Source organism: Rhodanobacter sp. BL-MT-08 (genome assembly GCF_054161255.1).
The window spans coordinates 1-57,671 of sequence record NZ_CP167872.1; the positions used below are offsets into that span (position 1 = coordinate 1).

Annotated in this window: 38 protein-coding genes, 2 tRNA genes and 3 rRNA genes (1 of these 43 running past the window's edge); 24 read left to right on the forward strand and 19 right to left on the reverse strand. The window is 64.1% G+C overall.

Translation table 11 applies throughout. From position 1 onward, the window contains the following. Positions 1 to 234: 234 nt before the first annotated feature. The 6 genes from rrf to tyrS form a co-directional block, all read right to left on the reverse strand. A 5S ribosomal RNA gene (rrf, locus tag ACDK93_RS00005) occupies positions 235 to 348 on the reverse strand. 195 nt (positions 349 to 543) lie between these two features. Beyond that, positions 544 to 3,425: ribosomal RNA gene (locus ACDK93_RS00010) — 23S ribosomal RNA — on the reverse strand. Positions 3,426 to 3,634: 209 nt separating this feature from the next. Then, positions 3,635 to 3,710, reverse strand: a tRNA-Ala gene (locus ACDK93_RS00015). A 17-nt stretch (positions 3,711 to 3,727) separates the two neighbouring features. Further along, positions 3,728 to 3,804 (reverse strand) — tRNA-Ile (locus ACDK93_RS00020). 211 nt (positions 3,805 to 4,015) lie between these two features. After that, a 16S ribosomal RNA gene (locus tag ACDK93_RS00025) occupies positions 4,016 to 5,560 on the reverse strand. Together the 16S, 23S and 5S rRNA genes with 2 tRNA genes alongside form the textbook arrangement of a ribosomal RNA operon. 401 nt (positions 5,561 to 5,961) lie before the next feature. Beyond that, the gene (gene tyrS / locus ACDK93_RS00030; RefSeq protein ID WP_458070552.1) at positions 5,962 to 7,173 is read right to left on the reverse strand and encodes a tyrosine--tRNA ligase; all 1,212 of its coding nucleotides are present in this window, start codon (positions 7,171 to 7,173) and stop codon (positions 5,962 to 5,964) included. 185 nt (positions 7,174 to 7,358) lie between these two features. Between tyrS and ACDK93_RS00035 the strand changes: the two genes are divergently transcribed. Both ACDK93_RS00035 and ACDK93_RS00040 read left to right on the forward strand, forming a co-directional pair. Continuing rightward, positions 7,359 to 8,801 (forward strand): OapA family protein, encoded by a 1,443-nt coding sequence (locus ACDK93_RS00035; protein WP_458070553.1) that lies wholly within the window; start codon positions 7,359 to 7,361, stop codon positions 8,799 to 8,801. 13 nt (positions 8,802 to 8,814) lie between these two features. After that, complete coding sequence (locus ACDK93_RS00040) at positions 8,815 to 9,948, forward strand: anhydro-N-acetylmuramic acid kinase (RefSeq protein ID WP_458070554.1); 1,134 nt, start codon at positions 8,815 to 8,817, stop codon at positions 9,946 to 9,948. On the opposite strand, the gene ACDK93_RS00045 is transcribed toward ACDK93_RS00040, so the two are convergent. Both ACDK93_RS00045 and ACDK93_RS00050 read right to left on the reverse strand, forming a co-directional pair. Beyond that, positions 9,915 to 11,243 (reverse strand): AmpG family muropeptide MFS transporter, encoded by a 1,329-nt coding sequence (locus ACDK93_RS00045; RefSeq protein ID WP_458070555.1) that lies wholly within the window; start codon positions 11,241 to 11,243, stop codon positions 9,915 to 9,917. The genes ACDK93_RS00040 and ACDK93_RS00045 overlap by 34 nt on opposite strands. Then, the gene (locus ACDK93_RS00050) at positions 11,233 to 12,003 is read right to left on the reverse strand and encodes an exodeoxyribonuclease III (protein WP_458072302.1); all 771 of its coding nucleotides are present in this window, start codon (positions 12,001 to 12,003) and stop codon (positions 11,233 to 11,235) included. The genes ACDK93_RS00045 and ACDK93_RS00050 overlap by 11 nt, the downstream gene beginning before the upstream one ends. A 160-nt stretch (positions 12,004 to 12,163) precedes the next feature. Between ACDK93_RS00050 and pyrE the strand changes: the two genes are divergently transcribed. Together pyrE and ACDK93_RS00060 are read left to right on the forward strand one after the other, a co-directional pair. Further along, positions 12,164 to 12,811: an orotate phosphoribosyltransferase gene (gene pyrE / locus ACDK93_RS00055; RefSeq protein ID WP_458070556.1), complete on the forward strand. Its 648-nt coding sequence runs from the start codon at positions 12,164 to 12,166 to the stop codon at positions 12,809 to 12,811. 87 nt (positions 12,812 to 12,898) lie between these two features. Continuing rightward, positions 12,899 to 13,549, forward strand: coding sequence for a DUF4124 domain-containing protein (locus tag ACDK93_RS00060; RefSeq protein WP_458070557.1), 651 nt, complete (start codon positions 12,899 to 12,901; stop codon positions 13,547 to 13,549). 75 nt (positions 13,550 to 13,624) lie between these two features. Here the strand turns inward: ACDK93_RS00060 and ACDK93_RS00065 are convergent, their stop codons facing one another. Genes ACDK93_RS00065 through coaBC form a run of 3 tightly spaced genes read right to left on the reverse strand, consistent with a single transcriptional unit; the run spans position 13,625 to position 17,679 of the window. Further along, on the reverse strand, positions 13,625 to 15,946 hold the full coding sequence (locus ACDK93_RS00065; protein ID WP_458070558.1) for a phosphomannomutase/phosphoglucomutase: 2,322 nt from the start codon (positions 15,944 to 15,946) through the stop codon (positions 13,625 to 13,627). Positions 15,947 to 16,003: 57 nt separating this feature from the next. Then, a complete protein-coding gene (gene dut / locus ACDK93_RS00070; RefSeq protein ID WP_458070559.1) occupies positions 16,004 to 16,471 on the reverse strand; it encodes a dUTP diphosphatase in 468 nt (155 codons plus the stop codon). Continuing rightward, positions 16,468 to 17,679: a bifunctional phosphopantothenoylcysteine decarboxylase/phosphopantothenate--cysteine ligase CoaBC gene (coaBC, locus tag ACDK93_RS00075; RefSeq protein WP_458070560.1), complete on the reverse strand. Its 1,212-nt coding sequence runs from the start codon at positions 17,677 to 17,679 to the stop codon at positions 16,468 to 16,470. Before coaBC ends, dut begins: the two co-directional genes overlap by 4 nt. A gap of 96 nt (positions 17,680 to 17,775) precedes the next feature. Between coaBC and radC the strand changes: the two genes are divergently transcribed. The 4 genes from radC (at position 17,776) to ACDK93_RS00095 (ending at position 21,973) form a co-directional block, all read left to right on the forward strand. Next, on the forward strand, positions 17,776 to 18,447 hold the full coding sequence (gene radC / locus ACDK93_RS00080; RefSeq protein ID WP_458070561.1) for a RadC family protein: 672 nt from the start codon (positions 17,776 to 17,778) through the stop codon (positions 18,445 to 18,447). Between the two features lie 531 nt (positions 18,448 to 18,978). Then, on the forward strand, positions 18,979 to 20,667 hold the full coding sequence (gene argS / locus ACDK93_RS00085; RefSeq protein ID WP_458070562.1) for an arginine--tRNA ligase: 1,689 nt from the start codon (positions 18,979 to 18,981) through the stop codon (positions 20,665 to 20,667). Beyond that, positions 20,667 to 21,377, forward strand: coding sequence for an SPOR domain-containing protein (locus ACDK93_RS00090; RefSeq protein WP_458070563.1), 711 nt, complete (start codon positions 20,667 to 20,669; stop codon positions 21,375 to 21,377). The genes argS and ACDK93_RS00090 overlap by 1 nt, the downstream gene beginning before the upstream one ends. A gap of 128 nt (positions 21,378 to 21,505) precedes the next feature. Further along, positions 21,506 to 21,973, forward strand: a complete 468-nt coding sequence (locus ACDK93_RS00095) for a thioredoxin family protein (RefSeq protein ID WP_458070564.1) — start codon at positions 21,506 to 21,508, stop codon at positions 21,971 to 21,973. A gap of 47 nt (positions 21,974 to 22,020) precedes the next feature. Here ACDK93_RS00095 and ACDK93_RS00100 read toward each other — a convergent pair whose 3' ends face one another. From ACDK93_RS00100 to speA, 3 genes are all read right to left on the reverse strand, one after another. Continuing rightward, a complete protein-coding gene (locus ACDK93_RS00100; RefSeq protein WP_458070565.1) occupies positions 22,021 to 22,884 on the reverse strand; it encodes an NAD(P)-dependent oxidoreductase in 864 nt (287 codons plus the stop codon). A 98-nt stretch (positions 22,885 to 22,982) separates the two neighbouring features. Further along, on the reverse strand, positions 22,983 to 23,783 hold the full coding sequence (locus tag ACDK93_RS00105) for a 3-hydroxybutyrate dehydrogenase (RefSeq protein WP_458070566.1): 801 nt from the start codon (positions 23,781 to 23,783) through the stop codon (positions 22,983 to 22,985). A 50-nt stretch (positions 23,784 to 23,833) separates the two neighbouring features. Further along, the gene (speA, locus tag ACDK93_RS00110) at positions 23,834 to 25,738 is read right to left on the reverse strand and encodes an arginine decarboxylase (protein ID WP_458070567.1); all 1,905 of its coding nucleotides are present in this window, start codon (positions 25,736 to 25,738) and stop codon (positions 23,834 to 23,836) included. Positions 25,739 to 26,101: 363 nt separating this feature from the next. On the opposite strand from speA, the gene speE reads away from it, so the two are divergent. After that, a complete protein-coding gene (gene speE, locus ACDK93_RS00115; RefSeq protein WP_458070568.1) occupies positions 26,102 to 26,956 on the forward strand; it encodes a polyamine aminopropyltransferase in 855 nt (284 codons plus the stop codon). Between the two features lie 65 nt (positions 26,957 to 27,021). Here speE and ACDK93_RS00120 read toward each other — a convergent pair whose 3' ends face one another. Further along, positions 27,022 to 27,216: an antitermination protein NusB gene (locus ACDK93_RS00120; RefSeq protein WP_458070569.1), complete on the reverse strand. Its 195-nt coding sequence runs from the start codon at positions 27,214 to 27,216 to the stop codon at positions 27,022 to 27,024. A 203-nt stretch (positions 27,217 to 27,419) separates the two neighbouring features. On the opposite strand from ACDK93_RS00120, the gene ACDK93_RS00125 reads away from it, so the two are divergent. The 5 genes from ACDK93_RS00125 to ACDK93_RS00145 all read left to right on the forward strand — a co-directional run bounded on the left by ACDK93_RS00125 (position 27,420) and on the right by ACDK93_RS00145 (position 32,318). Then, the gene (locus tag ACDK93_RS00125; RefSeq protein WP_458070570.1) at positions 27,420 to 28,457 is read left to right on the forward strand and encodes a hypothetical protein; all 1,038 of its coding nucleotides are present in this window, start codon (positions 27,420 to 27,422) and stop codon (positions 28,455 to 28,457) included. 76 nt (positions 28,458 to 28,533) lie between these two features. Next, a complete protein-coding gene (locus tag ACDK93_RS00130) occupies positions 28,534 to 29,166 on the forward strand; it encodes a nucleotide-binding protein (protein ID WP_458070571.1) in 633 nt (210 codons plus the stop codon). A gap of 90 nt (positions 29,167 to 29,256) precedes the next feature. Then, positions 29,257 to 29,730: a SixA phosphatase family protein gene (locus tag ACDK93_RS00135; protein WP_458070572.1), complete on the forward strand. Its 474-nt coding sequence runs from the start codon at positions 29,257 to 29,259 to the stop codon at positions 29,728 to 29,730. Continuing rightward, complete coding sequence (locus ACDK93_RS00140) at positions 29,727 to 30,311, forward strand: YceI family protein (protein WP_458070573.1); 585 nt, start codon at positions 29,727 to 29,729, stop codon at positions 30,309 to 30,311. The genes ACDK93_RS00135 and ACDK93_RS00140 overlap by 4 nt, the downstream gene beginning before the upstream one ends. A 27-nt stretch (positions 30,312 to 30,338) precedes the next feature. Further along, positions 30,339 to 32,318, forward strand: coding sequence for a phospholipase D-like domain-containing protein (locus ACDK93_RS00145; RefSeq protein ID WP_458070574.1), 1,980 nt, complete (start codon positions 30,339 to 30,341; stop codon positions 32,316 to 32,318). 15 nt (positions 32,319 to 32,333) lie between these two features. On the opposite strand, the gene ACDK93_RS00150 is transcribed toward ACDK93_RS00145, so the two are convergent. Both ACDK93_RS00150 and ACDK93_RS00155 read right to left on the reverse strand, forming a co-directional pair. Next, entirely contained in the window at positions 32,334 to 32,891 is a 558-nt protein-coding gene (locus ACDK93_RS00150) for an energy transducer TonB family protein (RefSeq protein ID WP_458070575.1), read from the reverse strand. 16 nt (positions 32,892 to 32,907) lie between these two features. Next, a complete protein-coding gene (locus ACDK93_RS00155; protein WP_458070576.1) occupies positions 32,908 to 34,194 on the reverse strand; it encodes an acetyl-CoA C-acetyltransferase in 1,287 nt (428 codons plus the stop codon). 118 nt (positions 34,195 to 34,312) lie between these two features. On the opposite strand from ACDK93_RS00155, the gene ACDK93_RS00160 reads away from it, so the two are divergent. Together ACDK93_RS00160 and ACDK93_RS00165 are read left to right on the forward strand one after the other, a co-directional pair. Beyond that, positions 34,313 to 35,464 carry a hypothetical protein gene (locus ACDK93_RS00160; RefSeq protein ID WP_458070577.1) on the forward strand — a complete coding sequence of 384 codons (1,152 nt, stop codon included), beginning with the start codon at positions 34,313 to 34,315 and terminating at the stop codon, positions 35,462 to 35,464. An 80-nt stretch (positions 35,465 to 35,544) separates the two neighbouring features. After that, entirely contained in the window at positions 35,545 to 38,013 is a 2,469-nt protein-coding gene (locus ACDK93_RS00165) for a sensor domain-containing protein (RefSeq protein ID WP_458070578.1), read from the forward strand. On the opposite strand, the gene ACDK93_RS00170 is transcribed toward ACDK93_RS00165, so the two are convergent. Further along, a complete protein-coding gene (locus ACDK93_RS00170; RefSeq protein WP_458072303.1) occupies positions 38,010 to 38,411 on the reverse strand; it encodes a GNAT family N-acetyltransferase in 402 nt (133 codons plus the stop codon). The genes ACDK93_RS00165 and ACDK93_RS00170 overlap by 4 nt on opposite strands. A 255-nt stretch (positions 38,412 to 38,666) precedes the next feature. On the opposite strand from ACDK93_RS00170, the gene ACDK93_RS00175 reads away from it, so the two are divergent. From ACDK93_RS00175 to tkt, 8 genes are all read left to right on the forward strand, one after another. Beyond that, positions 38,667 to 47,324 (forward strand): GH36-type glycosyl hydrolase domain-containing protein, encoded by an 8,658-nt coding sequence (locus ACDK93_RS00175; RefSeq protein WP_458070579.1) that lies wholly within the window; start codon positions 38,667 to 38,669, stop codon positions 47,322 to 47,324. Between the two features lie 255 nt (positions 47,325 to 47,579). Further along, positions 47,580 to 48,986 (forward strand): glucose-6-phosphate dehydrogenase, encoded by a 1,407-nt coding sequence (gene zwf / locus ACDK93_RS00180; protein WP_458070580.1) that lies wholly within the window; start codon positions 47,580 to 47,582, stop codon positions 48,984 to 48,986. Then, positions 48,980 to 49,696, forward strand: a complete 717-nt coding sequence (locus ACDK93_RS00185) for an HAD family hydrolase (protein ID WP_458070581.1) — start codon at positions 48,980 to 48,982, stop codon at positions 49,694 to 49,696. The genes zwf and ACDK93_RS00185 overlap by 7 nt, the downstream gene beginning before the upstream one ends. An 88-nt stretch (positions 49,697 to 49,784) precedes the next feature. Next, positions 49,785 to 50,888 carry a transaldolase gene (gene tal / locus ACDK93_RS00190; RefSeq protein ID WP_458070582.1) on the forward strand — a complete coding sequence of 368 codons (1,104 nt, stop codon included), beginning with the start codon at positions 49,785 to 49,787 and terminating at the stop codon, positions 50,886 to 50,888. Next, complete coding sequence (gene pgi / locus ACDK93_RS00195; RefSeq protein ID WP_458070583.1) at positions 50,885 to 52,597, forward strand: glucose-6-phosphate isomerase; 1,713 nt, start codon at positions 50,885 to 50,887, stop codon at positions 52,595 to 52,597. Before tal ends, pgi begins: the two co-directional genes overlap by 4 nt. After that, positions 52,594 to 54,246, forward strand: a complete 1,653-nt coding sequence (gene pgm / locus ACDK93_RS00200; protein WP_458070584.1) for a phosphoglucomutase (alpha-D-glucose-1,6-bisphosphate-dependent) — start codon at positions 52,594 to 52,596, stop codon at positions 54,244 to 54,246. The genes pgi and pgm overlap by 4 nt, the downstream gene beginning before the upstream one ends. A 106-nt stretch (positions 54,247 to 54,352) precedes the next feature. Next, entirely contained in the window at positions 54,353 to 55,054 is a 702-nt protein-coding gene (locus ACDK93_RS00205) for a VIT1/CCC1 transporter family protein (RefSeq protein ID WP_458070585.1), read from the forward strand. A 149-nt stretch (positions 55,055 to 55,203) separates the two neighbouring features. After that, positions 55,204 to 57,258, forward strand: a complete 2,055-nt coding sequence (gene tkt, locus ACDK93_RS00210; RefSeq protein WP_458070586.1) for a transketolase — start codon at positions 55,204 to 55,206, stop codon at positions 57,256 to 57,258. 64 nt (positions 57,259 to 57,322) lie between these two features. Here the strand turns inward: tkt and ACDK93_RS00215 are convergent, their stop codons facing one another. Then, a protein-coding gene (locus ACDK93_RS00215; protein WP_458070587.1) for a Bax inhibitor-1/YccA family protein crosses the window boundary here: on the reverse strand, positions 57,323 to 57,671 show its final stretch. The gene runs 407 nt beyond the window's last position; the window shows 349 of its 756 coding nt (coding positions 408–756); the start codon falls outside the window, past its right edge; its stop codon occupies positions 57,323 to 57,325.

Genomic DNA, 57,671 nt, shown 5'->3' on the forward strand with positions numbered 1-57,671 from the left:
GCAGTCTTTCAGCATAAAGCCAGTGCCTGTTCCGCTCGGCCGTTCGGTTGCGGCGCGCATGCGCCGGGCCAGCGCCATAAAACAAAACCCCCACCGATTCCGGTGAGGGTTCTGAGGTATAAGGCCCCTGGCGGTGACCTGTTGCAGCCCGCGCGCTGCGCGCGCAGCCGCACGTCCACACCGCCATAAAACAAAACCCCCACCGATTCCGGTGAGGGTTCTGAGGTATAAGGCCCCTGGCGGTGACCTACTCTTGCATGGCAAAGCCACACTACCATCGGCGCATGCGCGTTTCACTTCTGAGTTCGGGATGGGATCAGGTGGTACCACGCCGCTATGGCCGCCAGGGAAGGGGTTGAAGCAGCGCATGACGCGCCGGCTTCAATCTGGTTCGAGCCCTTTTGAAGAGTCCGCCAAGGATGGCGGGCTTTGCTCTTCGCGAAAAGGACTCGCGTCAAATAGAGGTGTAAACGAGTGACAAGCGTCGAGGTGAAATCGGACGAGACAAGCTTCAAGGAACAAACTGAAGCGTCTTGGGGTTATATGGCCAAGCCTCACGGCTCATTAGTATCAGTTAGCTCCATGCATTGCTGCACTTCCACACCTGACCTATCAACCACCTAGTCTTGATGGTGCCTTAAGGAGAGTCAAGCTCTCGGGAGATCTCATCTTGGGGCGTGCTTCCCGCTTAGATGCTTTCAGCGGTTATCACTTCCGTTCATAGCTACCGGGCAATGCCATTGGCATGACAACCCGAACACCAGCGGAACGTCCACTCCGGTCCTCTCGTACTAGGAGCAGCCCCCCTCAAATCTCCAACGCCCACGACAGATAGGGACCGAACTGTCTCACGACGTTCTGAACCCAGCTCGCGTACCACTTTAAATGGCGAACAGCCATACCCTTGGGACCGGCTACAGCCCCAGGATGTGATGAGCCGACATCGAGGTGCCAAACACCGCCGTCGATATGAACTCTTGGGCGGTATCAGCCTGTTATCCCCGGAGTACCTTTTATCCGTTGAGCGATGGCCCTTCCATACAGAACCACCGGATCACTATGACCTACTTTCGTACCTGCTTGATCCGTCGATCTCGCAGTCAAGCACGCTTATGCCATTGCACACAGTGCGCGATGTCCGACCGCGCTGAGCGTACCTTCGTGCTCCTCCGTTACTCTTTGGGAGGAGACCGCCCCAGTCAAACTACCCACCATACACGGTCCCTGACCCGGATTACGGGCCTAGGTTAGAACGTCAAGCACTTCAGGGTGGTATTTCAAGGTTGGCTCCACGCAAACTGGCGTCTGCGCTTCAAAGCCTCCCACCTATCCTACACAGAAGAACTCAACGTTCAGTGTAAAGCTATAGTAAAGGTTCACGGGGTCTTTCCGTCTTGCCGCGGGAACGCTGCATCTTCACAGCGAATTCAATTTCACTGAGTCTCGGGTGGAGACAGCGCCGCTGTCGTTACGCCATTCGTGCAGGTCGGAACTTACCCGACAAGGAATTTCGCTACCTTAGGACCGTTATAGTTACGGCCGCCGTTTACTGGGGCTTCGATCAAGAGCTTCGCCTTGCGGCTGACCCCATCAATTAACCTTCCAGCACCGGGCAGGCGTCACACCCTATACGTCCACTTTCGTGTTTGCAGAGTGCTGTGTTTTTGATAAACAGTCGCAGCGGCCAGGTTACTGCGACCCTTCAACGCTCAGTCACGCATGTGACCACGCTAAAGGGCGCACCTTCTCCCGAAGTTACGGTGCCATTTTGCCTAGTTCCTTCACCCGAGTTCTCTCAAGCGCCTTGGGATTCTCACCCTGCCTACCAGTGTCGGTTTGCGGTACGGTTCTTCTCTAGCTGAAGCTTAGTGGCTTTTCCTGGAAGCGTGGTGTCAGTCACTTCGCCCAATAGGGCTCGTCTCGGTGCTCGGCATAAAGGGTCCCGGATTTGCCTAAGACCCATGCCTACCGCCTTTCCCCGGGACAACCAACGCCCGGTAGACCTAACCTTCTCCGTCCCCACATCGCACTAGAGAAAAGTGCAGGAATATTAACCTGCTTCCCATCGACTACGCATTTCTGCCTCGCCTTAGGGGCCGACTCACCCTGCGCCGATGAACGTTGCGCGAGGAAACCTTGGGCTTTCGGCGTGGGGGCTTTTCACCCCCATTATCGTTACTCATGTCAGCATTCGCACTTCTGATACCTCCAGCAGACTTTACAATCCACCTTCACAGGCTTACAGAACGCTCCTCTACCGCGTACACATAAATGTGCACACCCCGAGCTTCGGTGCATGGCTTAGCCCCGTTAAATCTTCCGCGCAGACCGACTCGACCAGTGAGCTATTACGCTTTCTTTAAAGGATGGCTGCTTCTAAGCCAACCTCCTGGCTGTCTATGCCTTTCCACATCGTTTTCCACTTAGCCATGACTTTGGGACCTTAGCTGCGGGTCTGGGTTGTTTCCCTTTTCACGACGGACGTTAGCACCCGCCGTGTGTCTCCCGTGTAGTACGTGTTGGTATTCGGAGTTTGCCATGGTTTGGTAAGTCGCGATGACCCCCTAGCCATAACAGTGCTCTACCCCCAACAGTATTCGCACGAGGCGCTACCTAAATAGCTTTCGAGGAGAACCAGCTATCTCCGAGTTTGTTTAGCCTTTCACTCCTATCCTCAGCTCATCCCCATCTATTGCAACAGATGTGGGTTCGGTCCTCCAGTGCGTGTTACCGCACCTTCAACCTGGCCAAGGATAGATCACTCGGTTTCGGGTCTACTGCCTGAGACTATGCGCCCTATTCAGACTCGATTTCTCTTCGCCTCCCCTATACGGTTAAGCTTGCCACAGACAGTAAGTCGCTGACCCATTATACAAAAGGTACGCAGTCACCCTTGCGGGCTTCCACTGCTTGTACGTATACGGTTTCAGGGTCTATTTCACTCCCCTCTCCGGGGTTCTTTTCGCCTTTCCCTCACGGTACTAGTTCGCTATCGGTCAGTCAGTAGTATTTAGCCTTGGAGGATGGTCCCCCCATGTTCAGACAAGGTTTCACGTGCCCCGCCTTACTCAATTTCACACAAAATGTCTTTTCGTCGACTGGGCTATCACCATCTATGGCCGGCTTTTCCAAACCGTTTGACTAAAACATAATGTGCTTTTGGGCTAGTCCCCGTTCGCTCGTCGCTACTCAGGGAATCTCGGTTGATTTCTTTTCCTCCGGGTACTTAGATATTTCAGTTCCCCGGGTTCGCCCTGCATGGCTATGTATTCACCATGCAGTACTGCTTGCGCAGTGGGTTTCCCCATTCGGACATTGCCGGATCAAAGCTTGTTGCCAGCTCCCCGACACTTTTCGCAGGCTGCCACGTCCTTCATCGCCTCTGACTGCCAAGGCATCCACCGTATACGCTTAGTCGCTTGACCATATAACCCCAAGTCGCCTCGGGGCATGCACCCTCATCAGGTGCAGCCAAGTTACTTCGTTTCGTTGCCTTAACACTTATCTCGGTTCGGTTTCGAACCAAGACGCTTGTCACTCGTTTACAGTTTTTCAAAGAACGTCACACCGGCCTCAACGCCGGATGACTTCAAAATCTTGAGGTGTGCTTATATTTTACGAACTGGTCATTCCATGGTGGAGCCTATCGGGATCGAACCGATGACCCCCTGCTTGCAAAGCAGGTGCTCTCCCAGCTGAGCTAAGGCCCCAAGGAATCCTTGGAATATGGTGGGTCTGGGTGGACTCGAACCACCGGCCTCACCCTTATCAGGGGTGCGCTCTAACCACCTGAGCTACAGACCCGGTGAGACTGAACCCAGAACCCAGACCAAGTAACCTGCATCAGGTTACCCAAGACCACGTTCGAAGCGGCTGTTGATGAAGAGTCCGGCCATGGATGGACGGTCTTGATCTTCGCTCTTCGCGAAACGGATTTCGCGTGAAACGACTACGTAAAATACAGGTGCCTTGTGTGGACGTCTTGCGCGAGAGAGCTCGCGACCGTCATTTCTTGAAAGGAGGTGATCCAGCCGCACCTTCCGATACGGCTACCTTGTTACGACTTCACCCCAGTCATGAACCACTCCGTGGTCGTCGTCCCCCTTGCGGTTAGACTAACGGCTTCTGGAGCAACTCACTCCCATGGTGTGACGGGCGGTGTGTACAAGGCCCGGGAACGTATTCACCGCGGCATAGCTGATCCGCGATTACTAGCGATTCCGACTTCACGAAGTCGAGTTGCAGACTTCGATCCGGACTGGGATCGGCTTTCTGGGATTGGCTCCACCTCGCGGTATCGCAACCCTCTGTACCGACCATTGTAGTACGTGTGTAGCCCTGGCCGTAAGGGCCATGATGACTTGACGTCATCCCCACCTTCCTCCGGTTTGTCACCGGCAGTCTCCTTAGAGTTCCCACCATTACGTGCTGGCAACTAAGGACAAGGGTTGCGCTCGTTGCGGGACTTAACCCAACATCTCACGACACGAGCTGACGACAGCCATGCAGCACCTGTGTTCTGATTCCCGAAGGCACTCCCGCATCTCTGCAGGATTCCAGACATGTCAAGGCCAGGTAAGGTTCTTCGCGTTGCATCGAATTAAACCACATACTCCACCGCTTGTGCGGGCCCCCGTCAATTCCTTTGAGTTTCAGTCTTGCGACCGTACTCCCCAGGCGGCGAACTTAACGCGTTAGCTTCGACACTGATCTCCGAGTTGAGACCAACATCCAGTTCGCATCGTTTAGGGCGTGGACTACCAGGGTATCTAATCCTGTTTGCTCCCCACGCTTTCGTGCTTCAGCGTCAGTGTTGTCCCAGATGGCCGCCTTCGCCACTGATGTTCCTTCCGATCTCTACGCATTTCACCGCTACACCGGAAATTCCACCATCCTCTGACACACTCTAGCCAGCCAGTATCCATCGCCATTCCCAGGTTGAGCCCGGGGATTTCACGACAGACTTAACTAACCGCCTACGCACCCTTTACGCCCAGTAATTCCGATTAACGCTTGCACCCTTCGTATTACCGCGGCTGCTGGCACGAAGTTAGCCGGTGCTTATTCCTCAGGTACCGTCAGCCCCATAGGGTATTAACCCGTGGTATTTCGTTCCTGATAAAAGTGCTTTACAACCCGAAGGCCTTCTTCACACACGCGGCATTGCTGGATCAGGCTTGCGCCCATTGTCCAATATTCCCCACTGCTGCCTCCCGTAGGAGTCTGGACCGTGTCTCAGTTCCAGTGTGGCTGATCATCCTCTCAGACCAGCTATCGATCGTCGCCTTGGTGAGCCATTACCTCACCAACTAGCTAATCGAACATCGGTTCGTCTCACCGCGCAAGGCCCGAAGGTCCCCTGCTTTCTCCCGTAGGACGTATGCGGTATTAGCGTAAGTTTCCCTACGTTATCCCCCACGTTGAGGTAGATCCCGATGCATTACTCACCCGTCCGCCACTCGCCACCCACAGAGCAAGCTCTGCTGTGCTGCCGTTCGACTTGCATGTGTTAGGCATGCCGCCAGCGTTCAATCTGAGCCAGGATCAAACTCTTCACTTAAGTTTTCGACTGTCCGAAGACAATCTATCTTTCTGAAGCGTTAGTCCCAACAAAATCAAAACTCATTACTGACTTTTTCTTTCATTGGACGCTTGCATTTGTTGGACAGGTCGTAACCCTCCATCGCAAGACGTCCACACAATTCACCTGCGCACACTGTCAAAGATCAACCACTTGCAACCGATTCCTCGTGTTGCGTCTAAGACGTTTCGTCCTAGGTGAGCCGCCCATTCTATATCGTTTTTTGTGGCCGTCAACACCTTCATTTCACTTTTCGAAGATGCCGTGACTCGTCAAGAACTGCGTGGACGACTCTGGGCCGCGCATCATACGAGCTACAGAAAAAAGCACAAGCACTAATTTGAAAATCGGCGCCCCGCCGTCGTTCGCCGACCGATTTTTCAGGCGGCGACGAGCCTCACACGGGCGAAGTTGCGTTTGCCGACCTGAAGCACGCCTTCGAATCCCACGCTGAAGACGCGCTGCGCGTCCTCGACGACCTCCGTATCGATGCGCACAGCCCGCTCCTTCAACTTGCGGCTTGCCTCTGAATTGCTGGCGGTGATGCCCGCCGCGGTAAGCAAGGCGGCGAGCCGGATGCCTTCGGCGGGAACGGCGATGTCGTTCGACGGCAGCAACGACGTATCCCCTTCGCCGCGCACCACGGCATGCCAGCCGGCAATAGCCTGTTCGGCAACGGCCGCATCGTGGAAGCGCGTGACCAGTTCCCGCGCCAGGCGCAGCTTGGCATCGCGCGGATTAAGGGAACCGTCCGCTATCTCGCGCTTCATCTGCGCAAGCTGCTCCAGTGATACCTCAAAGCTCAATAGCTCGAACCAGCGCCACATCAGTTCGTCGCCAATCTTCATGGTCTTGGTAACCATATCGATGGCCGGCTCGTTGATGCCGATGTAATTGCCTAGCGACTTGGACATCTTGTTGACGCCGTCCAGCCCTTCCAGCAGCGGCATGGTCAGCACGATTTGCGGCGGCTGGCCGTGATGCTCCTGCAATGCACGCCCCATCAGTAGATTGAATTTCTGATCCGTGCCACCGAGCTCGACGTCGCACTTCAACGCGACCGAGTCATAGCCCTGCACCAGCGGGTAGAGGAATTCGTGGATGGCGATGGGCTGCTGCGCCGCATAGCGCTTGGCGAAGTCGTCGCGCTCGAGCATGCGCGCCACCGTGTGCTGCGCCGCCAGCTTGATCAGATCGGCCGCCGACATCTGGCCGAACCACTCGGAATTGAAACGCAGCTCGGTGCGCTCTTTGTCCAATACCTTGTAGACCTGGCTGGCATACGTCTCCGCATTGGCCAGCACGTCCTCACGGGTGAGCGGCTTGCGAGTAACGTTTTTTCCGGTGGGGTCACCGATCATGCCGGTGAAGTCGCCAATCAGGAAAATGACCTGATGACCCAGATCCTGAAACTGACGCATCTTGTTCAGCAATACGGTGTGGCCCAAGTGCAGGTCGGGCGCGGTCGGGTCGAAGCCCGCCTTGATGCGCAGTGGTCGACCGCTTTTCAGACGTTCGATGAGCTCCTCACGCTTGATGATTTCGTCGGCGCCCCGGGTAATCGTTGCCAACGCCTGCTCAAGCTCGTTCATTAGTGTGTCTCTCAGATTGCAATGTGGAGGAATAACAGACGATGGAAACTGACTTCGTTAAAACGTTAATTGTGCGTTAATCGAAAATATCGCGCAAACCCTTGATGCAAAAGGACGTTGACGCTGTTTAGACGCGGCCGCTATGGTACGACCTGTTTGTGAACGTATCTGCGGGGCGTGTAGAAATGGCGGAACAGAAGCAGGGGGCGCGCAAGGCGCGCAAACAGGCCATTTGCCGCAAAGCGCAGCAGCAGCACTCGCATTTTTACGAGCGTTTCGCCCACTGGTCCTTTCACCAGTCGGATGTCGTTGAACCGATCCACTGGCATCGCGAGCGCTGGGTGCTCGGCGGTATGGCGCTGCTGATCACGCTGCTGTCCGGCTTCATCATGCCGGCATGGGCGAGCGCGATGCGACCTGCAGTGGTGCCCGAAGCGCACACGGTTCTGAAGCTGGCTCTGCCCAAAGTTGCTGAGGTCAGCGTACCGGCACCAGCGGTGGAAGACTGGCAAGTAGTGCGTGTGCAGCCGGGGCAGACGCTTTCGGACATCTTTACTGGCCGCGGGCTGAGCATGACCGATCTGCAGAAGGTCGTGGACGCGTCCGGCGCCGCCAAAACGGCGCTGCACCATATACACCCGGGCGAGGAATTCGATTTCCTGCTGGGCAGCAACCACGTTCTCAAAGGCCTGCGCTTCGATCAGGACGACGCCAATCGCGCAACGGTCCGACTCGACGGCGACCAGCCGACCGTGAGCATCCAGCCTCGCGACATGGACATGCGCGAACAGGTAGCGCACGGCGTCATTCACAGCAGCCTGTACGCCGCGGGTGATCAGGCCGGCCTCGATGCCGCCATGGTCGGCAAGCTGGCCGACTTGTTCAAGTACGACGTCGATTTCGTGCAGGATCTGCGCGAAGGCGACAGCTTCACGGTGATTTACGATGACGTGTATCGCGATGGCGTGCGCTACGGCGAAGGCAACATCGTTGCGGCGGAATTCATCAACCAGGGCCAGCGCTATACCGCCTATCGATTCAAGAAGGCCGGCGGCGACTACGGCTGGTTCAGCGAAGACGGCCGTCCGATCCAGAAATCGTTCCTGCGCATCCCGGTGGACTTCACCCGCATCTCGTCCACGTTCAGCGCCGCGCGACTGCATCCCGTGCTTGGCCTGATGCGCGCACACAAAGGCGTGGATTACGCGGCGCCGACCGGTACGCCGATCCACGCTGCCGGCGATGGCGTGATCAAGTTCAAGGGGTGGATGAACGGCTACGGCAACTTCGTCATCATCCAGCACAGCGGCGCCATCAGCACTGCCTATGGCCACATGTCGCGCTTCGGCAGCGAACGCATCGGTCAGCACGTCACCCAGGGACAGGTCATCGGCTTTGTCGGCATGACCGGCCTGGCCACCGGCCCGCACCTGCATTACGAGTTCCGCGTCAATGGCACGCAGCGCAATCCGCAGACGGTGACCCTGCCGAAGCCGGAACCGTTGCCCGCCGCGCAATTGGCCAAATTCAAATCGCAAGTGGTGAAGCCGCAGCTGGCACGACTGACCGAGCTTGACGCGCGCATCAAGCTTGCCAAGGTCGATGCCCCTGCCAACAACGACAACTGATTGCGGCGGCGGCGTGACTGACGACGCAGCGCTTTATATCGGGCTGATTTCCGGCACCAGTGCGGACAGCATCGATGCCGCGCTGGTCAACTTTGCCGGCGGCATACCTCAGGTCAAGGCCACCTACGCGCACCCCTGGCCTGCGTCACTGAGGGAGCAAATGCTCGCCTTGATGCAGGACGAGGCCGCGCTTGACCTCGATACGTTTGGACGTCTGGACGTCGAAATCGCACGCTGCTTCGCCGTCGCCGCGCTGCAGCTCCTTGAACAAAGCGGCACGGCGGCGACATCGGTGTGCGCGATCGGCTCGCACGGCCAGACCGTGCGCCATAGGCCGACCGGCGACTATCCGTTCACCCTGCAGCTGGGCGACGCCAGCGTCATCGCCGAACGCTGCGGCATCGATGTGGTTGCCGACTTTCGCCGCGCGGACGTCGCGGCCGGCGGGCAGGGTGCGCCCCTGTTGCCCGCACTGCACGCCATGCTGCTGGCACGCGAGGGTCACAGCCGCGTGGTGCTGAATCTTGGCGGGATTGCGAACATCACCGTGTTGGGCGCGGATGGCAACGTCCTCGGTTTCGATACCGGGCCGGCGAACGGGCTGCTCGACGCGTGGTGCCTTCGTCACCGCGGCGAACCTTTTGACCGCGACGGTGCCTTTGCGGCCAGCGGCACCGTCGATACATCGCTGCTGGATGCGCTGCTGGCCGAGCCTTATTTTTCTCTACCACCCCCAAAGAGCACGGGGCGAGAGCACTTCCACCTGGGTTGGTTGGCGGCGCATCCACATCTCGCCAACCTCAGCCCTGCCGATGTGCAGGCCACTCTGCTGGAGTTGACCGCACGCAGCGTCTCCGAAGCCATCGTGGAGCAAACACCGCCCTCGGCAGACGTCCTCGTGTGCGGTGGCGGCACGCACAACCACCGGCTGATACAGCGTTTGACCGACTTGTTGGCGCCACGTGTCGTTAGCAGCACGGCAACGCACGGCATCGACCCCGATTTTCTCGAGGCCACCGCCTTTGCGTGGCTCGCGCGTCAGCGGTTGCTGGGCCTGCCAGGCAATCTACCGGCCGTTACCGGTGCGCGTGGTCCGCGCGTGCTCGGTGCGATCTATTCGGCGCCGGCCAGTGGGACGTCAGCGTGACGAAACCTCGGCCATAGATAGAAGAACAAGAGCGTGGCTGGAATGATCGACAGCACGGTGATCACGAAGTACTCGCCATAGCCTGTCGCCGTCGCAATGCCCCCGGCAAAGAAGCCCAGCACCTTACCCGGCAAATTGACCATCGAACTCAGCAACGCATACTGAGTGGCCGTATGCTCGCGATTGACCAACGACGAAAGAAACGCCACCGTCGGCGGCCCCAGCATGCCCAGCGTAAGGTTCTCGCCGGAAATCACCATGGTCAGCACAAGCAGGTTCCCCGGGTGAGCGATCAGGGCCAGGTAAAGCAGATTGCTGCAGCCACACAACACCACAGTCACTCCTAGCGAACGCCATGCGCCCCAGCGCGCTACCGCGGCGCCACCAAGAAAGACGCCAACGATGCCAATCCAGATGCCGTAGATTTTCGTGATGCTGCCGATCTCGGTTTTGGAAAATCCCATGTCGCGATAGAAAGGACTCATTACGCCGCCTATCGTGGCCTGCTCGGGAATCTTGAACAGCAGGATAAACAGCAGCGTCACGCCGGCGATGTGCCAGCCGTAGCGACGAAAAAAATCCGCAAAGGGATCGACGACGCTCTCGTGCATCGCCGCGCGCCATCCGCGCGGAGCTACCAGATGCACCGCAGGTTCGCGCGCCATGAGCGTTGCAGCGATCGGCACCGCCATGGCGATGGCCATGACTAAATACACCCAACTCCATGCGATGTGATCAGCGAGAATCAGCGCCAGCGCGCCGGCCAGGATCAACGCAATGCGATAGCCCAGCGAATACGTCGCGACCAGCGCCCCCTGGGCATCGATCGGCGCGATCTCGATGCGGTAGGCATCCACGGCGATGTCCTGCGTGGCACCAAAGAAAGCCACGGTGAAGGTTGCGGCAATGAAGGGCATTAACTGCGCAGGGGTGAGAACGGCCATTGCCAGCAGGCCGACCACCACGCCGAGCTGGGCAAACAGCAGCCAGCCGCGTCGACGGCCAAGGCGTGAAAAGCCCGGGATGCGCCAGTGGTCTAGCAGCGGAGCCCATAGAAATTTGAGCGCGTAAGTCATACCTGCGCTGGCGATCATCGTGATGTCTTTCAGCACGATGCCTTTTTCTTTCAGCCAGTAAGCCAGCGTGCCGGCGACCAACAGAAATGGCAGACCCGAGGAAAACCCGAACAGCAGCATGGTCCATGCCGCGGGCTGGGCAAAGGAATGCCAGACCGATGGTCTCGACCGCGCTGCGTCTGCAGCCGACCGGTTCTCGCCTGCCGGCTCAGTCGGCATAGTCGACGATATACGGCGCGTGATCGGAGAACCGTTGATCGCGGTAGATCGAGCAGTCCTTCAGCCGATTGCGCAGCGAAGGCGTGATCACCTGATAGTCGATGCGCCATCCCACGTTGTTGGCGCGCGCCTGACCGCGATTGGACCACCAGGTGTACTCGACCGCATCGGGCTTGATCGCACGGAAGCTGTCGACCCAGCCGCGCTGCTGGAAGAGCAGATCCAGCCAGGCGCGCTCCTGCGGCAGGCAGCCGGAGTTCTTCTGGTTCGAGCTCCAGTTCTTGATGTCGTTTTTCGTGTGGACAATGTTCCAGTCGCCGCAGATCACATAGTCGCGGCCGCTTTTCAGCCAGCCATCGAGAATCGGCGTAAACCATTCCATCGCCTTGAACTTGAACTGCTGGCGCTCATCGCCGGACGAGCCCGACGGAAAATACAGCGACACCACCGAGAGGTTGCCGAAGCGCGCCTCGATGTAGCGGCCTTCGTTGTCGAACTCGTCCCAGCCGAGCTCGGTGAGCACCTGATCGGGCTCGCGCCTGGCATAGATGGCCACCCCGCTATAGCCCTTTTTGCTGGTCGCATCGCGGTAAAAGCAGTGGTGACCATCGGGACGGAACATCGGGTCGCCGAGCTGATCCTCCTGCGCCTTGGTCTCCTGCAGGCAGACCACGTCGGCGTCCTGGGTGCGCAGCCAGTCGAATACGCCCTTGGTCGCGGCCGAACGGATGCCATTGGCATTGAGGCTGATGATGCGCATGAAATCTTCCAACAGGTGATGCGCGATCATAACAACCTCCGGCGGGCGTAACGGACGGCGCGCGGCGCTACCATCACTGTGCAGCGTTTTTAAACCATCAAACGCCGAGCGATGTGGCACGATCGGAACCATCCCAACATTTTTGCAAACGAGGCGACTTGTGCACGATTACCAGCGCGACTTTATTGAACTCACCCTCAGCCGCGACGTGCTGCGCTTCGGCGAGTTCACCCTGAAATCGGGTCGTCTGAGTCCGTACTTTTTCAATATGGGCCGGATCGACTCCGGCGCGGCGCTGGCGCAGCTCGGTCGCGCGTACGCCGCCGCCGTGGTGGAGTCCGGCATCGAGGTCGATATGCTGTTCGGCCCTGCCTACAAGGGCATCGCGCTGGCGGCGGCCACGGCCATCGCGCTGGCCGACCAGCATCAGCGCGACCTGCCCTGGGCCTACAACCGCAAAGAGGCGAAGGATCACGGCGAGGGCGGCACGCTGGTCGGTGCGCCGCTGAGAGGTCGGGTACTGATCGTGGACGATGTGATGACCGCAGGTACGGCCGTGCGCGAATCGCTGGCCTTGATCGAAGCGCAGGGCGCCACCGCCGCGGGCGTGCTGATCGCGCTGGATCGGCAGGAGCGCGGGCAGGGCGAACGCTCGGCCGCGCAGGAAGTGGCGGCGGATCACGGCGTGCCCGTCATCGCCATCACCAGCCTCGACGACGTGCTGGCCTACGCCGGCGAGCGACCGCAGCTGGCCGGCGAACACCAGCGCCTGCTGGCCTACCGCGAGCGTTACGGCGTTCAGCGCTGAACGTCATCCGGCTGCTGACGATTTGCGGGTGTCGAGAACTCAGAGGCACGGTGTCGACCGCTATAATTCGCGCAACAGGGGGATTCCATGCGCAAACACTTAATGATTTTCACCGCCGTCACGCTGTTAACCAGCGTGGCGGCCACGGCTCAGACGTCATCCACCGGCAGCGGCATCCGCTACAAATGGCACGACGCCCAGGGCAAGGTCCACTTCAGCGATAGCCTCAATGCCGAAGCAATGAAATACGGCTTCGACGCGGTGAACGATCAGGGTCTGGTCGTTCAGCACGTCGCTCGCCAGCTCACGCCCGAAGAGCGTGCTGCCGCCAACCAGCTTGCCGCCGACCAGGCGAAAAAGCAGCGTATCGAGCAGGATCGCATCAACGCCGACGCGCAGATGCTGGAGGCGTATCCTGACGAAAACACGTTCAGGATTTCACAGCAGCAGGCGCTCGACACGCTGGACCAGCAGATCCACACCACCCAGCTCAACCTGAAGACACAGGAAAAAGCGCTGACCGATCTGCTCGGCCGCGCCGCGGAGATCGAACGCACCCAGAAGACCGTGCCGAAGTTCATCAATGACAGCATCGCCAGCCAGCGCGCGGTGGTGACGGGCCAGCAGAATACCCTTCAGCGCCAGCAGGCGACGCGTGCGCAGATGCTGCAGGACCAGTCGGCGCAGCTCGCGCACTATCGCGAGATCAAGGCCGCGCAGGCAAAGCCAACGCAGTAGGGGGCCGAACGGCTCGGCCCATGGAACAAAAAAGCCGGCAATGCCGGCTTTTTTGTTTGGCCCAAAATGCCGGGCCTAGAACGGCATCTTCAGGGTGAAGTCGACCGCCAGCAGCTGCTTGCGGAAAACCTGCTGGATGCGCTTTAGCGCGGTCGCGTCATCGGCCTCGAAGCGCAGCACCAGTACCGGCGTGGTGTTGGAAGCGCGCACCAGGCCCCAGCCGTCCGGCCAGTCCGCGCGCAGGCCGTCGATGGTAATCAGCGTGGCGTCGCCAAAGTTTGCCTGCTGGCGAAACTTCTCCATGAAGGTGTAGTGCTCACCCTCGGCCAGCTCGATCTTCAATTCGGGCGTGGAGACGCTCTTGGGCAGCGTGGCAAAGATTTCTTCCGGCGTGCGCCCCTGCATGTCGCCGCCAAGAATCTCCATCAGCCGCGCAGCGGCGTAGATGCCGTCGTCGAAACCGTACCAGCGCTCTTTGAAAAAGAAGTGGCCGCTCATCTCACCGGCCAACTCCGCACCGGTTTGGCGCATCTTCGACTTGATCAGCGAGTGGCCCGTGCGCCACATCAGCGGGCTGCCGCCGGCGTCGAGAATCTGACCCTTGAGATGGCCGGTGCATTTGACGTCGTAGATGACGGTGGCGCCGGGCTGACGCGACAGCACGTCGCGCGCGAACAGCATCAGCAGGCGATCGGGAAAGATGATTTCGCCCGAACGCGTGACCACGCCCAGACGATCGCCGTCGCCGTCGAAGGCAATACCCAAATCCGCACCGGTGCTTTTGACCGAGACGATAAGATCTTCCAGATTGTGCGGATCGGACGGGTCGGGATGATGATTCGGGAACGTGCCATCGACCTCGCAATACAGCGGAATCACCTCGCAGCCGACGCCTTCGAGCACCTGCGGCGCCAGCGCTCCGGGAATGCCGTTGCCGCAGTCGACCACGATCTTGAGCGGACGTTCGGCCTGCACGTCGCCGACGATTTTCTCGATGTAATCCGACGTCACATCAACCTGGCGCAGCGCGCCCTGGCCGTCGCTTTTCAGTGCGCCGGTGGCGATGCGCTGGTACAGATCCTGGATTGCCGCCTCCGCGAGGGTCTCACCACCGACCACGATCTTGAAACCGTTGTAGTCCGGTGGATTGTGGCTGCCGGTGACGGCGACACCGCAACCGGTGTTGTAGCGGAAGGCCGCAAAATAGACCACCGGCGTCGGCACCGCGCCGAGGTCGATCACATCGATACCGGCCGCACGCAGGCCGTCGGACAGCGCACCGGCCAGCTCGGGGCCCGACAAACGACCGTCGCGCCCGACCACAATTTCGCGCAGGCCCTGCTCGCTCATCAGCGTGCCGATCGACTGACCGAGCGCGTGGGCGACTTCTGCGTTCAAGGTGTTCCCCACCACGCCTCGCACGTCGTAGGCGCGGAAAATGCTGGGGTCGAGCTTGATCGCCGCAGCGCTGGGCAGCGCGGGCGAAGCAGCGGCCACGCCGGCGTCGACGGGCGAACTGATCCGCTGGATTCTCTCGGGCACAGCGACATCCTCAGGTTCAGAGGCCAATGGCGCCGCTGGCCGCAGACGCATGCGGAACAGAAAAAACGCACCGCCGATGCCAAGCAAAGCGAACAACGCGGCCAGTGGCCAGACATGCGGCAGCACGATGAAAGCATCGGGTAACGCCGCATTGACGCTGAACGCGCTGCCGGGTACCGGCTTGGCGGCCACTTCCGCCACCGCCGACGCCGCGCCATGCGAGGACAGGCTCATCGCGCCGTGCTCGTCATCCTGACGCAGCTCCAGACGACCGCCGGCCGGCGACACCGAGTCGAACAGCTGGAGCAGGGGCGCAAACGGCAGTTCGACCCACACCCATGCCGTCGGGTCCTGCGGCGACCCCAGAGACTCGATCACCGTGAGATGCCGATCGCCTTTGCCGACCGACACGCTTTGCACCGGCGCGGCACCGTCGGCACCTTTTGCGGCCATCAGCTGCGCCGCCTTGGCATAACCGAAGTCGTGATAATTGGCGTGCAGCACTTCGCTGAGATCGCCGCTGTAGAGCTCAAGCGTGTTCGACTGCGGCAGCTGCAGCTTCAGCGCCTCCACCGTTTTTACCGGATCAGCCATGGCGGTGGCCGGATCGACGGAATGGACGGCTTTTTGCACCTTGGCGCGCTGCGCGGCTATGTCGACCGCCAGCAAGCGCAGTGCCTTCTCCTGCGCCACATGGACCTGATCGATCGAGCTTGCCTCATCGGCGATCAGGTACGTTTGCCAGCCGCAAAACAGGCCCAGCAGCAGCAAAAGCGTCCCGCCGGCCAGGGGCAGCTGTCGGCGCCAGTCTACCTGCGACCGCCGCGCGCGGACTTTCGCGATGCTCAACGCCATAATCCATCCCCGGAAATTTTCGATGCGGGGCCCACCCGCGCCGCGTCCGATCCCATCCTAACGGATACCGGTCGAACCGAAACCACCCGCACCGCGTTCGCTGGCGACAAATTCCGTGACGACATTCAAGCGCGCCTGCGCGACCGGCACCAGCAGCAGCTGCGCGATGCGGTCGCCCACCTCGATGGTGTAAGACTGCGTGCCGCGATTCCAGCAGGAAATCATCAGCGGGCCCTGATAATCCGCATCGATCACGCCGACCAGATTGCCCATCACCAGACCGTGCTTGTGACCCAGACCCGAGCGCGGCACGATCAGCGCGCACCAGCCCGGGTCGCCGATATGAATGGCGATGCCGCTTGGCACCAGCACGCTGTCACCAGGCTGCAGGGTCAGCGGCTGCTCCAGCGCCGCCCGCAGATCCATGCCGGCACTGCCGATGGTGGCGGTCTCCGGCAACGGAATGCTTTTGCCGAGACGCGCGTCCAGAATCTTCAGCGCAACGTCGATTACCGCGCGGCTCATCCGGCGCGGCTCGCGCGAAAGCGCTGTGCCACCTGGGCGATCAGCTGGCGGGCCAGCTCCGGCTTGGCGACCCTGGGCAGATCGATCGAGCCATCGGCCCAGTACACGCTCAGCGCGTTGTCGGGCGCCTCGAAGCCGAGGCCTTCGCCGACCTGGTTGGCGGCAATCATGTCGAGCCCCTTGCGGCTGAGCTTCTGTTGCGCGTAGCTGGCCACATCGTGGGTTTCGGCGGCAAAGCCAACCAGAAACGGGTGCGTTGGTTGCGCCGACAGGCTGGCAAGAATGTCGGGATTTTCGCTGAGCTGCAGCGCCAGGCCGGCGCCGTCACACGTCTTCTTCAGCTTGTGCGCCGAAACCGCGTTGGGACGAAAGTCGCCAACGGCGGCCGCGGCGATATAGATATCCGCCTGCGCCGCTGACGAGAGCACTTCGGCATGCATCTGCGCCGCGCTGCGTACATCGATGCGGCGCGCGACACCGGCCGGCGTCGCAAGACTCACGGGACCGGCGACCAGAGTCACCTGCGCACCGGCCAGTGCGGCGGCCTGCGCCACCGCAAAGCCCATGCGGCCGGAACTGCGGTTGCCGATGAAGCGCACCGGATCGATGTCTTCATACGTCGGGCCGGCGCTGACGACGACCTTCAAGCCGGCCAGGGAACCGTCGCCAAACGACGCGACGAGGGCGTCGCGAAGCTCGTGCGCTTCCAGCATCCGCCCGTTGCCGACATCACCGCAGGCCTGATCGCCGGCGGCGGGCCCCAGCAGATGCACGCCGCGCTGGCGCAGCGTGTCGACGTTCGCCTGCACCGAAGGGTGTGCCCACATCTGCTGGTTCATTGCTGGCGCCACGTACAGCGGCGCTGCGCTGGCCAGGCACAGCGTGGTCAGCAGATCGTCGGCCAGACCGTGCGCCAGCCGCGCGAGGATGTCGGCGCTGGCCGGTGCAACGAGAATGCGTTCGGCCCAGCGCGCCAGTTCAATGTGACCCATCGCCGCCTCGCCCTGCGCATCCCACAGGCTGACGCGCACGCTCTGGCCGGACAGGGCCTGGAAGGTGGTCGCGCTGACGAAGTGCGTGGCGCCTTCGGTCATCACCACGCGCACGTCCGCGTCCAGGTCGCGCAGGCGGCGGACCAGTTCGCAGGACTTGTAAGCGGCAATGCCGCCTGACACTCCCAGCAAGATGCGGCGTTGGGCAAGACTCATGTAAGACGGGCCTGACAATCGGGCAGACTGGTAGCTTACCGGATTCATTTGCTTCCACTGCTGTCCCGGGCGGTGATCGGCCGGCAGTCTGCTCGCATGAGCATCCGCGATTGGCCCGAAGGCGAACGTCCCCGCGAAAAACTGCTGGCCCGCGGCAGCGCCGCGCTGTCCGATGCGGAACTCTTGGCGGTATTACTGGGTAGCGGCAGCCGGGGCAAAGACGCCATCGCGCTGGGCCGCGAAGTGCTTGGCAATGCCGGCAGTCTCGGCGCGCTGCTGGGCAGCCCGGAGAAACAGATCCGCGCCGGTGGACTGGGGCCGGCGAAGCGCGCGCGAATCGCGGCGGCTCTCGAACTGGCCCGACGCAGTCTCGCCGAGGAATTGCAGCAGCGGCAGAGCCTGGGCAACCCGCGCGACAGCGGCGATTACCTGCGGGCCAAGTTGCGCCATCTGCCCTACGAGGTATTCGGCTGCCTGTATCTGGACAACCGCCATCGCGTGCTGGCGTTCGAGGAGCTGTTTCGCGGCACGGTCGACGGCGCCAGCGTGCATCCGCGCGAAGTGGTGCGCGCCTGCCTGCAGCACAACGCCTGCGCGGTGATCTTTGCGCACAACCATCCTTCGGGCGTGGCCGAGCCCAGCGCGGCTGACCGTGCGATCACGCACGAGCTGCGGGATGCCCTGCGGCTGGTCGGGGTGCGCGTGCTCGATCATCTGGTCATCGGCAGCGGCGAACCGGTCTCGATGGCGGCGCGCGGCCTGCTCTGATTCGCCTGCCCGAACGAGAGCGGCGATGGTCGCGGGTTCAGCCCACAAAAAAGCGGCGTGGATCAACCACGCCGCGGCGCCGATTTGACTGTGGGAGAGAGCGGCGTCTCCGATGCCATGTCACGGAGGGGAGTCATGCCAGGCACGGCTACATGGTGGCGATGCTGCATGACAACCGAATGACTTATGCGTTTCGAAGGGGGTGACGCATGTCGCCGAAACTTATACACAAAACGGTGATATCGGCGCTTGCGGGGCGGATCATACCCAATCATCGAGATAGTCAACTTAAGTTACTGAAAATATTTATTTTTTAAGCAATAATAGGCACTCCGGGCCGCGGAGCTTCCGCAATACACCGCAAACCCGATGTTTTCCCCACAGACTTATCCACAGGCCGCGTCGCCGCGCTGCATCAAACGCATTGGGCCCGCTATGGCGCCAATGCCGCGCCGGCGGCACGGTTTTTACCGCCTGCCGCCCGAACCGGTCTGTTAAGATCGCCGGTTCCATCCGCATTCGATCTCACCCGTGAAAGCACAGCTGCGCGAACTGGTTCTGCAGGCGATCAAGTCTTTGCAAAACGACACCATCCTGCCTGCGGACCTGGCGTTGCCCGGTTTTGTCATCGAACGTGCGCGCAGCCGCGAACACGGCGATTTTGCCTGCAATATCGCCATGCTGCTGGCCAGGCCCGCGCGCGCCAAACCGCGCGAACTGGCCGAAAAGCTCGTCGCGGCGCTGCCGGCCAATGCGCTGGTGGAGAAAGTCGAGATCGCCGGCCCCGGCTTCATCAATTTTTATCTGTCTCCCGGCGCGTATCACGCCGAAGTGCGGCAGATCTTCGACCGCGGCGATGCCTACGGCCGCAGCGACAGCGGCGCTGGCAAGACGCTCGGCGTGGAATTCGTGTCGGCCAACCCGACCGGCCCGCTGCACGTGGGGCATGGCCGCAATGCCGTCATCGGTGACTGCCTGAGCCGCCTGTTCGATGCCACCGGCTGGAACGTGAAGCGCGAGTTTTACTATAACGACGCCGGCGTGCAGATCGCCAATCTCGCCATTTCGGTCCAGGCGCGCGCGCGCGGCATCCTGCCGGACGACAGCGGCTGGCCGGAGAACGGCTACCGCGGCGACTACATCGCCGATGTTGCGCGCGCTTATCTCGACCGCGAGTCGGTCGTTGCCGATGGCGAAACCGTGGTGGGCGAAGGCGATGTCGACAATCTCGATGCGATCCGCCGCTTTGCCGTGGCCAGCCTGCGCCGCGAGCAGGATCTCGACCTGAAGGCGTTCGGCGTCGGCTTCGACGTGTATTTCCTGGAGTCGTCGCTCTATAGCGACGGCAAGGTCGAGGAAACCGTGAAGGGGCTGGTCGACCACGGCCACACATACGAGAGCGAAGGCGCGCTGTGGCTGCGCACAACCGACTACGGTGACGACAAAGACCGCGTGATGCGCAAGTCCGACGGCACCTACACGTATTTCGTGCCGGACGTGGCTTACCACCTGAGCAAATGGCAGCGCGGCTATGAGAACGCCGTCACGGTGCTCGGCTCGGATCATCACGGCACGCTGGCGCGCGTGAAAGCCGGCCTGCAGGCGCTGGATGTCGGTATTCCCAAGGGCTGGCCGCATTACGTGTTGTACCAGATGATTACCGTGATGCGCGGCGGCGAAGAGGTGAAAATCTCCAAACGTGCCGGCAGCTATCTCACCCTGCGCGATCTGATCGATGAAGCCGGCCGCGACGCCACACGCTATTTTCTGATTGCCCGCAAGACCGACTCGCAGCTGATCTTCGACATCGATCTGGCGCGCTCGCAGAGCAACGACAATCCGGTCTATTACATCCAGTACGCGCACGCTCGGGTATGCAGCGTGCTGCGTCAGGCGCCTGAAAAGGGCTTCACTGTCGATCTGCAGGAAGGCCTCGCGCATCTGGATCGGCTGGACACCGAGCATGAGCAGATCCTGCTGACCGAGCTGTCGAAATATCCCGAGCTGGTCGAAGCCGCAGCGGCGAATCTGGAGCCGCATATTCTCGCCGCGTGGCTGCGCGAGCTGGCCAACGCGTTTCATACTTACTACAACTCGCACCAGTTTCTGGTGGACGACGCCGCGCTGCGCCATGCGCGACTTGCGCTGGTAGTCGCCACCCGGCAAGTACTGAAGAACGGTCTGGGTTTGTTGGGCCTGAGCGCCCCGGAGAGCATGTAATGGCACCACGCAAGGGCAAAGGCCGACAGGCCGTGCGCAACAACAGCGGCGGTTTCCCCGGCTGGGGCTATGCCGTCATCGGCATTCTGGTCGGCGCGATCATGATGGCGGTGGTCATGCGCGGCTCGCTGTTCGACAGCCTGCACCAACCCGAAGTGCCACAGGCCAACCCGCAAGCTACCGCTGAAAACGGCAGCGATCCCGGCGTGGCGCAGCCGCCAGCGGCTGAATCGGCGCCGAAGAAGCCGCAGTTCGATTTCTACTCCGTGCTGTCGGAAAAAGAAGTGCGCATTCCCGATGCGGTGATCAGCGCACAGGCGCGCGCCGAACAGCAAAAGCAGGCGACCGCACAGCAGCAGGCTGTGGCTCAACCGACTTCCCCCACGCCGTCGGCACCCGCCGACACCCATGCGCCGGCGGCAGTCAGCGAAACCATTACCGCAGCGCCCGCGGCGCCTGCCAGCCCATCCGCCGGCAGCGGTTACCTGCTGCAGGTCGGCGCGTTTCCCAATCCGTCGGATGCCGAAACGCTGAAGGCGAAACTGGCCATGCAGGGTTTCGTCGCATCGGTGCAGTCCGTCAGTGTCGGCGGGCAGGCCTACCATCGCGTTCGTCTGGGGCCATTCCGCTCGGCGACCGATCTGGAGTCGACCAAGCAGCGGCTGGCCAGCGCCGGCATCAACGCGATTGCCTTGAAAGAAGGCAAGTAAGCCGCCTTGAATCAGGCGTGGCTTATGCCTGTACGGCATAAGCCGCGCTTTTTTATTTGGACGGCCAAAAGCCCACAAGGCACGCAAACCGTTATGCTCGGCGTTCGTCCCTGTCACGGATCGCGCCCATGAAACGCCTGCTTTTGCTGCTTACCCTGTTGATCGCCGCCAATGTCGCAGCGGCCGAACTACCCTACAACACCACGGCCGATGCCAATGCGGACATTGCCCACGCGCTGGCACAGGCGAAGGCCAGGCACACGCCGGTGCTGCTGATCTTCGGCGCCAACTGGTGCGAGGACTGCCGCTCGCTGAATCGGGCGCTGAATACCGAAAAAAATGCGGCGCTGATCCATCAGCAGTTTCAGGTGGTGAAGATCGACGTGGGCAACTTCGATCACAACCTCGATATCACCAAGCGCTACGGCGACCCGACCAAGAACGGCATCCCTGCCGCCGTGATCGTGTCGCCGGACGACAAGATTCTCTACTCGACCAAGGCCGGCGAACTGTCCAACGCCCGCCGCATGAATGACGACGGCGTCTACGGCTTCTTCAAGCAGGCGATCGCCACGTCGCAATCCGCGGCGAAATAATGCCGCGGAGGATCTGGGCCAACGAAAAGCTGGGCGGCGCGAACCGATCAGCTTTTTCGCTTCAGCCGTATCAAGGCTGAGATATCGTCATCGCCATAACCCTGGCTCATCAGCTCCGCGTAATCGGCCAGCGACTGCTTGATGACCCGCGTATCGGTACCAACCTGCTCGGCAATCCCGCGCACGATACCCAGGTCCTTGTGCAGCAGCGCCAGCTTGAAACCCACGCTGAACTCGTCGCTCAGCATGGTCGCGCCGCGCTTTTCCAGAAACCAGTTGCCGGCTGCGCCCGCGCCGAGGGTGGGAATCAGGCGCTCCGGATCGAGGCCCAGCGCCTCGCCCAGGGCAAGTCCGGAACATACCGCCTGCGCGATGCCGGCCACCAGTACCTGATTGACCGCCTTGGTCGCCTGGCCCGCGCCAACCGCGCCGAGATGAGTCACCTTTAACGCATAGGCCTCCAGCACCGGGCGGGCGCGTTCGAGCACCTCGGCATCACCACCGACCATCACCGACAGCTTGCCGTTTTTTGCACCTTCCACGCCGCCAGATACTGGTGCATCGAGGAAAAAGGCGCCCACCTCGCCAAGCCGCAGCGCAGCGCGGCGCGCCGTATCCGGCGCCACCGTCGAATGGTCGATGACAATGGCACCGGGCTTGAGGTGCGGCGCCAGTGCCTCGACCGTGGAAAGCACGTCGGCGTCGGCGGTGACGCACAGGGCGATGACATCGCACTGCGCCGCCAGCTCGCCCAGCGTATCGGGCGCGCTCACGCCCAGCTTTTCCGCCAGCGCAGCCGCTGTGGCGCGCGTGCGATTGGCCACGGCCACGAGCAAGCCGCGCTCGTGCAGATGGGTCGCCATCGGTGCGCCCATCGCGCCCAGACCAATAAAACCTGTCTTGATGCTCATATGTATCCCATGCGGAAAGGAGGTGCTCGCCGCATCGGTATCGCCGATACGGCCACGAAAAACTCAGTGAACGTGCTGTACGCGAACCTGGGGACCCATTACTGCATATGCCAGCCATGGGTCACCACGATAGACTGCCCACTCAGCGCAGCCGAAGGAAAGGTCGCCAGAAAAAGGGCGGTCTGCGCGATGTCATCGATCGTGGTGAATTCGCCGTCCACGGTGTCTTTCAGCATCACGTCCTTGATCACGGCTTCTTCGCTGATGCCCAGCGCCCTAGACTGCTCGGGAATCTGCCGCTCGACCAGCGGCGTGCGCACAAAGCCCGGGCAGATCACGTGCGAGCGCACCCCGTGCGCCGCGCCCTCCTTGGCCAGCGTGCGCGCCAGCCCAAGCAACCCGTGCTTGGCGGTGACATAGGCCGACTTCAGTTTCGACGCCTCGTGCGAGTGCGCCGAGCCCATGTAGATCACGATGCCGCCGCGGCTGCGCCCTTGCGCATCTTTCTGATACATGAACTGCAACGCCGCCCTGGTGGTGAGAAAGGCGCCGTCGAGATGAATCGCCAGCATCTTCTTCCAGTCGGAAAATTCGAACTGGTCGATCGGATTGACGATCTGCACGCCGGCGTTCGATATCAGGACGTCCAGACGTCCAAACGCTCTGAGCACGGAATCGGTGCCTGCGTTGACCGCCGCTTCATCGCTGACGTCCATCGCGACACCCATCGCCCGGCCGCCGCCCGCATTGATCGCATAAGCCACCGCCTCGGCAGCACGCTGATCGATATCGGCAATCGCCACGCTGGCGCCGTGCTTTGCGTAGAGCTCGGCGATCGCCTTGCCGATACCGCTGGCCGCGCCGGTGATCAGCGCAACCTTGCCATCCAGACTTGCCATCACTGATTCCTCGATTGATCTTTCAGCAGCACGCTCTGATGGATGGAGGCTCAGCGCCCTTCCTCTGCCAGATAGGTATACGCCGTAAGGCCGCCGTCGAGCGTGGCGTAAAACTGTTCGGCCGATGTGCCGGTCACGCCAGCTGCAGCGATGCGGTCGCGGTAACTCTGCCGCAGCGCGGCCAGATCGTAGCCCACATAGTCGAGCATCAGGTCGGTGGTATCGCCGCTGCGCTTGTGCGCGAACACGTAGCTATCGCCGTCGACGCGCACGTTGACCGCGTCAGTGTCGCCGAACAGGTTGTGGATGTCGCCCAGCGTCTCCTGGTATGCGCCGACCATGAAAATGCCAAGCCGGTAGCTCTCGCCTTCATTCAGCGCATGCAGTGGCAGGCTCACGTCGACCCCGTCGGCATCGACGTAGTGGTCGATGCGGCCGTCCGAATCGCAGGTGAGGTCGACGATCACGCCGCGGCGCGTCGGCTGTTCGTCGAGTCTGGCTATCGGCGCGATCGGGAAGATCTGCCCGATCGCCCAGATGTCCGGCACCGACTCGAACACCGAGAAATTGACGAAATACTTGTCGACCAGCTTTTCGTCCAGCTCGTCCAGCGCCTGCCGGTGCGAGCGCTCGGCCGGCAGCAGCCGGGTGCGCACGGCGTTGGCGATGGCGTAATACATCTCGTCCAGCCGTGCGCGATCGGTCAACGTGAGCTGGCCAAGGGCGTACAGCGCCTGGCCCTCGGCGAGGTGGTGCTGGGCCTCGTGGAACAGCTCCAGCGGCGGGCGACGATCCAGCTCGTCGTGCGTCTCGCGCAGGCGCCGCAGCACGGCGGGTTCGGCCGCGTCCGCCGGCGGAATCGCGCCGCGCGGCACCTCTTCCACCTCGGTGACGTTGACCACCATCACGGCGTGATGCGCCGTCATCGCGCGGCCCGCCTCGGTGAGAATGTGCGGCGCGCTCAGCCCCTCCGCTTCCACCGCCTCGGCCAGCGACTGCACGATGGTGGCGGCGTACTGCTCGATCGAATAGTTGATCGAGTTGTGGCTGCGCGAACGCGTCCCTTCGTAGTCCACGCCGAGGCCGCCGCCGACGTCGACGATCTCCAGCGGCACGCCCATGCGCGTCAGCTCGACGAAGTAGCGGGTCGCCTCGCGCATGCCGTTGGCGATGTCGCGCACGTTGGAAATCTGCGAACCCATGTGGAAGTGCTGCAGCTTCAGCGTGTGTTTGAGGCCGGCGTCATCGAGCCGCTTGATCAGCGTCAGCACCTGGTCGGGCGAGAGGCCGAACTTGCCCTTGTCGCCGCCGGTGTTCTGCCATTTGCCCGCGCCGATGGAGGCGAGGCGCACGCGCACGCCCAGCAGCGGCTCGACGTCCAGCGCCTTGGCTTCGGCAAAAACGTGGTCGAGCTCGGACAGCTTCTCGATCACGATGTGCACGCGCAGGCCCAGCCTCAGCCCGATCAGCGCCAGGCGCACGTATTCGCGATCCTTGTAGCCGTTGCAGATCACAATGGAACCAGGCCGCGCCATCGCCAGCACGGCCATCAGCTCGGGCTTGGAACCGGCCTCCAGGCCGAAACCATGCGTGCCTGCCGCCACCAGCTCACCGGCCACACCGCGCTGCTGGTTGACCTTAATGGGATAGATGGCCGTATAGCCGCCCGAATAATTCCACTCGCCAATCGCCTTGGCAAAAGCGTCCTGCAACTTGGCCAGACGGTCGGCGAGGATATCGGGGAAGCGCACCAGCAGCGGCAGGCGCAGGCCCTCCTCACGCGCACGCGCCACGATGCCGGGCAAGGACAGCGCCGGACCGGTGGGGCCGCGCGGGCGAATGACGATATCGCCGGCACCGTCCACGTCGACATAGCCATCGCCCCAGTGCGCCATCGCATAGGTGTCGCGGGCGGCGTCGATGCTCCAACCGGATGTGTTCCACTGCTTCGCCATCGGCGAATCTCCTCAAGTAACCAGATCTGGACGGCCGCAAGCCCTGCGCCCACGGCACAGGGCCCACGAATGCGTCGCAGCGGCGAGCCTTGACGGTGTTGCCCGTGTGGAGTGGCGCCCTCAGAGCGGCACGTCAGCGGGCGCGAAGTTGGGTCGGCCGGAAGCCTCGCACGCCGCGGGGCCGATCGAACTTGCCGGCCGCACGACGCCCTGCGCCGGCCAACCGAAGCGGTATTGTAATGGCCACCTGTGACGATATGCGTATGGCAGTTGGACGCGCCGCGGCAGCGCGCTTTTTTTTGATGCCGCCGCAGCAGTTACAATGGGCGGCCCCCATTCCCTTGCACGTCAGGAACTCTCGCCATGTCGCAGCAGTCCAGTTGGTTCACCGAAGCCCACCAGGCTTCCGGCTCCTCCATCGGTTTTCGCACCGAGCAGCAGCTGCACGCCGAGAAGACGCCGTTCCAGACCATCGAGATCTACAAGACCACCGACTGGGGCAACCTGATGGTGATCGACGGCTGCGTGATGCTGACCACGCGCGACAACTTCCTCTATCACGAGATGATGACCCACCCGGCGCTGTTTACCCACGCGCGGGCCAAGCGCGTGGTGATCATCGGCGGCGGCGATTGCGGCACGCTGCGTGAGGTGCTCAAGCACGAGGAAGTGGAAAAGGCCACGCAGGTGGAGATCGATGAGCGCGTCACGCGGCTGGCCGAGGAATATTTCCCCGAGCTGTGCGACAGCAACCATGACCCGCGCGCCGAACTGCTGTTTATTGACGGCATCAAGTACATGGCCGACGCGGACCCGGAATCGCTGGACCTGATCATCGTCGATTCGACCGACCCGGTCGGCCCGGCCGAAGGCCTGTTCAACGCGGCCTTCTACACCAGTTGCTACAAGGCGCTGCGCCATGGCGGCATTCTGGTGCAGCAGAGCGAATCCCCGCTGGTTCACCTTGACCTGATCAAGTCGATGCGTTCGGCCATGCGGGCTTCGGGTTTTTCCGCCGTTCGCACGTTGCCGTTTCCCCAACCGTGCTATCCCACCGGCTGGTGGAGTTGCACGATGGTACGCAAGGGCGGCGACCTTTCCGGCTTCCGCGAACGCGGCGCGCTGAGCAAGAATTTCCCCACCCGCTATTACAACGCCGACATCCACAAGGCCGCGCTGGCGCAGCCGGAATTCATGCGCGAGGCACTGGGCGAATAATCCGCGAGTAATCGGGCTGAAGCCCTGTCGGCGGGCAGGGCAGCGTGCGGCCAGGCGCGCGACGGCTAGAACAGTTTGCTGCGCACCTTGGGCAGCAGCACCATCAGCAGCGTGGCGAAAGGTCCTAGCACCAGCGACAGCAGGAACCACAGTAACCCGCTGCGGTTCTTGCCCTGCGCCAGCGCCGCGTTGACCAGTGCCAGCGTGCCCCATCCCGCGAACCACGGGGCGCCGGTAGCGAAGGTTAAATAATGGTCCAATGCGTTCTCCCAACCAGTTCGGGCCCGTCGCGGTGGCGCGCCAGCTACCCATGAGTTCCATAAGCCATGCAGATGGAAAGCCCTATCCTAACAAGCATCGCGACGCCTGCCCGTTCGCGTGCCTGATCAGCGGCTGATTGGATCAGCCCCGCTTAATCGGCGCAGGGTATGCTGACGGCTTTACCTGCAGCCGGAAACCGATGATGCGTGGATTGCGCCGCCTTGCCCTGACCTGTGCCCTGTCGTTCGCCTTTGTGCCAGCGTTCGCCGCCCACGCCGCCGCTCGTGCAGCCCCAGCCCCAGCGCCATCGCGCGACAAGGCGCTGCTGGCCTATCAGCATGATCTGGTCAGCGTACTCGCGCCGCGCGCCGACGCCATGCCGCTGCTGGCCGCCGCGATCCTGTCGCGGCCCCTGACCGACCTACCCAAGTTCAACAATTTTCACGGCCTGATTGACCGTGCGGCAACTGCCGATGGCGCCGCCGACATCGCGGCGGCCATCAGCTGGACACGGCTGGCCGATTGCGATAGCAAGGGTGACGCCTGCCCCAATGCGTCGGCGCTCGAACAACTCACCACCCAGGCGCCGGACAATGCCGCCGTGTGGCTGCTCAAGCTCGGTGAAGACACCCGCAACATGAAGCAGGACGCCGCGCGTGTCGATCTGGACAAAGCCGCCAATGCCAAGGTTTATGAGGATTACGCCGGCACCAGCCTGAAGGCGCTGGCCAACTCGGTGGGCATACTGCCGCCGCCGGCCGATACATACGACAGCGCCAACGCCAGCGGCGCTGCCGGGGTCCAGGTCGTGCTGGTCTACGGCCTGGCCAGCGCCCAGCCACAGCCGGTGCTGCAGGTAACGGCCAAACTGTGCGAAAGCGCGGCCGGCGACGCGTCCATCAAGGCCGACTGCCTGAAACTAGGCAAGGTGCTCGAGTGGGGTTCCAGCCCACTGGGTCGCTCGCTCGGGCTGCACCTGCGCGAAGTGCTGGCCGACGATCCGGCCCAGCAGGAAGACGCCAAGCAAGCCCGCCGCAGCCTGATCTGGCAGGTGCAGAGCTTCAGCCAGCTGCTCGGTCGTGCGCAAAATGACGCAGCCATTGCACAGCATCTGGTGACCATCGCCCGCCGCGGCGGCACCGAAATGAGCGTGCTGCTGACTGCCCTGCGCGACAACAACATCCCGACCGAGGCGCCGGCCGACTGGCAGCCACCGTCGGCGTCGAAGACTCAGGGCTGAGCTCGTCGCAGCGCAGCTTTGCGCCGCATCCGCAGCCGTGTAGGCTTGGGCCACCTTCCGCGGCAGGGGTGAGTCGATGCTTACGACGCTGGTGGCAAGCAGCAAAGGTGGATGCGGCAAGAGCACGCTGGTCACCCAGCTGGCGTCGCACTGGGCGCAGGCGGGTCAGCACACCGCGATCATCGATGCCGACCGCCAGGGCTCCAGCTTTCGCTGGGCCGCCCTCAGGCCCGACAACGTGCCAGGCGTCCTGGCCATCGAAGGCGGCAAGAAGGCTCTGCATAAGGTACCCGCCGACACGCAGCAGCTGCTGATCGATACGCCGGCCGGCGTCGGCGAGCGTGACCTCGAACCCTATCTGGACACCGCCAACGTGCTCCTGGTGCCGGTGTTGCCGTCATCGTTCGACCTGCACGCCACGCTCGGTTTCATCGAAGAGCTGCAGACCATCAACCGCATTCGCCGTGGAAAACTGCCGGTGGCCCTGGTCGCCAACCGGCTCAAGCCGTGGACCCATGCCAGCCAGGACGCGGTCGCCCAGCTCGCCGAGCAATCCCCTTTTCCGATCGCCGCACAGCTGCGCGATAGCCAGGCCTATGTGCTGCTGAGCGCGCTGGGCAAGGGCATCTTCGATTACCAGTCCGAGCAGGTGCGCAACCACCAACAGGACTGGAAAGCCCTGCTGCGCTGGATCAAGCGCCAGCCGTGAGAGGCCGGTCACCATCGCTTTCCGCTGCCTGCATCAGTCTTTGCGGCAGCCCGCGCGCCCACGGCGTGCCATCACCTGACGGAGTCCACCATGCAAGAACTCATTCTGCTGCGACATGCCGAGGCCGTACCCATAGAAAACGCGGGTGACGACCAGCAACGCGCGCTCAGCGCGCGCGGCGAACAGGAGGCCCAGGCCGCCGGCATCTGGCTGGCCGGCCACGGCGCCCACCCCGACCGCGTGCTGTGTTCGCCCAGCCGCCGCACCGACGAAACCGCCAGGCTGGCGCTGGCCGCCATCAACAACGCGCCCGCACCGCAGCTGGCCAGCGAAATCTACGACGCCTCTCCCGGCGAACTGCTGGCCCTGTTGGACCAGCACGGCGATGCCGACACCGTGATGCTGGTGGGCCACAATCCCGGCATCGAACGGCTGGTCGCGCTGCTGGTCGAGGGCCGTTCGGACGAATACCGCGGCATGCCGCCCGGCGCGCTGGCCGTGCTGCATCTGAACGGCGCACTGGAACCGGGCAACGCCCGACTGGACGCTTTCTGGTCGCCATGACCGCGTCTGTTGCCACCGCGTCCGTGCTGGCGTCGCTGCTTTTCGCCGCGCTGGCACTGGCTGCGCCGGCGGCTCGCTCGACGGATTACCGCATCAATTCGGCCCAGTCGGATGCCGAATTCGGCGTCCGACTGCTGTGGCTGCAAACCATCACGGGACGCTTCACCCAGATCGCCGGTGACGTAAAGCTCGACGACCACGGCCTGGCCACGGTCGATGCGCGGATCACCGCCAGCAGCATCCGCATGGCCTCGGACCGGCTTCGCCGCTGGGTCATGGCGCCCGATTTTTTCGATGCCGTGCAGTACCCCACGATCCACTTTTTGTCCCAGCCGATCACCTTCAGCATGCTCACCACCGGCGGCGTGCTGCAGGGTCAGCTCACCCTGCGCGGCGTCACGCAGCCGATGCGTTTCGAGTTGCTGCCGGCCCACTGCACGCCGAGCGAACAGCAGACCTGCCTGATCGAAGCGCGCGGCTCGCTGTCGCGCAGCGCGTTCGGCATGGCGGCGCATCGAACCGCGCTTTCCGACCAGGTGCAGCTGGGCCTGCTGATCGCGCTCGAACATACGCCGAACTGACGCCGACACCCCGTATCATGCGGGGCCATGTCGCCACGCCTGATCCTTCTCCCGACCCTGCTCGCTGCAGCAGCCCTGTTGCTGCAGGGCTGTGTCGCGTCGAAGGCGCAGATCCGCCGCGCCGATGCGGTCGTCGCCGCCACCGTGGACACGCGCGCGAGCTGCGATCGGCCTGACCACTGCGCCGCGCCGTCGCCCCTGCTGGACGCGGCGACCGACGCCGTTGCCGCATCCACACCGCAGCAGCCTGTGCATATCGTGAGCCTGCTCAACGACAGCGAAGCGGCCATGGTGGCGAGGCTCAGCCTGATTCGCGGCGCGCGCCACTCGATCGACGTGCAGACCTATATCTGGGACGAAGACGACGTCGGGCAACTGATGCTCGACGAGCTGGTGCAGGCGGCGCGGCGCGGCGTGCAGGTACGCATCCTGGCCGATCAGCTGTCCTCGTTCGACGATATGGCCGTGCTCAACCGACTGGCGCGAGTCAGCCCGAATTTGCAGGTGCGGCTGTACAACCCGACCTTCCATGACGCGCACACGTCACCGCTGCAATGGGCGGCCGGCATCGCCTGCTGCTTCTTCAAGTTCAACCAGCGCATGCACAACAAGGTGCTGCTGGTCGACGACAGCGCCGGCATCACCGGCGGGCGCAATTACGAGAACCGCTACTTCGACTGGGACGACGACTTCGACTACGTCGACCGCGACGTGCTGGTCGGTGGCCCGGCCGCCAAGGCGATGGCCGACAGCTTTCTGCTGTTCTGGAACCACCGCCGCTCGGTGCCGTTGACCCATCTGCGTGACGTGAACCGCTACATCGTGGCGCATCCGGCAGCGCCCGACTGGCCTTTGCCGGCCTTCGTGCATCCACAACGCGCCTATCGGGCGCAGCAGGAAGCCAGTGACGCCGACTGGCTGCGTGCGCATGTGCTGGCCGACAGCCTCCAGACCGGCAACGTGGAATTTTTCAGCGACATGCCGGCCAAGACCGACAAGCCGAACAAGAAGAGCGCCCGCGAGTTCACCCGTCACGTGATGCAGATGGTAGCCAGCGCCAAAAACGAAGTCATCCTGCAGACGCCTTACCTCGTCATGAGCCACCGCGCGCGCAAGATCTTTGAGAAACTGCACCAGCGGCCGCTGCCTCCACGCATCATCGTGGCGACCAACTCGCTGGCTTCGACCGACGCTTTCGCGGTGTATGCACTGTCCTACAAACACCGCAAACGCTATCTGAAAGACTATGGCTTTGAGATCTACGAGCTGAAGCCACACGCGCCGGGACCGGCCGAAGCCAACGCTTACGCCAGCATGGAATCCACCTCCGAAAGTGCCCCACCCATGGGCAGCAACGACGCAACCGACAGCATCGGCGCGTCCGGTGCGGATGGCCAGACCCGCCGCAATGTTGCCGCCACCGGCGCCGGCAACGGCGGCAAAGGCAGCGATGCCTCGCGCCATTTCGTGGGCTCCGAGAGCCACGGCCTGCTGGGCAGCCACGGCAGCAGCCGGCGCCCCGCGCCACTGATCAGCGGCGGGCGTCGATTTGGCCTGCACGCCAAATCGATCGTCATCGACGACCATATCGCCATGGTCGGCTCGCACAATTTCGACCCGCGTTCCGATCACTACAACACCGAGGCGGGCGTGATCATCTACGACCAGCGCTTCGCCACGCAGCTGCGCCAGAGCATCCTGCGTGACACGCAGCCGCAGAACGCATGGATCATCGCGCCGCGACGCACGGGCGTACCGGTTCTGACGGATATCAACAACGCCATCGGCGGCGTCTCGGAGCAGCTGCCGCTGTTCGACCTGTGGCCGTTCCGCTACGCGACCAGCTATCAGCTCAAGAGCGGCTGCCAACCCATGCGCGTCACCAATCCGAATTTCTACGCGTGCTACGAGCCGGTCGGCGATTTCCCCGATGTGGCGGTGTCGCCGAAGATGTTCTTCACCCTGATCATCACCGCGTTCGGCGCCGGCGTGTCGGGCATTCTCTGATCGCGAGGGCGCGGCTCAGCGTAGGCTGGCGACAGGATCGTCGTGCGAGGAAAACCGCATCGGCAGGTCTGCGCTGAGGCCGTCGGGATGATCCGGCGGTACCGCAAAACGCCATCCGCGCACGCTGCGTAAAGCGTGCGCATCGAGCACCGCATCACCGCTGGACTCGGCCACGCTGGCCGCAGTGACGCGACCCGTGCCGTCGATGCTGATGCGCATGATGACGCGGCCGTCCAGATGACCGCGCAGCCTGTCGTAGGCCACATCGCGGTTCGCCGGCATGTCCAGCGGCACCAGCTCCGGCGGCGGCGCGGCCGATATGCCGGTGCTTTGGCCGGCGATATCGCTATCGATCGGCGGCTGCCGCAGTCGATGGCTTCGTACCGTGGCCTGAAACGGCGCATGCGCGTGCGCCGGTGGCGCAGCAGCGAGATGGCTTGAAGAAGCGCTCGGCCGCTTCGCCGGCAGGGCCAGCGGCTCGTCGGCGCTGCGCTGGCTGAGCCAGTGCGTGCCGGCCACACCAACCCCCAGCGCCAGCAGGCTGAGGACGACGGTGGTACGCAGGCGCAGCATGGGGTCGGTGGGCCGCTTACGGCCGTTCGAGGATCGCCGTCACGCCCATGCCGCCGGCGGTGCAGATCGAGATCAGGCCGCGACCGCTACCTTTCTGCTCGAGCAGCTTGGCGAGCGTGGCCACCACGCGCGCGCCGGTGGCGGCGAACGGATGGCCCACGGCGAGGCTGGAGCCGTGCACGTTGAGCTTGGCCGGATCGATGCTGCCCAATGGTGCGTCGAGACCGAGGCGATTCTTGCAATATTCGGCGCTTTCCCACGCGCGCAGCGTGCACAGCACCTGCGCGGCGAAGGCCTCGTGGATTTCGTAGTAATCGAAATCCTGCAGGGTCAGGCCGTGGCGCGCCAGCATGCGCGGCACGGCAACGGTCGGCGCCATCAGCAGGCCTTCGCCGTGGACGAAATCCACCGCGGAAACTTCGGCATCCAGCAGATACGCCTGAATGCTGAGGCCGCGTTTGGCCGCCCATTCGTCGCTGCCCAGCAGCACCACCGCGGCGCCGTCGGACAGGCCGGTGGAATTGGCGGCGGTCAGCGTGCCCTGGCCAGAGGTCTTGTCGAACGCCGGCTTGAGCGACGCCAGCTTCTCCATCGTCGAATCGGGGCGCAGGAAGCCGTCGCGCTTGAGCCCGCGAAACGGCACCAGCAGATCGTCGAAGAAACCCGACTCATAAGCGGCGGCCAGCTTGCGGTGGCTGTCCAGGGCCAGCTGGTCCTGCTCGACCCGGCTGATATGCCATTCTTTGGCCATCAGCTCGCAGTGATCGCCCATCGACTTGCCGGTGCGCGGCTCGGCCACGCCGGGGAAGGAGGGCTTGAGCTCAGAGAGCGAAAAGCCGCGCGTGGCGGCCCTGAGCTTGTCCATCGGCGTCTTGGCGCGGTTGATCGCCAGCAGCCGCTTGCGCAGCCGCGCGCCGTAAACGATGGGCACGTCGCTGGTGGTGTCCGAACCGCCGGCGATGCCGGCCTCGATCTGCCCGGCGGCGATCTTGTTGGCGATGATGATGGTGTTATCGAGCGAGGTGCCGCAGGCGCGCGCCGTGGTGATACCCGGCGTGGTCGGTGCCAGGCCGGAGCTCAGCAAAGCCTCGCGCGCGAGGTTCCATTCCGACGAGTGCTTGATCACCGCGCCCATCGCCACTTCGCCGAGTTCCACCCCGTGCAGGCCGAACCGTTCAACCAGGGCGCCGAGCACCTTCACCGACATGCCGAAGTTGCCGACGTCGGCGTAGGCGGTGTTGTTGCGGCAGAACGGGATGCGCACACCACCGATCACCCCAACGCGCTTTTGCGTTTTTTCCATGGTCAGAACAGTCCGGAACTCAAGTCCTCCAAGGCTAACCCGCGATGCCGTGCGGCGAAAGCCCAAAACGCTGAATGGTACGATTCGCCTCTTGTTCGTACGTTTTGGAGCTGCTTTCGTGGAAGCGCAAACGCTGCTCGCCCTGCCGGTGGTACTGGCACTGGAACTGGCCGAAGGCCAGCCGGCCCCGCGCCTGACCCTGAGCCGCGACGAAGCGGCCGAGCTGGCGCAGTTCGTCGCGGTCGATCTGCACGCGCTGGTGCCGCAAGTGAACCAGGCGCGTCTGGCGCTGGCCGGCGCCCTGTTCGATCAGGTCGAACTGCTGCGGCCGGGCTTTCCGGTATGGGCGACGCTGGACGAACTGGCCCGACGCGTGCCGCGTGGGCACATCGAAAACGTGGTCGCCTTCGGCAGCCACGACGGCCACATGCCGGCGCAGCCGCTGGAGCCATCGCTGCCCTTCGCCGACGGCCCGATGCGCCTGCTGCCGCTGAGCCTGCTGGCGCCCGAGGCGCTCGCCGGCGAGCTGTCCGAGCAGCTGGAAGTGCAGCTGGTCGGCCGCGGCGAAGCCGGACCGCTGACCGCCGACTGGCTGATGCGCACGCTGGGCATCCAGCTGGAGCACGTGCGCTATCTCAGCCGCAACGATCTCTTGGCGCTGACCTGCGTGCAGTACGAGCACGTCAATCTGGCCGCGCTGTGGTCCCTGCTGGAGGCCGCGCTGCTGACGCCGTATCGCGAGGAATCCGCGGTGACCGCGCGCGGCCTCGCGCTGCGCTACGCCGAGGGCAAGGTATTCGCGCAGTCACCGGCGCAGTGGCTGATCCAGCAATCGCCTAAGGACGGCGACGACCACGCCGCGCGCCGCCATGCGCTGGCCGGCATCGTGTTTGAGTTGCGCCAATATGCCGCGCTGCTCGACGCCCATCAGCTCCCGCTTCGACTGCGTTCAAGCGCGGGCCATGGCGACGAAGCAGGCGCCGGCTATCTGCTCGAAACGCTGGCGACGGCGGACGATACCAGCGAGCCGCCGACGCTGTTCGCGCACGAGGCGCCCGGCCTGGGCGTGGTCGCGATCACCGTGGCCCAGCGCGGCGTGGGCGGCCGAGCCCGCGCGCTGGCGCACGCCTATCCGCTGCAGCCGCAGGCGCTGAACCCGCTGCTGACCCTGCTGGCCGAACGCTACGGGACGGCAGCCGAACTGACGCGTGGGCCGATCACGTTCGATCGGCAGGGCAGCCTGAGCGCGCCGGCCGCTACGCTGCACTAGGGTTAGACGCGCGACGGGCGAGCACTGGGAAACGGCGGCAGGCCGGCGCATGATGGTCGCCACACGGGGACGGAACGACCATGCAGCCGAACGAGCCTGCCGCGGAGCCGCCATCACTTGAGGTCCAGGCGCAGGCGTGGTCCGCGCGGATCCTGCGTGGCGCACCGGCGCTGCTGTCCTACATCGATACGTCGCAACGCTTTCTCTACGCCAACGAAACCCATCGCACCTGGCTGGGCGTCGACCCCGAACAGCTGATCGGTCGAACCCTGATCGAGGTCGGCGGCCGGCGCAATTATCTGAACATGGCCGCCGCCCTGGAACGCGCGCTGGCCGGACATACGACCAGCTACGAGGGCGAGGCGTTCGGCGGCAATCAGGTTCGCTACATGCACGGCAATTTTCAGCCGGACTTCAATGAAAGCGGCGCCGTGCGCGGCGTGTTCACCGCCTTCGTCGACATCACCGAGCGGCGCACGCTGGAACTCAAGCTGCAGGAAAGCGAGCAGCGCTTTTTCGGCGCGTTTCAGCACGCGGCGATCGGCATGGCGCTGGTGCATCCGGACGGCCGCTTCCTGCGCGTCAATACCGCGGTGTGCCAGATGCTGGGCTACCGCGAGGACGAGCTGCTGGCGCTGGACATCACCGCCATCACCCACCCGGACGATCTGGACGCCGACATGGAGCTGCTCGGGCAGCTGCTGTCCGGACAGCGGGACTCGTATCAGCTGGAGAAGCGCAACTTCCATAAGGACGGCCACGCGGTGCACCTGCAGCTGAGCGTGTCGGTAGTGCGCGACGAGCATCAGCAGCCGCTCTATTTCGTCTCGCAGGCGCAGGACGTCAGCCAGCGCAAGGCGTTCGAGGAAGCGCTGCATCGCGAGCGCGAGCTGGCCGAGGTCACGCTGCGCTCGATCGGCGACGCGGTCATCACCACCGATACTGCCTTGCGCGTGACCTCGCTCAACCCGATCGCCGAAGCGATGACCGGCTGGACCAGCGCCGAAGCGCAGGGCCGCTCGATCGAGGACATTTTCCAGCTGTTCGACGCGCAAACCGGCCACGCCGTGGCCAATCCGCTGCGCGCCGCCATCGAGCAGAACATCATCGCCGATCTGGTCGGCAAGACCCTGCTGCGGCACAGGCACGGCTTCGACACGCCGGTGGAGGATTCGTCCGCGCCGATCCACGACCACGCCGATAACGTGATCGGCGGCGTGCTGGTCTTCCACGACGTGAGCGAGAACCGTGCGCTGGCGCTGAAGATGATTCACCTGACCCAGCACGACACGCTCACCGGCCTGCCCAATCGCAGCCAGCTGCATGCGCATATCGGGCAGGCGCTGGGCACGGCGGGGCGGCGCCAGCAGCGCGCGGCGGTGCTGTATCTGGACATCGATCACTTCAAGCAGGTCAACGAACTGTACGGCCACGCCGGCGGCGATCGTGCGCTGCGCGCGCTCGCCGCGCAGCTGCGCAAGGGCCTGCCACACGGCGAGCTGATCAGCCGCTTCGGCGATGACGAATTCGTGGTGCTGCTGCCGCATCTGGACAGCGTGGGCGAGGTGGCCAGCCGCTGCCAGATCCTGATTGCCTACTGTCAGGAAACCCGCGTGCCGGACATCCCCGAGCTGGCGCTGCGCGTCAGCGTGGGCATCAGCCTCTTTCCCGACGATGCCGTCGAAGCCGAAACACTTGTGCAGCAGGCGGAAACCGCGATGTACGCAGCCAAGGCACTGGGCCAGCACGGCTATCGTTTTTTCACCGCGTCGATGAGCGAGCGCACCCAGGCCCGGCGCAAGATCGAAACCGCGCTGCGCCGCGCGCTGACCCGACAGGAGCTGGCGCTGCACTACCAGCCCAAGGTCGACGCCCAGAGCGGACGCATTGTCGGTGCCGAGGCGCTGCTGCGGCTGCTGGTCGACGACCGGCCGGTGTACGCGCCGGACCAGTTCATTCCGGTCGCCGAGGACACCGGCCTGATCATGCCGATCGGCGCCTGGGTGCTGCGCGAAGCCTGCCAGCAAGCCAAACGCTGGCGGGACATCGGCATCGATCTGCCGGTGTCGGTCAACGTCTCGCCGCTGCAGTTCCAGCACGCCGATTTCTACGCGTGGCTCGATGCCGTGCTGGACGAGAGCGGGCTGGAGCCGGGCCTGCTCGAGCTCGAGCTGACCGAGCGCATGGTGATGTCCGGCGGCGACGCCACCACCGAACTTCTGCAGCGGATCAGGCGGCGCGGCGTGCGCCTGTCGCTCGACGATTTCGGCACCGGCTATTGCAGCCTGTCCTATCTGAGGCATTTCCCGATCGACGCGCTGAAGATCGATCGCACTTTCGTACGCGACATCACCACCGATGCCGATACCGCGACCATCACGCAGGCGATCATCGCGATGGCGCGCAGCCTGCACAAGGACGTGATCGCCGAAGGCGTGGAGACCCCGGAACAGGGCGAGCTGCTGCGCCGCGCGGGCTGCTCGCAGCTGCAGGGCTTTCTGTACGGCGTGCCGATGCCGGCATCGGCGCTGGAGGCGCTGCTGGTCTAGCTGTTCTCGGCGCTCGCCAAGGCGCTTTCGTACATGAAGTAATGACAGCGCTGCATGCCAAGCCCCGCATAGGTTGCCTGCGCGTTGGCATTCTCGGTTTCCACATACAGCCGCAGACCGACCGCGCCAGCCGCCACCGCACGTTCCTCCACCGCGGCGTACAGCGCGCGGAATACGCCGCTTCGCCGCGCCTCGGGCATCACGTATACGCTTTGGATCCACCAGAAGTCGCCGCAGCGCCAGTCGCTCCATTCGTACGTCACCATCAGGCTGCCGACCGCCACGCCATCGCGTTCGGCGACCAGATAGAAACCGCGCTGCGGCCGTTCGAAGATGCCGGCGATGCCGCGCTCGAGAACGGCGGGGTCGAGCCGCTTGTTTTCGGTCTCCCAGGCCATCGCCGCGTTCCAGGCAAGCAGCAGCGACGTATCGTCGGGTGTAGCAGCACGAATCAGCGGCGAGGACACGAGGCGAAACTCCAACAGGGCATCAGTTGGACTATCGTAGCGTGCGTGATCTTCACGCGGTGACGCGTACCTTCCCGGGCGAGTGCCGGGGATGCTTCGTCAGTCATCACCCGCCACTTGGTGGTGAGGGCGCATAGAGGCATACAGCCGGCTGTGTCACCCTGAACCCCGGAAGGAAAGCTGGAATTGGACATCGGCCGCACACTCGATTTGCTCAAACTGCGCCGTCTGCGCGCGTTCCGTCGTAAACGTGCGGCTGCCCGCACCAGGCCCGAGCAGGAGCCCGCACTGCGCTCGGAGCTGTTCAGTGCCGACCAGATGGAACGGCACGGGCACGTGCTCGCCAGCCAGCATCGGCTGAGCCCTGACGAAACCAGCAACCTGCTGCTGGCCCGCCTGGACGACAACGAGGCGGTGCTCGCGCATACCTGCGAACGCCTCACCGCGGCCACCCGCCATCGGCGGCGCATCACGCCGGCCGGCGAGTGGCTGCTCGACAATTTCTACCTGATCGAAGAACAGATCCGCATCGCCCGCCGGCATCTGCCCAAGGGCTACAGCAAGGAGCTGCCGCGGCTGGAAAGCGGCCCGTCGGCCGAGCTGCCGCGCGTGTACGACATCGCGCTGGAAATCATTTCGCACGGCGATGGCCGCGTCGATACCACCAGCCTGTCGCGCTTCGTCAACGCCTACCAAACCGTAACGCCGCTCAAGCTCGGCGAGCTGTGGGCGATTCCGATCATGCTGCGGCTGGCGCTGATCGAAAACCTGCGCCGCGTCGCCGCGCGCGTGATCGCCGACTGGCAATACCGCGGCAAGGCCGCGCGCTGGGCCGACAACCTCACCGCCACCGCCGAGAGCGACCCGAAAAGCGTGGTGCTGGTGGTCGCCGACATGGCGCGCTCCAAGCCGCCGATGACTGGACCATTCGTCGCCGAAATGGCGCGCCGGCTGCAGGGTCAAAGCCCCGCGCTGGCGCTGCCGCTGAGCTGGATCGAGCAGCGCCTATCCGAATCGGGCCAGACCATCGAGCACCTGGTCCAGCTCGAAGCGCAGCAGCAGGCGGCCGATCAGGTGTCGATCGGCAACAGCATCGGCAGCCTGCGCGCACTGTCGGCGATCGACTGGCGCGACTTCGTCGAACACACCAGCATCGTCGACCAGTTCCTGCGTCAGGACCCGGCCGGGGTCTATACCTCGATGGATTTCACCACGCGCGACGACTACCGCCACGTGATCGAATCGATCGCGCGCAAGCATAAGCTGAACGAGCCGGACGTGGCCGAGGCCGCGCTGGCGCTCAGCCGTGAAGGCGCTGGCGCGGACGGTCGCGCGGTGGCCCGACACGTCGGCTTCTATCTGATCGACAAGGGCCGCCGCACGCTGGAGCAGCGGCTCGGTGTGACGCCGACGGTCGGCGAAACGTTGCGGCGCTTGCTCGACCGCGCGCCGCTGCCGATCTATCTGGGCCTGCTCGCACTGCTGACGTTTGCGCTGGCGCGCGCGCTGGTGGTGTCGGCCTCACACAACGACCTGCCGACGTGGGGCCTGATCGCCATCGCGATTCCGTCGGTCATCCTGGCCAGCCAGCTGGCGATGAGCCTGCTCAACTGGATCGCCACGCTGACGATCGCGCCGCGGCAGCTGCCGCGCATGGACTACTCGGCCGGCATCCCCGAAAGCGCGCGCACCATGGTGGTAGTGCCGAGCCTATTCGGCAGCGCGCAGGACATCGAGGAGCTGGTCGAAGCGCTGGAAGTGCGCTTCCTCGGTAACCGCGATCCGCAGCTGCATTTCGCCCTGCTCACCGACTTTCCCGACGCCGCCAGCGAGACTCTGCCCGGCGATGACGCGCTGCTGCGGCTGGCCCGGCGCCGCGTCGAGGCGCTCAACGACAAATACGCCACGGCCGAGATGGACCGGTTTTTCCTGTTTCATCGCCCGCGCAAGTGGAATGCCGCCGAGCAGAGCTGGATGGGACGCGAGCGCAAGCGCGGCAAACTGGGCGATCTCAACGCGCTGCTTCGCGGCGGCGCGCGCGATCGCTACCTGCTGATCGTCGGCGACATCGACACGCTGCCGCCCGTGCAGTACATCATCACGCTGGATACCGATACCCAGCTGCCGCGCGAGTCGGCGCACGAGTTCGTCGGCGCAATCGATCATCCGCTCAACCGCGCGGTGTACGACCCCGCGCTGCGCCGGGTGGTGTCCGGTTACGGCGTACTGCAACCGCGCGTAGGTATCAGCCTGCCCAGCACGGCGCGTTCGCGCTATGCGCAGCTCTATGCCAGCGATGCGGGTATCGATCCGTATACGCAGATGGTCTCGGACGTCTATCAGGACGTGTTCCACGAAGGCTCGTTTATCGGCAAGGGCATTTACGCCATCGATGCGTTCGAGCTCAGCCTTGAAGGCCGCTTCCCCGATAACGCCATCCTAAGCCACGATCTGGTCGAGGGCTGCCACGCGCGCTCGGGCCTGCTCAGCGACGTGCAGCTGTACGAGGAATACCCGGCGCGCTACAGCGCCGACGTCAAGCGCCGGCATCGCTGGATTCGCGGCGACTGGCAGCTGCTGCCGTGGCTGCTGCCGTGGGCGCCGACCGCGCACGACGGCTGGCGCAAAAATGCGCTGACCGCGCTGTCGCGCTGGAAGATTCTCGACAACCTGCGCCGCAGCCTGGTGCCCGTGTCGCTGTTGGCCCTGCTGCTGACCGGCTGGCTGCTGCTGTCGCCGGCGTTCTCCTGGATGCTCGCCGTACTGGCGATGGTGCTGATTCCGCCAGTGCTGTCAGCGATGCTCGATCTGGTGCAGAAGCAGGCCGAAGTGCAGATGGATCAGCACCTGCGCGCGGCCATGCATTCAAGCGGCCAGCACCTGGCGCGCATGGCGCTCGGGTTGGCGTGGCTGCCGCACGAAGTGCTGTACAGCCTCGATGCGATCGTACGCACGCTGTGGCGCATGCTGATCAGTCGGCGCTTGCTGCTGCAGTGGCAAACCTCCAGCGATGTCGAAAAGCGCAGCAGCAACGCGCCCGGTGCGCTGTGGCGATTGATGTGGATCGGTCCTGCACTGGCCGTGATCCTGGCGGCCCTGCTGGCGTGGCACCGCCCGATGGCGCTGATCGTGGCAGCGCCGCTGCTCGTACTCTGGCTGCTGTCGCCGTCGATCGCCTGGTGGATCAGCAAACCGAATCTGCCGCCCGCGTTTTCACCCACCGCCACGCAGATGCAGTTTCTGCGCATGCTGGCGCGCAAGACCTGGGCCTTTTTCGATGCGCATGTCGGGCCAGCCGATCACTGGCTGCCGCCGGACAATGTGCAGATCCAGCCGGCCCCGGCCGTCGCGCACCGCACCTCGCCGACGAATATCGGCCTGGCCCTGCTGGCCAATCTGGCCGCCTACGATTTCGGCTTTCTGAGTGCCGGGCGCCTGCTCGACCGTACAGTGCAGACCCTGGCGACGATGCGCCTGCTGCCGCGCCATCGCGGGCATTTCTACAACTGGTACGACACGCTGACGCTGCAGCCGCTGGCGCCGCTGTACATCTCGGCCGTGGACAGCGGCAATCTCGCCGGGCATCTGCTGACGCTGCGTCCGGGGCTGCTGGCGCTGGCCGATGAGCCAGTATTCCAGCCGCGCGCGCTGCAAGGTCTGCTTGATACGCTCGCCGTGCTGCAGCGTTCGCTGCCCGGGGCCAGCGCTAGTTCGCTGAGCCCGCTGCAGCAGCCGCTGGAGGCCGCCGTAGCATCGCCTCCGGCAACCACAGGAGCGGCCGTCGCGCTGCTGCAGAGCATGCTCCACCAGGCTCACGCGCTGGCGCGTTCGCAGCCGGTTGAGCCTGGCAGCGACGCCGGGTTCTGGCTCGCCGCCCTGCTGCAGCAGTGCGGCGACCTGCTCGATGAAACGCGCCACTTCCACCTCGATCCGCCGCCCGACGACGACGCCAACTTCAAGGGCGTGCCCACGCTGCGCCAGCTGTCGCGCATCGAGCCGCTGATCTGGCCCGACGAGGCCGACGCGGAGGCCCGGCGCGAACGCGCGCGCGAACGCATCGCCACGCTCGAACAGGTGGCGCTGGAGGCCGGCGAACTGGCGCTGATGGATTATCGGTTCCTGTACGACAGCGCGCGCGACCTGCTGGCGATCGGCTACAACGTCGACGAGCGCCGCCTCGACGCCGGCTTCTACGATCTGCTCGCCTCCGAAGCGCGCCTGGCCAGCTTCGTCGCCATCGCGCAGGGCCAGCTGCCGCAGGACAACTGGTTCTCGCTGGGCCGCCTGCTGACCACCAGCGGGGGCCAGCCGGTGCTGCTGTCGTGGACCGGCTCGATGTTCGAATACCTGATGCCGATGCTGGTAATGCCCAGCTACGAAGGCACCCTGCTGGATCAAACCTGCCGCGCCGCCGTCGCGCGCCAGATCGAATACGGCACTCAGCTCAACATTCCCTGGGGCGTTTCCGAATCGGGCTACAACACGCTCGATGCCCATTTCACCTATCAGTACCGCGCCTTCGGCGTGCCCGGCCTGGGCCTGAAGCGTGGGCTCGGCGACGACGTGGTGATCGCGCCGTATGCCACCGTGATGGCGATGATGGTCGCGCCCACGGCCTCTACCCGCAACATGCAGCGCCTGGTCGATGCGGGCGCGGAAGGGCGGCTGGGTTTTTACGAAGCGATCGACTACACGCCCGCGCGTTTGCCGCTGGGCCAGTCCTCGGCGCTGGTGCAGTCGTACATGGTCCACCACCAGGGCATGAGCCTGCTGGCGCTGGACTATGCGCTGCTGGACAAGCCGATGCAGCGACGTTTCGAATCCGATCCGCAGTTCCAGGCCACCAGCCTGCTGCTGCAGGAGCGCGTGCCGAAGACCGCCGCGGAATATCTGCACGCCTCGGGCTTCCCCGAAATGGACGGCCAGTCGCGCGCCGCCGAAGCGCGCCTGCGCGTGTTCACCGAGCCCGATCGGGCGCGCCCCGCCGTGCAGCTGCTGTCCAACGGCCGCTATCACGTGATGGTCAGCAGCGCCGGCGGCGGCTACAGCCGCTGCCGCGATATGGCGCTGACGCGCTGGCGCGAGGACATCACCAGCGACAACTGGGGCATGTTCTGCTACCTGCGCGACGTGGCCAGCGGCGCCTACTGGTCGACCGCGCACCAGCCGACGCTGAAGAAAACCGAGCTGTTCGAGGCGATCTTCTCCGACGCCCGCGCCGAGTTCCGCGTGCGCGAGCGCGAGTTCGACGCGCATACCGAAATCGTGGTGTCGCCGGAAGACGATATTGAACTGCGCCGCACCCGCATCACCAACCGCAGCCGCACGCGCCGCACGATCGAGCTGACCAGCTTTGCCGAAGTAGTGCTGGCGCCGCCGATCGCCGACGCGATGCACCCGGCTTTCAGCAAGCTGTTCGTGCAGACCGAGCTGATGCCCGAGCTGCAGGCGATCGTCTGCACCCGCCGCCCGCGCGCGCACGACGAAGCCGTGCCGTGGATGTGCCACCTGCTGGCCGTACACAACGGGCACATCGACGAAATCTCCTACGAGACCGACCGCGCCCGCTTTATCGGCCGCGGCCGCAGCGCCGCCGCCCCGCTGGCGATGGGCACGGCAGCTGACCCGCATCCGAAGCTCTCCAACAGCGAGGGCTCGGTGCTCGATCCGATCGTATCGATCCGCTGCCGCATCACGCTGGAGCCGGAGCAATCGGTCACGGTGGATTTCGTCACCGGCATGGGCGACACCCGCGACGCCTGCGTGCAGCTGATCGGCAAGTACCGCGACCGCCATCTGGCCGACCGCGTGTTCGACCTGGCCTGGACGCACAGCCAGGTGCTGCTGCGCCAGCTCAACGCCTCGCTGGCCGATGCGCAGCTGTACGAGCACATGGCCACCTCGATCATCTATCCCAGCTCCAATATGCGCGCCGAACCGGGCATGATCGCGGCCAACCGCCGCGGCCAGTCGGGCCTGTGGGGACAGTCGATTTCCGGCGATCTGCCAATCGTGCTGCTGCAGATCGCCGACCCGGCGCGGATCGAGCTGGTCCGTCAGCTTGTGCAGGCGCACGCCTACTGGCGTCTGAAGGGTCTGGCGGTGGATCTGGTGATCTGGAACGAGGATCGCGCCGGCTACCGGCAGGAGCTGCAGGACCAGATCATGGGCCTGATCGCCTCGGGCAGCGAAGCGAGCCTGCTCGATCGTCCCGGCGGCATCTTCGTGCGCCCGGCGCAGCAGCTGTCCAGCGAGGACCGCATTCTGGTCCAGGCCAGCGCGCGCATTATCCTCGCCGACACCCGCGGCACGCTGGCCGAGCAGGTCAGCCGGCGCTGGGTGGAAACGCACATGCCGCGCTTCGAACCGAGCAAGCCGCGGCACAGCGCGCCGGCCATCGTGCCGGCGCTGCTGGCGCCGCCGTTAGAGAACCCGCGCGGCCTGCAGCTGAGCAACCCGTACGGCGGCTTCAGCGCCGACGGGCGCGAGTACGTGATCGTGCTGGGCCCGAACGACGCCACGCCGGCACCGTGGGCGAACGTGCTGGCCAACCCGCATTTCGGCACGGTGATTTCCGAGAGCGGCGGCGCCTACACCTGGGCCGAGAACGCGCACGAGTTCCGCCTGTCACCCTGGCACAACGACCCGGTCGGCGACACCAGCGGCGAGGCGATCTATCTGCGCGACGAGGAAACCGGCCAGGTCTGGTCGCCGACGCCGCTGCCCGCGCGCGGCACCGGCGAATACGTGACCCGTCACGGCTTCGGCTACAGCGTGTTCGAACACACCGAAGACGGCATTTACTCCGAGCTGTGGGTCTACGTGGCGCTGGATGCGTCGGTGAAGTTCTCGCTGCTGAAGCTGCGCAATGATTCCGGCCGCGCGCGCAAGATCAGCGCCACCGGCTACGTCGAGTGGATGCTGGGCGACCTGCGCGAAAAGACCGCCATGCACGTGGTCACCGAATCGGACCCGGCCAGCGGCGCGCTGTTCGCCCGCAATGCGTACAACACCGAGTTCCCCGGCCGCGTGGCGTTCTTCGACGTCGACGATCCGAGCCGCTCGATCGGCGGCGACCGCAGCGAGTTCCTCGGCCGCAACGGCAGCACCCGCGCGCCGGCCGCGCTTGGCCGCACGCATCTGTCCGGTCGCCTCGGCGCCGGCCTCGATCCCTGCGGCGCGCTGCAGATGACGATCGAACTGGGCGAGGGCGAAAAGCGCGACATGGTGTTCCGACTGGGCCTGGGCCGCGATACCGCCGACGCGAGCGCGCTGGTGCAGCGCTTCCGCGGCGCCGTGGCCGCGAGCGAAGCCCTGAACAAGGTGCGCGGCCACTGGCAGCGCACGCTCGGCGCGGTGCAGGTGAAAACGCCCGATCCCGCGGTCGACGTGCTGGCCAACGGCTGGCTGCTGTACCAGACCATTGCCTGCCGGTTCTGGGCCCGCAGCGGCTATTACCAGTCCGGCGGCGCGTTCGGTTTCCGCGACCAGCTGCAGGATTCCATGGCGATGATTCACGCCGCGCCGGACAGCGCGCGGCGGCAGATCCTGCTGTGCGCCGCGCACCAGTTCCCCGATGGCGATGTGCAGCACTGGTGGCATCCGCCGCTGGACCGCGGCGTACGCACGGCCTGCTCCGACGATTATCTGTGGCTGCCGCTGGCCACCGCGCGCTATGTGCTGGCCACCGACGATCGACAGGTGCTCGATGAAACCGTCGGCTACATCGAGGGCCGGCCGCTGCATCCGGGCGAGGAGTCGTACTACGACCTGCCGCAGCACTCCAGCCTGCGCGAAACGCTTTACCGCCACTGCGTGCGGGCGATCGAACATAGTCTGGTGCGCGGCGTGCACGGCCTGCCGCTGATCGGCTGCGGCGACTGGAACGACGGCATGAACCGGGTCGGCGAAGCCGGCCGCGGCGAAAGCATCTGGCTGGGCTGGTTCTCGTGCGAGGTGATGAACCGCTTCGCCGACGTCGCGCGCCTTCACGACGACGAAGCGTTCGCCCTGCGCTGCGAGAGCGAAGTGGCCAAGCTGAAGATCGCGCTGGAGCAGAACGGCTGGGACGGACAGTGGTATCGGCGCGCCTACTACGACGACGGCACCCCGCTGGGCTCGGCGCCGAACGATGAGTGCCGCATCGACTCGATCGCGCAGAGCTGGTCGGTGATCTCCGGCGTCGCCGATCCGGCGCGCCAGCAGCAGGCGATGAATTCGCTCGATCAGCATCTGGTCAAGCGCGAGGCCCGGCTGGTGCAGCTGCTCGATCCCCCGTTCGACAAATCGCCGCTCGACCCGGGTTACATCAAGGGCTATGTGCCGGGCGTGCGCGAGAACGGCGGTCAGTACACGCATGCGGCGATCTGGGCGACGATGGCGTTTGCCGAACTGGGCGACAGCGCTCGCGCGTGGGAACTGCTGCGCATGATCAACCCGCTCAGCCACACGCGTGACGCCGCCGAGATCGACGTCTACAAAGTCGAGCCTTACGTAGTCAGCGCGGACGTCTACGCGGTGCAGCCACACGTCGGCCGCGGCGGCTGGAGCTGGTACACCGGTTCGGCCGGCTGGATGTATCGGCTGGTGGTCGAATCCCTGCTCGGCCTGCACATGGACGCCGGCCATCTGACTTTTGCGCCAGTGCTGCCCGGCGACTGGGAAGGTTTTTCGATGCGCTATCGCTATCGCCAGACCTGGTATCAGATCGAGGTGACGCAAGTTGCTGCGGATGCGCCGCGCGTACTGCGACTGGATGGCGAGCGGGTCACCGACGGCCGCGTGCTGCTGACCAACGACGGGCAGGAGCATCGCGTCCAGCTGCAGCATCCGCGCTCGGCGTAAATGCCTGTCGAAACCCTAGGCTTGTCGAAACCCTTGGCTTCTTGGAATCGTCGCGGCGCAGACCACAGGAAGCTGCGATGCGGCGACCGTGGTCGCGCCTATGAGAATCTTAGCGAAGACTTCACTCCCGGACGCGCAAACTACGCTGTGCAGCCGTCGCGTTGGCCGGCAACGGTCGACGCGACGGAACGTTTTCCGCGGTGTCGTCGTAACGCGCGCCCGTACCCTTGAAGCCACATGGAGAGAGTTACCTTTATGCCGACACCTCGTTCGGATGCACTGGTCTTTTTCGGCGCCACGGGCGACCTGGCTTACAAGAAAATCTTTCCCGCGCTGCAGGCGATGATCGTCAACGATGGGTTGGACCTTCCGATTATCGGCGTCGCCCACTCCGACTGGGACATCAAAAAGCTCAGGGCGCGCGCGCGCGACAGCCTGACCAAGGCGGCGAAGGATCAGGGCGTCAAGTTCGACAAGGACGCGTTCGAGAAACTGTCGGAAAAGTTGCAGTACGTCGACGGCGACTACAACGATCCAGCCACCTTCGACGCGATCAAGAAAGCGCTCGGCAAGGCCAAGCGGCCGCTGCATTACCTGGCCATTCCGCCGAGCCTGTTCGGCGTGGTGGCGCAGGGCCTGCAGAATGTGGGCTGCGCCGAAAATGCCCGCGTGGTAGTGGAGAAACCGTTCGGCCGCGATCTGGCCTCAGCCAGGGCGCTCAATGCCACGCTGCACGAAGTGTTTCCCGAGCAGTCGATTTTTCGCATCGACCATTACCTCGGCAAGGAGCCGGTGCAGAACTTGCTCTATTTCCGCTTCGCCAACACCGTGTTCGAGCCGGTCTGGAACCGCAACTACGTCGAAAGCGTGCAGATCACCATGGCCGAGGATTTCGGCGTGCAGGGTCGCGGCGCGTTCTACGACGACATCGGCGCGATCCGCGACGTGCTGCAGAACCATCTGCTGCAGGTGATCGCCATGCTGGCTATGGATGCGCCGGTCGGCAGCGATCCGGAGTCCCTGCGCGCCGAGAAGTTGCGCATCTTCCGCGCCATGAAGCCGGTTGATCCGAAGGACGTGGTGCGCGGCCAGTACAAGGGCTACCGCGAGGTCGAGGGCGTCAAGCCCGATTCCAATGTCGAAACTTTCGTGGCGTTGCGCCTGCATATCGACAACTGGCGCTGGAACGGCGTGCCGTTCTACATCCGCGCCGGCAAGAACCTGCCGATCACCGCGACCGAGGTGATCGTCGACATGAAGACGCCGCCGCTGTCGCTGTTCGACGAAATCAGCCAGAAAGAGTCCAACTACTTCCGCTTCCGCTTCAATCCCGAGGTGATCATCGCCGAGGGCGCGCGGGTCAAGAAACCCGGCGAGAAAATGCGCGGCGAGCCGGTCGAGCTGGTGGCACGCCATCACCCGGAGCCGGAAAAAACCCCGTACGAGCGGCTACTCGGCGACGCGATCCGCGGCGACAACGCGCTGTTCACCAGCGATGAAAGCGTCGAGGCGGCGTGGGCCGTGGTCGATCAGGTGCTGACCCACGAAAAGCCGGTGGCGACCTACAAACCCGGCAGCTGGGGCCCGGCCGAGGCGTCGAAAATCGTCGATGGCGACGAAGGCTGGCACGACCCGGCGAAGGAGGAAACGTCTCCATGCTGAGCGCGGTTTCCCGCAGCGAACCGGCAGAGGTCTTCATCCTGGTCGATGTCGACAACACCCTGTTCGACAACGACCGTTTCGCCGTCGAGCTGTCCGCCCACCTGGAAACATCGTTCAACGCGGCCGAGCGCGAGCGCTACTGGTCGCTGCACAAGAAGCGCTGGGCCGAGACCGGCATATCGGATTATCTCGGCACCATGCAGGAGTTCCGCGTCGGGTTGCAGAACGATCCCGCGCTGCTGCAGATGTCGCCGTTCCTGCTCGATTTTCCCTTCGCTGATCTGCTCTATCCGCACGCGCTGGAAGTTGTGGCGCACCTGCGCACGCTGGCGCCCGCCTCGGCGCTGTCCGACGGCGACATGGTGTTTCAGCCGCGCAAGGTTACGCACTCCGGCGTGTTCGACGCCTTCGACGGCAATGTGCTGATCTACGAGCACAAGCAGCACGAGCTGGATCTGATGCAGCAGCGCTATCCGGCCCGGCATTACGTGATGATCGACGACAAGCCGAACATCCTCGCCGATATGAAAAAAGAGCTCGGCGAGCGGCTGACCACCGTGTTCGTGCGCCAGGGCCAGTACGCGGCCAACGCCACGCCCGAGCTGCGCAACGCGCCCGATATCAAGATCGACCGCATCGGCGACCTGCTCGGCGTCGCACTGGACGACCTGCTGCTCACGTCATCCGCGCGTCACGGCGCCGTGCATTAGTCACTAGCGTCCGCCCATTTCGTCCCCATCTTCAAAAACACGACATATACGCAGCACTTCCATCTTCCATACGTAGTCAGGAGCCACCATGAAAGCGACCCAGCAACTGCATGATCTCGGCCAGAGCCTCTGGCTCGACAACATCACCCGTACCCTGCTCGACGACGGCACGCTGGCGCGCTACATCGCCGAGGACTCGGTCACCGGCCTCACCTCCAACCCCAGCATCTTCGATGCGGCGATAGGCGGCGGCGACGCCTACGATGCCGGCATCCGCGAAAAGGCCAAGGGCGGCCTGTCCGGCGAAAAGCTGTTCAACGAGCTGGCGCTGGAAGATCTGCGCCGCGCCGCCGACCTGTTTGCACCGATCTTCAAGTCGACCCACAAGGTGGACGGCTGGGTCTCGATGGAAGTCTCGCCGCTGCTGTCCGCCGATACCGAAGGCACCATCGCCGCGGCCAAGGAAATCCACTCGCAAGCGCAGCGTGAGAATTTGTTTGTAAAAATCCCCGGTACTCCCGAAGGTATTCCGGCGATCGAGGAAGCGATCTTCCTGGGCATTCCGATCAATGTGACCCTGCTGTTTTCGCGCGAGCATTACCTGGCCTCGGCCGAGGCGTACATGCGCGGTCTTGAGCGTCGTCATGAGGCCGGCCAGCATCTGGACGTCTGTTCGGTGGCGTCGGTGTTCGTCAGCCGCTGGGATGTCGCCAGCAACAAGCAGCTGCCCGAGGAGCTGCACAACAAGCTCGGCATCGCCGTGTGCCAGCAGACCTACTGCGCCTATCGCGAGCTGTTGGAATCGCCGCGCTGGAAAAAGCTCGCCGCCGCCGGCGCCAAGCCGCAGCGCCTGCTGCTGGCCAGCACCGGCACCAAGGATCCGGGCGCCTCCGACACGCTGTACGTCAGCGCGCTGGCCGCGCCGGACACCATCGATACGATGCCGGAAAAGACTCTGCTCGCCTTCGCCGAACACGGCCAGCTGCACGGCGTGATGCCGACCGACGGCAAGGAAGCGGAAGAGACGCTGGCGAAGATCACCAAAGCCGGCGTCGATATCGATGCGCTGGCGACCCAGCTGCAGACCGAAGGCGCGGCCTCGTTCGTCAAATCGTGGAACGAGCTGCTCAAGCGTATCGTCGAGAAGACCGGCAAGCTCGAGGACGACTCGAAAGGATCGACCCAGAAATGAGCTCACCTCTGGTTTCCCGGCCGCAGTGGCAGGCGCTGCAGAAGCACTTTGCGCAGATCGGCCAAAAACATCTGCGCGACCTGTTCGCCGCCGACGCCGAACGCGGCACCACGCTGACCGCCGAAGCGGTTGGCCTGTACCTCGACTACTCCAAGCAGCGCGTCACCGCCGACACCCTGCGCCTGCTGCGCGAACTGGCCGAAGCGTGCGATCTGCCCAAGCGCATCGAGGCGATGTTTCGCGGCGACAAGATCAACATCACCGAGAAGCGCGCGGTCGAGCACGTTGCGCTGCGCGCGCCGGCGGGTGAAAAGATCCTGGTCGACGGCAAGGACGTCGTGCCGGACGTGCATGCCGTGCTCGACCGCATGACCGCCTTCGCCGAAAAAGTGCGCAGCGGCGCGTGGCTGGGCCACAGCGGCAAGCGCATTCGCAACGTCATCAGCATCGGCATTGGCGGCTCGGATCTCGGACCCGTGATGGCTTATGAAGCGCTGCGCGACTACAGCCAGCGCGACATCAGCTTCCGCTTCGTCTCCAACGTCGACGGCACCGATTTCGCCGAAGCCACGCGGGATCTGGACGCCGCCGAAACGCTGTTCATCGTCTGCTCGAAAACCTTCACCACGCTGGAAACGCTGACCAACGCCCACGCCGCGCGCGCCTGGGCGCTTAAGGCGCTGGACGTCAGCGGCGATGACGAGGGCAAGGCGGTCGCCAAGCATTTCGTCGCCGTGTCGACCAACGCCGAGGAAGTCACCAAGTTCGGTATCGACACCGCCAACATGTTCGGCTTCTGGGACTGGGTCGGCGGGCGCTACTCGATGGATTCGGCGATCGGCCTGTCGACCATGATCGCGATTGGCCCGGATCATTTCCGCGAGATGCTGGCCGGCTTTCACGCGATGGACGAGCATTTCCGGCATGCGCCGCTCGAGAAAAACCTGCCCGCGCTGATGGGCCTGCTGGCGATCTGGAACAACAACTTCCTCGATGCCGCGACCGTGGCGGTGCTGCCGTACGAGCAGTATCTCAAGCGCTTTCCGGCCTACCTGCAGCAGCTGACGATGGAGAGCAACGGCAAGCACGTCACGCTCGACGGCAGCACGGTCGATTACGCCACCGGCCCGATCTACTGGGGCGAACCGGGCACCAACGGCCAGCACTCGTTCTACCAGCTGATCCACCAGGGCACGCGCATCGTGCCGTGCGATTTCATCGGCTTCGGCCAGACGCTGAACCCGCTGCCCGTGCACGACGGCAGCGATCAGCCGGCTGGTGATCAACACGACCTGCTGATGGCCAATCTGATCGCCCAGGGCGAAGCTCTGGCCTTCGGCAAGACCGCCGACGAAGTGCTGGCCGAAGGCACGGCCGAGGCGCTGGTGCCGCATCGCACGTTCGAGGGCAACCGGCCGAGTAATACCCTTCTCGCTTCGCGCCTGACGCCGCACATCCTGGGCGCGCTGATCGCGCTGTACGAGCACAGCGTGTTCGTGCAGGGAACGATCTGGAATATCGACTCGTTCGACCAGTGGGGCGTGGAGCTGGGCAAGCAGCTGGCCAAAACCACCATCGCCGAGCTGACCGCAAAAGACGAGCCCGAGCTCAAGCATGACAGCTCGACCAACGCGCTGATCCACCGCTATCGCCAGCTGCGCGATGGCCGCCTGAAAGACGCACGCACACCACCGGCGGCACCGAAATGAGCCAGAAAATCAGCCCGCTTGCCGGCAAGCCGGCGCCCAAGTCGATCCTGATCGACATCGCCAAGCTGCTCGCCGCGTATGCCGATCTGAAGCCCGATCCGGCCGAGGCGTCGCAGCGCGTGGCGTTCGGTACCTCCGGCCATCGCGGCAGTTCGTTCACGCGCAGCTTCAACGAATGGCACATCCTGGCGATCAGCCAGGCGATTTGCGAATACCGCCAGAGCAAGGGCATCGACGGTCCGCTGTTTATCGGCTTCGATACGCATGCGCTGTCGCAGCCGGCGTTCGAGAGCGCGCTGGAAGTGCTCGCCGCAAACGGCGTCGAGACGATGATCTCGGCCAAGGGTGAGTTCACACCCACGCCGACGATTTCGCACGCCATCCTGACCTACAACAAGGGCCGTACCAAGGGTCTGGCCGACGGCATCGTCATTACGCCGTCGCACAACCCGCCGGACAACGGCGGCTTCAAGTACAACCCGCCCAACGGCGGCCCGGCCGATACCGACATCACCAACTGGGTGCAAAACCGCGCCAACGAGCTGATCGAAGGCGGCCTGAAAGAGGTCAAGCGCGTGCCGTTCGCGCAGGCGAGCAAGGCCTCGACCACGCACACGCACGATTACCTCGACGCGTATGTGGCCGACCTCGGCAACATGATCGACTTCGACATCATCCGCAGCGCGGGCGTGCACATGGGCGTCGATCCGCTGGGCGGCGCCGGCGTGCATTTCTGGGCACCGATCGCCGAGCGCTACAAGCTCGACCTCACCGTGGTCAGCGATACGGTCGATCCGCAGTTCGCCTTCATGACGGTGGACTGGGACGGCCAGATCCGCATGGACCCGTCGTCGAAATACGCGATGCAGCGGCTCATCGTGCTGAAGGACCAGTACGACGTCGCGTTCGCCTGCGATACCGACCACGATCGCCACGGCATCGTGACACGCAGCAACGGGCTGATGGAACCGAATCATTACCTTTCAGTGCTGATCGATTACCTGTTCCAGAACCGTCCGCACTGGAGCGACACGGCAGCCATCGGCAAGACCGTGGTCAGCACCGCGATGATCGACCGCGTGGCCAAGCGCCTGGGCCGCAAACTGTACGAAGTGCCGGTCGGTTTCAAGTGGTTTTCCGAAGGCCTGTTCGACGGCTCGCTCGGCTTCGGCGGCGAAGAGAGCGCCGGCGCCTCGCTGCTGCGCCGCGACGGTTCGGTGTGGACGACCGACAAGGACGGCCTGGTGCCGGCCCTGCTGTCGGCCGAGATCACTGCGCGTCACGGCAGGGATCCCGGCGAAATCTACGCGCAGATGACCAGGGATCTCGGCGAGCCGTTTGCCGACCGCGTCGAAGCCGCTGCCACGCCAGCACAAAAGGCCAAACTGGCCAAGCTGTCGCCGGATCAGCTGCACAGCGACCAGCTGGCCGGCGAGAAGATCACCCAGGTGCTCGACAAGGCCCCCGGCAACGGGGCCGCAATCGGCGGCATCAAGGCCATCGCGCCCAGCGGCTGGTTCGCCGCGCGGCCGTCCGGCACCGAGGCGATCTACAAGATCTACGCCGAGAGCTTCAAGAGCGCCGATCATCTGAAAGAAATCCTCGCCGAAGCGCAGAAAATCGTCGACGCCTCGCTCGGTGGTGCATGATGGCGCACGCCTGCTGACCTTGCGGGCGCGCACCACAGCGGTGTGCGCCCGCAAGGTATCCGGGGCGCGTTTGTTCGCCAGATGATTCCATCCAGAGGCTCACGCCATGCCCCGCTCCCGCAAGCACTCCGAACGTCACGTCACGGCGCGCATCAACTGGCTGCGCGCCGCGGTGCTGGGCGCCAACGACGGCATCGTCTCCACCGCCAGCCTGGTGCTGGGTGTCGCCGCGGCGCACGCCAGCCACGCCAGCATTCTGGTCGCCGGTACGGCAGGGCTCGTCGCGGGCGCCATGTCGATGGCGGCGGGCGAGTACGTGTCGGTGCACTCGCAGGCCGATATCGAAAACGCCGAGCTGGCCAAGGAGCAGCTTGAACTGCACACGGACAGCGAAGGCGAGCACAAGGAGCTGGCTGCGATCTACGTCGGTCGCGGCCTCGATCCGGCGCTGGCCACCCAGGTTGCCGCGCAGCTGATGGCGCACGACGCGCTGGATGCGCACGCGCGCGATGAACTGGGCATCACCGACACGCAGCGGGCGCGTCCGCTGCAGGCGGCGATGGCCTCGGCGCTGAGTTTTTCGGTGGGCGCCGCGCTGCCGCTGCTGGTGGCAGCCATATCGCCGGCACCGGCGCTGATCGCCACCATCTTCGTAAGCGCGTTGCTTTTTCTGGTGCTGCTTGGCGCGCTCGCCGCGCGCGTGGGCGGCGCGGGCGTCTGGGCCGGTGCGCTGCGCATCGGCTTCTGGGGCGCGCTGGCCATGGCGGTCACCGCAGGCATCGGCGCGCTGATCGGACACGCGGCCTGAGTGCAGCCAGTCGTGCACCACACCTGCGCAAGTCCAGTCGTGCAGTAGTTCGCGGGAAAACTTGACGGCAGCTTTACCCCTCAGACCTCATGATGGACGTCTGCAACAGGCTTCCCCGCCGCACCTTCCTCCCTCCCCAAGGACTCCCCATGACTGTCTCCTCGCTCGATCAGCAATGCATCGATACGCTCCGCTTTCTTTCGGTCGACATGGTGCAGAAGGCCAACAGCGGCCACCCCGGGCTGCCGCTCGGCGCCGCGCCGATGGCCTATGTGCTGTGGACGAAGCATCTCAAGCACTATCCGAGCAACCCCGAGTGGGTGGATCGCGACCGCTTCGTACTGTCGGCCGGCCACGGTTCGGCGCTGCTCTATAGCCTGCTGCACATGACGGGCTACGACCTGTCGCTGGATGACATCAAGCAGTTTCGCCAGTGGGGAAGCAAGGCGCCCGGACATCCGGAGCGTGGCCACACCGCCGGCGTCGAAGTGACCACCGGCCCGCTTGGTCAGGGCATCGCCAACGCGGTCGGCATGGCGATCGGCGAAGCGCATCTGGCCGCCCGCTACAACCGCGATGACCACACCGTGATCGATCACCGCACCTGGGCGCTGGTCGGCGACGGCGACCTGATGGAGGGCGTGGCTTCCGAAGCGGCCTCGCTGGCCGGCCATCTAAAGCTGGGCAAGCTGATCTGCCTGTACGACGACAACTACGTCAGCCTGGCTGCCGGCACCGACATCTCGTTTACCGAAGATCGCGCCAAGCGCTTTGAAGCCTACGGCTGGCAAACCATCATGGTGCCCGATGGCAACGACATCGCCGCCATCGATGCGGCCATCGAAAAGGCCAAGGCGGACACCACGCGACCGTCGCTGATCCTGGTGCGCACGCAGATCGGCTTCGGATCGCCCAAGCAGGGTTCGTTCAAGGCGCACGGCTCGCCGCTGGGCGTGGAAGAGGTCAAGGAAACCAAGCAGAAGCTGGGCTGGCCGGTCGAGCCGGATTTCCTGATACCGCAGCCGGCGCTGGAGCACTTTCGCGAAGCGCAGCCGCGCGGAGAGGCGCTGAAGAGCGAATGGAATGGCCGTATGGACGCCTATTCGAAAGCCTTCCCCGAGCTGGCGACCGAACTGCGCGATCGCCTGGACGGCAAGCTCCCCGCCGGCTGGGACGCCGACATCCCGACGTTCCCGGCCGATGCCAAGGGCATCGCCACACGCGCGGCCGGTGGCAAGATCATGAACGCGTTTGCGGAGAAGCTCACAGCGCTGTTCGGCGGCTCGGCCGATCTGGACTCATCGACCAATACCAACCTCAAGGGCTTCGGCGATTTCAATGCGGCCGCCACCGCTGGCGAAGACACGCAGGGTTCGGACAGCGCCGGCTGGAGCCACGCCGGGCGCAACCTGCACTTCGGCGTGCGCGAGCATGCGATGGGCGCGGTGGTCAACGGTCTGGCCGCGCACGGTGGGTTTATTCCATACGGCTCGACCTTTCTGATCTTCTCCGATTACATGCGCCCGACGATTCGTCTGGCGGCCCTGTCCAAACTGCATGTGGTGCACGTGTTCACCCACGACAGCATCGCGGTCGGCGAAGACGGTCCGACCCACCAGCCGGTGGAACAGATCGCCAGCCTGCGGGCGATTCCGCACGTCACGGTGATCCGCCCGGCCGATGCGAATGAAACGGCGGTCGCGTGGAAGGTGGCCGTGGAAACGCGCGAGCGTCCCGTGCTGCTGGCGCTGACCCGGCAGGAGCTGCCGGTGCTGGATCGCACGAAGTTCGCCAGCGCCGACGGCCTGCGCAAAGGCGCCTACGTGCTCAGCGATGCGAAGGAGGGCAAGCCCGAGCTCGTGCTGATCGCCACCGGTTCGGAGGTCGGCCTGATCGTGGAGGCCGCCGAAAAGCTGCAGGCCGAGGGCATCGCCGTTCGCTGCGTGTCGATGCCGAGCTGGGATCTGTTCGAAGCCCAGCCGCAAAGCTATCGCGATGAGGTGCTGCCACCGGACGTTACGGCGAAGCTGGCGGTGGAAATGGGCGTATCGATGGGCTGGGATCGCTACGTCGGGCCGCACGGCGCCGTGCTGGGCGTGGATCGCTACGGCGCCTCGGCCCCAGCCAAGGTCCTGCTGCCCGAGTACGGCTTCACCGTCGACAACGTGATCGCACACGCCAAGGCGCTGCTGAAGAAAGCGTAAGAAGCCGACAAACGAAACGGGAGCCCGGCAAGCAGCCGGGCTCCCGTTTCAACGTTGGCCTGCGTCAGTTGCGCGACTGCATCTTCGACAGCAGCCGCAGCAGCTCCAGATACAGCCACACCAGGGTAACCACCAGCGCGAACGCGCCGTACCACTCCATGTATTTCGGCGCGCCGCCGTTGACGCCGGTTTCGATCATGTCGAAATCCAGGATCAGGTTCAGCGCGGCAATCACCACCACCACGCCGCTAAACACGATGCCGATGGTGCTGTGGCCGTTGATGAAGCCGATCGGATGGCCGAAGAAGCTCATCGCCATATTGGCCAGATAAAGCAGCATGATGCCGCCGGTCGCGGCCACGATGCCGAGCTTGAATTTCTCCGTGGCGCGGATGAGCCCGCTACGGTAAGCC

What these genes read in the sequence shown, in the direction of transcription:
- tyrS (WP_458070552.1), bottom strand. Translation starts at nt 7,173, where the DNA reads ATGAACGAGCTTGAGCAGGCGTTGGCAACGATTACCCGGGGCGCCGAC.
- ACDK93_RS00035 (WP_458070553.1), top strand. Translation starts at nt 7,359, where the DNA reads ATGGCGGAACAGAAGCAGGGGGCGCGCAAGGCGCGCAAACAGGCCATT.
- ACDK93_RS00045 (WP_458070555.1), bottom strand. Translation starts at nt 11,243, where the DNA reads ATGCCGACTGAGCCGGCAGGCGAGAACCGGTCGGCTGCAGACGCAGCG.
- ACDK93_RS00050 (WP_458072302.1), bottom strand. Translation starts at nt 12,003, where the DNA reads ATGCGCATCATCAGCCTCAATGCCAATGGCATCCGTTCGGCCGCGACC.
- ACDK93_RS00060 (WP_458070557.1), top strand. Translation starts at nt 12,899, where the DNA reads ATGCGCAAACACTTAATGATTTTCACCGCCGTCACGCTGTTAACCAGC.
- ACDK93_RS00065 (WP_458070558.1), bottom strand. Translation starts at nt 15,946, where the DNA reads ATGGCGTTGAGCATCGCGAAAGTCCGCGCGCGGCGGTCGCAGGTAGAC.
- dut (WP_458070559.1), bottom strand. Translation starts at nt 16,471, where the DNA reads ATGAGCCGCGCGGTAATCGACGTTGCGCTGAAGATTCTGGACGCGCGT.
- coaBC (WP_458070560.1), bottom strand. Translation starts at nt 17,679, where the DNA reads ATGAGTCTTGCCCAACGCCGCATCTTGCTGGGAGTGTCAGGCGGCATT.
- radC (WP_458070561.1), top strand. Translation starts at nt 17,776, where the DNA reads ATGAGCATCCGCGATTGGCCCGAAGGCGAACGTCCCCGCGAAAAACTG.
- ACDK93_RS00090 (WP_458070563.1), top strand. Translation starts at nt 20,667, where the DNA reads ATGGCACCACGCAAGGGCAAAGGCCGACAGGCCGTGCGCAACAACAGC.
- ACDK93_RS00095 (WP_458070564.1), top strand. Translation starts at nt 21,506, where the DNA reads ATGAAACGCCTGCTTTTGCTGCTTACCCTGTTGATCGCCGCCAATGTC.
- ACDK93_RS00100 (WP_458070565.1), bottom strand. Translation starts at nt 22,884, where the DNA reads ATGAGCATCAAGACAGGTTTTATTGGTCTGGGCGCGATGGGCGCACCG.
- ACDK93_RS00105 (WP_458070566.1), bottom strand. Translation starts at nt 23,783, where the DNA reads ATGGCAAGTCTGGATGGCAAGGTTGCGCTGATCACCGGCGCGGCCAGC.
- speA (WP_458070567.1), bottom strand. Translation starts at nt 25,738, where the DNA reads ATGGCGAAGCAGTGGAACACATCCGGTTGGAGCATCGACGCCGCCCGC.
- speE (WP_458070568.1), top strand. Translation starts at nt 26,102, where the DNA reads ATGTCGCAGCAGTCCAGTTGGTTCACCGAAGCCCACCAGGCTTCCGGC.
- ACDK93_RS00125 (WP_458070570.1), top strand. Translation starts at nt 27,420, where the DNA reads ATGCGTGGATTGCGCCGCCTTGCCCTGACCTGTGCCCTGTCGTTCGCC.
- ACDK93_RS00130 (WP_458070571.1), top strand. Translation starts at nt 28,534, where the DNA reads ATGCTTACGACGCTGGTGGCAAGCAGCAAAGGTGGATGCGGCAAGAGC.
- ACDK93_RS00135 (WP_458070572.1), top strand. Translation starts at nt 29,257, where the DNA reads ATGCAAGAACTCATTCTGCTGCGACATGCCGAGGCCGTACCCATAGAA.
- ACDK93_RS00140 (WP_458070573.1), top strand. Translation starts at nt 29,727, where the DNA reads ATGACCGCGTCTGTTGCCACCGCGTCCGTGCTGGCGTCGCTGCTTTTC.
- ACDK93_RS00145 (WP_458070574.1), top strand. Translation starts at nt 30,339, where the DNA reads ATGTCGCCACGCCTGATCCTTCTCCCGACCCTGCTCGCTGCAGCAGCC.
- ACDK93_RS00150 (WP_458070575.1), bottom strand. Translation starts at nt 32,891, where the DNA reads ATGCTGCGCCTGCGTACCACCGTCGTCCTCAGCCTGCTGGCGCTGGGG.
- ACDK93_RS00155 (WP_458070576.1), bottom strand. Translation starts at nt 34,194, where the DNA reads ATGGAAAAAACGCAAAAGCGCGTTGGGGTGATCGGTGGTGTGCGCATC.
- ACDK93_RS00165 (WP_458070578.1), top strand. Translation starts at nt 35,545, where the DNA reads ATGCAGCCGAACGAGCCTGCCGCGGAGCCGCCATCACTTGAGGTCCAG.
- ACDK93_RS00170 (WP_458072303.1), bottom strand. Translation starts at nt 38,411, where the DNA reads ATGGCCTGGGAGACCGAAAACAAGCGGCTCGACCCCGCCGTTCTCGAG.
- zwf (WP_458070580.1), top strand. Translation starts at nt 47,580, where the DNA reads ATGCCGACACCTCGTTCGGATGCACTGGTCTTTTTCGGCGCCACGGGC.
- ACDK93_RS00185 (WP_458070581.1), top strand. Translation starts at nt 48,980, where the DNA reads ATGCTGAGCGCGGTTTCCCGCAGCGAACCGGCAGAGGTCTTCATCCTG.
- tal (WP_458070582.1), top strand. Translation starts at nt 49,785, where the DNA reads ATGAAAGCGACCCAGCAACTGCATGATCTCGGCCAGAGCCTCTGGCTC.
- pgi (WP_458070583.1), top strand. Translation starts at nt 50,885, where the DNA reads ATGAGCTCACCTCTGGTTTCCCGGCCGCAGTGGCAGGCGCTGCAGAAG.
- pgm (WP_458070584.1), top strand. Translation starts at nt 52,594, where the DNA reads ATGAGCCAGAAAATCAGCCCGCTTGCCGGCAAGCCGGCGCCCAAGTCG.
- ACDK93_RS00205 (WP_458070585.1), top strand. Translation starts at nt 54,353, where the DNA reads ATGCCCCGCTCCCGCAAGCACTCCGAACGTCACGTCACGGCGCGCATC.
- tkt (WP_458070586.1), top strand. Translation starts at nt 55,204, where the DNA reads ATGACTGTCTCCTCGCTCGATCAGCAATGCATCGATACGCTCCGCTTT.